This is a genomic window from Oceanobacillus sp. CAU 1775 (assembly GCF_054482815.1).
This window is the reverse complement of sequence record NZ_JBTLRO010000007.1, coordinates 1-57,279: the sequence shown is the minus strand read 5'-3', so window position 1 is coordinate 57,279 and position 57,279 is coordinate 1. Positions and strand designations below refer to the sequence as shown.

General features: G+C 35.3%; 67 protein-coding genes and 2 pseudogenes. 23 read left to right on the top strand and 46 right to left on the bottom strand.

Going from position 1 to position 57,279, the window contains the following annotated elements:
- Positions 1–79: 79 nt before the first annotated feature.
- The 3 genes from ACXYMZ_RS12610 to ACXYMZ_RS12600 form a co-directional block, all read right to left on the bottom strand.
- On the bottom strand, positions 80–337 hold the full coding sequence (locus ACXYMZ_RS12610) for a hypothetical protein (RefSeq protein WP_458948760.1): 258 nt from the start codon (positions 335–337) through the stop codon (positions 80–82).
- A 1,049-nt stretch (positions 338–1,386) separates the two neighbouring features.
- A complete protein-coding gene (locus ACXYMZ_RS12605; protein ID WP_458948759.1) occupies positions 1,387–1,719 on the bottom strand; it encodes a hypothetical protein in 333 nt (110 codons plus the stop codon).
- Between the two features lie 752 nt (positions 1,720–2,471).
- Entirely contained in the window at positions 2,472–2,795 is a 324-nt protein-coding gene (locus ACXYMZ_RS12600) for a hypothetical protein (RefSeq protein WP_458948758.1), read from the bottom strand.
- Between the two features lie 323 nt (positions 2,796–3,118).
- Between ACXYMZ_RS12600 and ACXYMZ_RS12595 the strand changes: the two genes are divergently transcribed.
- The 5 genes and pseudogenes from ACXYMZ_RS12595 to ACXYMZ_RS12575 form a co-directional block, all read left to right on the top strand.
- Positions 3,119–3,532 carry a hypothetical protein gene (locus ACXYMZ_RS12595; protein WP_458948757.1) on the top strand — a complete coding sequence of 138 codons (414 nt, stop codon included), beginning with the start codon at positions 3,119–3,121 and terminating at the stop codon, positions 3,530–3,532.
- A 514-nt stretch (positions 3,533–4,046) separates the two neighbouring features.
- On the top strand, positions 4,047–4,358 hold the full coding sequence (locus tag ACXYMZ_RS12590) for a hypothetical protein (RefSeq protein WP_458948756.1): 312 nt from the start codon (positions 4,047–4,049) through the stop codon (positions 4,356–4,358).
- A gap of 71 nt (positions 4,359–4,429) precedes the next feature.
- Complete coding sequence (locus tag ACXYMZ_RS12585; RefSeq protein WP_458948755.1) at positions 4,430–4,675, top strand: hypothetical protein; 246 nt, start codon at positions 4,430–4,432, stop codon at positions 4,673–4,675.
- Positions 4,676–5,094: 419 nt separating this feature from the next.
- Positions 5,095–5,373 carry a hypothetical protein gene (locus ACXYMZ_RS12580; RefSeq protein WP_458948754.1) on the top strand — a complete coding sequence of 93 codons (279 nt, stop codon included), beginning with the start codon at positions 5,095–5,097 and terminating at the stop codon, positions 5,371–5,373.
- Between the two features lie 152 nt (positions 5,374–5,525).
- Positions 5,526–5,819 (top strand): annotated as a pseudogene (locus ACXYMZ_RS12575) (transposase); the annotation flags it as partial.
- On the opposite strand, the gene ACXYMZ_RS12570 reads toward ACXYMZ_RS12575, so the two are convergent.
- Entirely contained in the window at positions 5,792–6,151 is a 360-nt protein-coding gene (locus ACXYMZ_RS12570; protein ID WP_458948877.1) for a hypothetical protein, read from the bottom strand. The pseudogene ACXYMZ_RS12575 and the gene ACXYMZ_RS12570 overlap by 28 nt on opposite strands.
- 225 nt (positions 6,152–6,376) lie before the next feature.
- Positions 6,377–6,553 (bottom strand): hypothetical protein, encoded by a 177-nt coding sequence (locus ACXYMZ_RS12565; protein ID WP_458948753.1) that lies wholly within the window; start codon positions 6,551–6,553, stop codon positions 6,377–6,379.
- A gap of 34 nt (positions 6,554–6,587) precedes the next feature.
- Between ACXYMZ_RS12565 and ACXYMZ_RS12560 the strand changes: the two genes are divergently transcribed.
- Positions 6,588–6,752 carry a hypothetical protein gene (locus tag ACXYMZ_RS12560; protein WP_458948752.1) on the top strand — a complete coding sequence of 55 codons (165 nt, stop codon included), beginning with the start codon at positions 6,588–6,590 and terminating at the stop codon, positions 6,750–6,752.
- Positions 6,753–6,761: 9 nt separating this feature from the next.
- Here the strand turns inward: ACXYMZ_RS12560 and ACXYMZ_RS12555 are convergent, their stop codons facing one another.
- Positions 6,762–6,962, bottom strand: a complete 201-nt coding sequence (locus ACXYMZ_RS12555; RefSeq protein WP_458948751.1) for a hypothetical protein — start codon at positions 6,960–6,962, stop codon at positions 6,762–6,764.
- A 32-nt stretch (positions 6,963–6,994) separates the two neighbouring features.
- A complete protein-coding gene (locus tag ACXYMZ_RS12550) occupies positions 6,995–7,219 on the bottom strand; it encodes a hypothetical protein (protein WP_458948750.1) in 225 nt (74 codons plus the stop codon).
- Positions 7,220–7,327: 108 nt separating this feature from the next.
- Here ACXYMZ_RS12550 and ACXYMZ_RS12545 point away from each other — a divergent pair, with 108 nt between their 5' ends.
- Positions 7,328–7,648, top strand: coding sequence for a helix-turn-helix domain-containing protein (locus ACXYMZ_RS12545; protein ID WP_458948749.1), 321 nt, complete (start codon positions 7,328–7,330; stop codon positions 7,646–7,648).
- 135 nt (positions 7,649–7,783) lie between these two features.
- Here ACXYMZ_RS12545 and ACXYMZ_RS12540 read toward each other — a convergent pair whose 3' ends face one another.
- Entirely contained in the window at positions 7,784–8,143 is a 360-nt protein-coding gene (locus ACXYMZ_RS12540; protein WP_458948748.1) for a hypothetical protein, read from the bottom strand.
- Between the two features lie 938 nt (positions 8,144–9,081).
- Between ACXYMZ_RS12540 and ACXYMZ_RS12535 the strand changes: the two genes are divergently transcribed.
- Positions 9,082–9,921 (top strand): macro domain-containing protein, encoded by an 840-nt coding sequence (locus ACXYMZ_RS12535; RefSeq protein ID WP_458948747.1) that lies wholly within the window; start codon positions 9,082–9,084, stop codon positions 9,919–9,921.
- Positions 9,911–10,480, top strand: a complete 570-nt coding sequence (locus tag ACXYMZ_RS12530; protein WP_458948746.1) for a TIR domain-containing protein — start codon at positions 9,911–9,913, stop codon at positions 10,478–10,480. The genes ACXYMZ_RS12535 and ACXYMZ_RS12530 overlap by 11 nt, the downstream gene beginning before the upstream one ends.
- A 713-nt stretch (positions 10,481–11,193) precedes the next feature.
- On the opposite strand, the gene ACXYMZ_RS12525 is transcribed toward ACXYMZ_RS12530, so the two are convergent.
- The 3 genes from ACXYMZ_RS12525 to ACXYMZ_RS12515 form a co-directional block, all read right to left on the bottom strand.
- The gene (locus ACXYMZ_RS12525; RefSeq protein ID WP_458948745.1) at positions 11,194–13,842 is read right to left on the bottom strand and encodes a hypothetical protein; all 2,649 of its coding nucleotides are present in this window, start codon (positions 13,840–13,842) and stop codon (positions 11,194–11,196) included.
- Between the two features lie 351 nt (positions 13,843–14,193).
- Complete coding sequence (locus tag ACXYMZ_RS12520; RefSeq protein ID WP_458948744.1) at positions 14,194–14,355, bottom strand: hypothetical protein; 162 nt, start codon at positions 14,353–14,355, stop codon at positions 14,194–14,196.
- 421 nt (positions 14,356–14,776) lie between these two features.
- Positions 14,777–15,391, bottom strand: a complete 615-nt coding sequence (locus tag ACXYMZ_RS12515) for a DUF4352 domain-containing protein (protein WP_458948743.1) — start codon at positions 15,389–15,391, stop codon at positions 14,777–14,779.
- Positions 15,392–15,654: 263 nt separating this feature from the next.
- Between ACXYMZ_RS12515 and ACXYMZ_RS12510 the strand changes: the two genes are divergently transcribed.
- Entirely contained in the window at positions 15,655–16,629 is a 975-nt protein-coding gene (locus ACXYMZ_RS12510; RefSeq protein ID WP_458948742.1) for a hypothetical protein, read from the top strand.
- A gap of 346 nt (positions 16,630–16,975) precedes the next feature.
- Here ACXYMZ_RS12510 and ACXYMZ_RS12505 read toward each other — a convergent pair whose 3' ends face one another.
- A complete protein-coding gene (locus ACXYMZ_RS12505; protein WP_458948875.1) occupies positions 16,976–17,173 on the bottom strand; it encodes a macro domain-containing protein in 198 nt (65 codons plus the stop codon).
- A gap of 291 nt (positions 17,174–17,464) precedes the next feature.
- On the opposite strand from ACXYMZ_RS12505, the gene ACXYMZ_RS12500 reads away from it, so the two are divergent.
- The gene (locus ACXYMZ_RS12500; protein ID WP_458948741.1) at positions 17,465–18,262 is read left to right on the top strand and encodes a DUF3800 domain-containing protein; all 798 of its coding nucleotides are present in this window, start codon (positions 17,465–17,467) and stop codon (positions 18,260–18,262) included.
- Positions 18,263–18,661: 399 nt separating this feature from the next.
- Here ACXYMZ_RS12500 and ACXYMZ_RS12495 read toward each other — a convergent pair whose 3' ends face one another.
- The 3 genes from ACXYMZ_RS12495 to ACXYMZ_RS12485 form a co-directional block, all read right to left on the bottom strand.
- The gene (locus ACXYMZ_RS12495; protein WP_458948740.1) at positions 18,662–18,904 is read right to left on the bottom strand and encodes a hypothetical protein; all 243 of its coding nucleotides are present in this window, start codon (positions 18,902–18,904) and stop codon (positions 18,662–18,664) included.
- Positions 18,905–19,051: 147 nt separating this feature from the next.
- On the bottom strand, positions 19,052–19,405 hold the full coding sequence (locus ACXYMZ_RS12490) for an endonuclease NucS domain-containing protein (RefSeq protein WP_458948739.1): 354 nt from the start codon (positions 19,403–19,405) through the stop codon (positions 19,052–19,054).
- Between the two features lie 962 nt (positions 19,406–20,367).
- Positions 20,368–20,550: a hypothetical protein gene (locus ACXYMZ_RS12485; RefSeq protein ID WP_458948738.1), complete on the bottom strand. Its 183-nt coding sequence runs from the start codon at positions 20,548–20,550 to the stop codon at positions 20,368–20,370.
- A 797-nt stretch (positions 20,551–21,347) separates the two neighbouring features.
- Between ACXYMZ_RS12485 and ACXYMZ_RS12480 the strand changes: the two genes are divergently transcribed.
- Positions 21,348–22,676: a CoA-disulfide reductase gene (locus tag ACXYMZ_RS12480; protein WP_458948737.1), complete on the top strand. Its 1,329-nt coding sequence runs from the start codon at positions 21,348–21,350 to the stop codon at positions 22,674–22,676.
- 83 nt (positions 22,677–22,759) lie between these two features.
- Here ACXYMZ_RS12480 and ACXYMZ_RS12475 read toward each other — a convergent pair whose 3' ends face one another.
- From ACXYMZ_RS12475 to ACXYMZ_RS12435, 9 genes and pseudogenes are all read right to left on the bottom strand, one after another.
- Positions 22,760–23,332 carry a TetR/AcrR family transcriptional regulator gene (locus tag ACXYMZ_RS12475; protein WP_458948736.1) on the bottom strand — a complete coding sequence of 191 codons (573 nt, stop codon included), beginning with the start codon at positions 23,330–23,332 and terminating at the stop codon, positions 22,760–22,762.
- A 3-nt stretch (positions 23,333–23,335) separates the two neighbouring features.
- A complete protein-coding gene (locus ACXYMZ_RS12470) occupies positions 23,336–24,751 on the bottom strand; it encodes an efflux RND transporter permease subunit (protein ID WP_458948735.1) in 1,416 nt (471 codons plus the stop codon).
- A complete protein-coding gene (locus ACXYMZ_RS12465) occupies positions 24,741–26,264 on the bottom strand; it encodes an MMPL family transporter (RefSeq protein WP_458948734.1) in 1,524 nt (507 codons plus the stop codon). The genes ACXYMZ_RS12470 and ACXYMZ_RS12465 overlap by 11 nt, the downstream gene beginning before the upstream one ends.
- A 232-nt stretch (positions 26,265–26,496) precedes the next feature.
- Positions 26,497–26,820, bottom strand: coding sequence for a hypothetical protein (locus ACXYMZ_RS12460; protein ID WP_458948733.1), 324 nt, complete (start codon positions 26,818–26,820; stop codon positions 26,497–26,499).
- Positions 26,821–26,913: 93 nt separating this feature from the next.
- Positions 26,914–27,422, bottom strand: a pseudogene (gene resA / locus ACXYMZ_RS12455) (thiol-disulfide oxidoreductase ResA).
- A gap of 33 nt (positions 27,423–27,455) precedes the next feature.
- Positions 27,456–28,529, bottom strand: a complete 1,074-nt coding sequence (locus tag ACXYMZ_RS12450; RefSeq protein WP_458948732.1) for a sensor histidine kinase — start codon at positions 28,527–28,529, stop codon at positions 27,456–27,458.
- Positions 28,516–29,202, bottom strand: a complete 687-nt coding sequence (locus ACXYMZ_RS12445) for a response regulator transcription factor (protein ID WP_458948731.1) — start codon at positions 29,200–29,202, stop codon at positions 28,516–28,518. The genes ACXYMZ_RS12450 and ACXYMZ_RS12445 overlap by 14 nt, the downstream gene beginning before the upstream one ends.
- A 16-nt stretch (positions 29,203–29,218) precedes the next feature.
- Positions 29,219–29,830, bottom strand: coding sequence for a peroxiredoxin family protein (locus ACXYMZ_RS12440; RefSeq protein WP_458948730.1), 612 nt, complete (start codon positions 29,828–29,830; stop codon positions 29,219–29,221).
- Between the two features lie 44 nt (positions 29,831–29,874).
- Positions 29,875–30,546: a hypothetical protein gene (locus tag ACXYMZ_RS12435; RefSeq protein ID WP_458948729.1), complete on the bottom strand. Its 672-nt coding sequence runs from the start codon at positions 30,544–30,546 to the stop codon at positions 29,875–29,877.
- Between the two features lie 195 nt (positions 30,547–30,741).
- Here ACXYMZ_RS12435 and ACXYMZ_RS12430 point away from each other — a divergent pair, with 195 nt between their 5' ends.
- Positions 30,742–31,476 (top strand): cytochrome c biogenesis CcdA family protein, encoded by a 735-nt coding sequence (locus ACXYMZ_RS12430; RefSeq protein WP_458948728.1) that lies wholly within the window; start codon positions 30,742–30,744, stop codon positions 31,474–31,476.
- 139 nt (positions 31,477–31,615) lie between these two features.
- Here the strand turns inward: ACXYMZ_RS12430 and ACXYMZ_RS12425 are convergent, their stop codons facing one another.
- Positions 31,616–32,395, bottom strand: a complete 780-nt coding sequence (locus tag ACXYMZ_RS12425) for a sulfite exporter TauE/SafE family protein (RefSeq protein ID WP_458948727.1) — start codon at positions 32,393–32,395, stop codon at positions 31,616–31,618.
- Positions 32,396–32,622: 227 nt separating this feature from the next.
- Between ACXYMZ_RS12425 and ACXYMZ_RS12420 the strand changes: the two genes are divergently transcribed.
- The 5 genes from ACXYMZ_RS12420 (at position 32,623) to ACXYMZ_RS12400 (ending at position 36,699) form a co-directional block, all read left to right on the top strand.
- Positions 32,623–33,006, top strand: coding sequence for an OsmC family protein (locus tag ACXYMZ_RS12420; RefSeq protein ID WP_458948874.1), 384 nt, complete (start codon positions 32,623–32,625; stop codon positions 33,004–33,006).
- Between the two features lie 184 nt (positions 33,007–33,190).
- Entirely contained in the window at positions 33,191–33,709 is a 519-nt protein-coding gene (locus ACXYMZ_RS12415; protein WP_458948726.1) for a DUF2243 domain-containing protein, read from the top strand.
- A 28-nt stretch (positions 33,710–33,737) separates the two neighbouring features.
- The gene (locus ACXYMZ_RS12410; RefSeq protein ID WP_458948873.1) at positions 33,738–34,511 is read left to right on the top strand and encodes a cytochrome c oxidase assembly protein; all 774 of its coding nucleotides are present in this window, start codon (positions 33,738–33,740) and stop codon (positions 34,509–34,511) included.
- Between the two features lie 440 nt (positions 34,512–34,951).
- Positions 34,952–35,386: a DUF6526 family protein gene (locus tag ACXYMZ_RS12405; protein WP_458948725.1), complete on the top strand. Its 435-nt coding sequence runs from the start codon at positions 34,952–34,954 to the stop codon at positions 35,384–35,386.
- Positions 35,386–36,699, top strand: a complete 1,314-nt coding sequence (locus tag ACXYMZ_RS12400; RefSeq protein WP_458948872.1) for an MFS transporter — start codon at positions 35,386–35,388, stop codon at positions 36,697–36,699. Before ACXYMZ_RS12405 ends, ACXYMZ_RS12400 begins: the two co-directional genes overlap by 1 nt.
- 228 nt (positions 36,700–36,927) lie before the next feature.
- Here ACXYMZ_RS12400 and ACXYMZ_RS12395 read toward each other — a convergent pair whose 3' ends face one another.
- The 19 genes from ACXYMZ_RS12395 to ACXYMZ_RS12305 form a co-directional block, all read right to left on the bottom strand.
- Complete coding sequence (locus tag ACXYMZ_RS12395) at positions 36,928–38,187, bottom strand: MFS transporter (protein WP_458948724.1); 1,260 nt, start codon at positions 38,185–38,187, stop codon at positions 36,928–36,930.
- A gap of 146 nt (positions 38,188–38,333) precedes the next feature.
- On the bottom strand, positions 38,334–38,717 hold the full coding sequence (locus ACXYMZ_RS12390; protein WP_458948723.1) for a DUF302 domain-containing protein: 384 nt from the start codon (positions 38,715–38,717) through the stop codon (positions 38,334–38,336).
- Positions 38,718–38,845: 128 nt separating this feature from the next.
- A complete protein-coding gene (locus ACXYMZ_RS12385; RefSeq protein ID WP_458948722.1) occupies positions 38,846–39,079 on the bottom strand; it encodes a sulfurtransferase TusA family protein in 234 nt (77 codons plus the stop codon).
- A 26-nt stretch (positions 39,080–39,105) separates the two neighbouring features.
- A complete protein-coding gene (locus ACXYMZ_RS12380) occupies positions 39,106–40,233 on the bottom strand; it encodes an MBL fold metallo-hydrolase (RefSeq protein ID WP_458948721.1) in 1,128 nt (375 codons plus the stop codon).
- A gap of 449 nt (positions 40,234–40,682) precedes the next feature.
- Positions 40,683–41,816, bottom strand: coding sequence for an MBL fold metallo-hydrolase (locus ACXYMZ_RS12375; RefSeq protein ID WP_458948720.1), 1,134 nt, complete (start codon positions 41,814–41,816; stop codon positions 40,683–40,685).
- Positions 41,817–41,866: 50 nt separating this feature from the next.
- Positions 41,867–42,103, bottom strand: coding sequence for a glutaredoxin family protein (locus tag ACXYMZ_RS12370; protein WP_458948719.1), 237 nt, complete (start codon positions 42,101–42,103; stop codon positions 41,867–41,869).
- A 16-nt stretch (positions 42,104–42,119) separates the two neighbouring features.
- Entirely contained in the window at positions 42,120–42,692 is a 573-nt protein-coding gene (locus ACXYMZ_RS12365) for a rhodanese-like domain-containing protein (RefSeq protein WP_458948718.1), read from the bottom strand.
- 19 nt (positions 42,693–42,711) lie between these two features.
- Entirely contained in the window at positions 42,712–43,008 is a 297-nt protein-coding gene (locus ACXYMZ_RS12360) for a rhodanese-like domain-containing protein (protein WP_458948717.1), read from the bottom strand.
- Between the two features lie 25 nt (positions 43,009–43,033).
- Positions 43,034–43,399 (bottom strand): rhodanese-like domain-containing protein, encoded by a 366-nt coding sequence (locus ACXYMZ_RS12355; protein ID WP_458948716.1) that lies wholly within the window; start codon positions 43,397–43,399, stop codon positions 43,034–43,036.
- A 14-nt stretch (positions 43,400–43,413) separates the two neighbouring features.
- A complete protein-coding gene (locus ACXYMZ_RS12350) occupies positions 43,414–43,893 on the bottom strand; it encodes a DsrE/DsrF/DrsH-like family protein (protein WP_458948715.1) in 480 nt (159 codons plus the stop codon).
- Positions 43,894–44,043: 150 nt separating this feature from the next.
- Positions 44,044–44,304: a metal-sensitive transcriptional regulator gene (locus tag ACXYMZ_RS12345; RefSeq protein ID WP_458948714.1), complete on the bottom strand. Its 261-nt coding sequence runs from the start codon at positions 44,302–44,304 to the stop codon at positions 44,044–44,046.
- The gene (locus tag ACXYMZ_RS12340) at positions 44,276–44,686 is read right to left on the bottom strand and encodes a hypothetical protein (RefSeq protein WP_458948713.1); all 411 of its coding nucleotides are present in this window, start codon (positions 44,684–44,686) and stop codon (positions 44,276–44,278) included. The genes ACXYMZ_RS12345 and ACXYMZ_RS12340 overlap by 29 nt, the downstream gene beginning before the upstream one ends.
- 139 nt (positions 44,687–44,825) lie before the next feature.
- Positions 44,826–45,185, bottom strand: coding sequence for a YidH family protein (locus ACXYMZ_RS12335; protein ID WP_458948712.1), 360 nt, complete (start codon positions 45,183–45,185; stop codon positions 44,826–44,828).
- Between the two features lie 99 nt (positions 45,186–45,284).
- Complete coding sequence (locus ACXYMZ_RS12330) at positions 45,285–45,854, bottom strand: class I SAM-dependent methyltransferase (RefSeq protein WP_458948711.1); 570 nt, start codon at positions 45,852–45,854, stop codon at positions 45,285–45,287.
- Between the two features lie 25 nt (positions 45,855–45,879).
- Complete coding sequence (locus tag ACXYMZ_RS12325; protein ID WP_458948710.1) at positions 45,880–46,431, bottom strand: carbonic anhydrase; 552 nt, start codon at positions 46,429–46,431, stop codon at positions 45,880–45,882.
- 16 nt (positions 46,432–46,447) lie between these two features.
- Positions 46,448–48,109: a SulP family inorganic anion transporter gene (locus ACXYMZ_RS12320; RefSeq protein WP_458948709.1), complete on the bottom strand. Its 1,662-nt coding sequence runs from the start codon at positions 48,107–48,109 to the stop codon at positions 46,448–46,450.
- A gap of 152 nt (positions 48,110–48,261) precedes the next feature.
- Positions 48,262–48,489 carry a sulfurtransferase TusA family protein gene (locus ACXYMZ_RS12315; RefSeq protein WP_458948708.1) on the bottom strand — a complete coding sequence of 76 codons (228 nt, stop codon included), beginning with the start codon at positions 48,487–48,489 and terminating at the stop codon, positions 48,262–48,264.
- 28 nt (positions 48,490–48,517) lie between these two features.
- A complete protein-coding gene (locus ACXYMZ_RS12310; RefSeq protein WP_458948707.1) occupies positions 48,518–48,913 on the bottom strand; it encodes a DsrE/DsrF/DrsH-like family protein in 396 nt (131 codons plus the stop codon).
- A 27-nt stretch (positions 48,914–48,940) separates the two neighbouring features.
- A complete protein-coding gene (locus ACXYMZ_RS12305; protein ID WP_458948706.1) occupies positions 48,941–49,504 on the bottom strand; it encodes a sulfurtransferase TusA family protein in 564 nt (187 codons plus the stop codon).
- Between the two features lie 256 nt (positions 49,505–49,760).
- On the opposite strand from ACXYMZ_RS12305, the gene ACXYMZ_RS12300 reads away from it, so the two are divergent.
- From ACXYMZ_RS12300 to ACXYMZ_RS12280, 5 genes are all read left to right on the top strand, one after another.
- Positions 49,761–50,897 (top strand): MBL fold metallo-hydrolase, encoded by a 1,137-nt coding sequence (locus ACXYMZ_RS12300; RefSeq protein WP_458948705.1) that lies wholly within the window; start codon positions 49,761–49,763, stop codon positions 50,895–50,897.
- 138 nt (positions 50,898–51,035) lie between these two features.
- Positions 51,036–51,251, top strand: coding sequence for a hypothetical protein (locus tag ACXYMZ_RS12295; RefSeq protein WP_458948704.1), 216 nt, complete (start codon positions 51,036–51,038; stop codon positions 51,249–51,251).
- A 121-nt stretch (positions 51,252–51,372) separates the two neighbouring features.
- Positions 51,373–52,830, top strand: a complete 1,458-nt coding sequence (locus ACXYMZ_RS12290; protein ID WP_458948703.1) for a spore germination protein — start codon at positions 51,373–51,375, stop codon at positions 52,828–52,830.
- A gap of 88 nt (positions 52,831–52,918) precedes the next feature.
- Positions 52,919–54,016 carry a GerAB/ArcD/ProY family transporter gene (locus ACXYMZ_RS12285; protein ID WP_458948702.1) on the top strand — a complete coding sequence of 366 codons (1,098 nt, stop codon included), beginning with the start codon at positions 52,919–52,921 and terminating at the stop codon, positions 54,014–54,016.
- The gene (locus tag ACXYMZ_RS12280; protein ID WP_458948701.1) at positions 54,013–55,083 is read left to right on the top strand and encodes a Ger(x)C family spore germination protein; all 1,071 of its coding nucleotides are present in this window, start codon (positions 54,013–54,015) and stop codon (positions 55,081–55,083) included. The genes ACXYMZ_RS12285 and ACXYMZ_RS12280 overlap by 4 nt, the downstream gene beginning before the upstream one ends.
- A 605-nt stretch (positions 55,084–55,688) precedes the next feature.
- Here ACXYMZ_RS12280 and ACXYMZ_RS12275 read toward each other — a convergent pair.
- Both ACXYMZ_RS12275 and ACXYMZ_RS12270 read right to left on the bottom strand, forming a co-directional pair.
- The gene (locus ACXYMZ_RS12275) at positions 55,689–56,135 is read right to left on the bottom strand and encodes a hypothetical protein (protein ID WP_458948700.1); all 447 of its coding nucleotides are present in this window, start codon (positions 56,133–56,135) and stop codon (positions 55,689–55,691) included.
- A 9-nt stretch (positions 56,136–56,144) separates the two neighbouring features.
- The gene (locus ACXYMZ_RS12270) at positions 56,145–57,128 is read right to left on the bottom strand and encodes a DUF3231 family protein (protein ID WP_458948699.1); all 984 of its coding nucleotides are present in this window, start codon (positions 57,126–57,128) and stop codon (positions 56,145–56,147) included.
- Positions 57,129–57,279: the final 151 nt, after the last annotated feature.

The window sequence follows — 57,279 nt, the reverse complement described above, 5'->3', positions numbered from 1 at the left end:
ACCTACTAAATAAGGAAAAGTAGCCTCTTTTATACTTGTCAATACGTTTATAACAAAAATCAAAAAAATAACCACTGGATTATTCTCCAGTGGCTTTCAGACGCTTTTCCTTCATAAGTAGGATTCTTGCGATTAGTGTGTGGATATCTTCATCTATATGTTGATTTTGATGGGAATGTTTTAATACCGTAATTACTCCACACTTTCCTTCTAATTTTATGATCTCCTCTGGCTGCTGTGGTTGTGAAGTTTCATTCATGTTACCCCATCCCCTTACGGGAAATGTATGCGTGGGGATGGGTTTATTTTCATGTAATCTTTCTGTGACCTTCTGCATATTTATTACCTCCATTTTGGAGGCTTTGGATATGCTCTAGTTAGTTTTGTAATTGTAAAGTTTTTCTAGTTTGTTTTTTAAAGACACCTAAGCCTTTTTTATTTTTTTAATTAATTAACATTGTTAAAGTTTCTTACAATTCGATTCATCACTTTTTGATACTTACTAACTAACTCATTAACACGCTTTATCTCCTCATTCTTTTAACAAAAGGCCAATCAACTTTGTGGCCTAATAGAGTGAAGATTAAAGGGGTGAAATGTTATGGGTCTTTAAATAAACCTTCTGTTTCAAAGATCAACACTTCAGATTTAAATTTTCCCTAAACCACACTGAAATTTGTTCTACAAAATCTTTAGTTGCAAGCTTGTACACTGCGTCACTGTAGTCAAAATCTAGTGTTTCTTTAATAATCCTCTTATGTCTTTTTGTAATATTCTTTTCTTTGTAAAACTCTTCGAAAACACCTTTTCAAAACAAAATAATCTTATCCATAAAAAAATCTCCTCCTCGATTTTACAAATTATATTTAGAAACCATGAAAAAACAGATCCCACCCTTAAAAAGGACAGACCGGTGTCAGGTTTCCTGTATAATTTGTTTTATCGCGCAAAGAGATTTGATTTTCCCTTAAGTGTATAAAACAATAAAATAAATTAACTACTTCAAATAAGTATACTAAAGAAAAAAGCAATTGTAAAGGATTTTTCAAATTTATTTTAGAAAATAAAACATGGTTGGAGAATGGATGAAAATCCGCCTAATTCAAAATCATTTTATATAATTCTTAATAACTAAGGGTTAACAGCTGTTAATAACCATTAATAAATATTGTTCTATATGATAAGGTATGCGCTCATATCGCAAAATCCGCGACATCCCTAGAGAGGAAGTCGCGGTTATAACCATCTAGAATCAATCATCTTTTTGAATTCGAACTTATTTTAAGGAAATAAGCCTCTACACAATATTTTACCCTCATTATTGTGTGCAAGCTAAAGCATATTAGCTTTAATTCTACTACAATTTTTTTCTCTACCATTGAAAGATTATGCAATGCTAAAGAGGTACATCAGTGATGTATCAACATCACTATGAAGGTCCACACTTTTCTTAATAAGACTGTATTCCAATTTATGTTGCATGCATAAGGTTGAAAATTCCCTAAAATTCTCCAAACAGCCTAATTCATCATAATCATAGAGGATAACTCGATCAATGTTAGTACAATCTGTGGAAGTGAAATAATGTTCCAATTTACTTAAATCAACTAATAATTTCATTTCTAATGCTTTATTAAAATATTTTGCATGCTCTTCTAACTTCTTTTTTGTCTCGGGGTACGCTTCCCTATTAAATGTTATACCGAGATAAATACCCATTTTATCACCCTCCAAATTGGTTTGATGATACTATAGCTCGAATCGAATCATCTTCAAGTTTTTTTAATCTAAAGAATAATTGTTTCTATTTATAACAATTCAAACTAGTGTCTCCAAAGTTGAATTTATATATATGCAGCTTTTATAATCGTTTTGAAATACTAACTTTTAAATTTAAGAAACATGAAATATTGCACTTGAAATATAGAAAATATCCTCAAAAAACAGGAGATTCGGAAGGAATCAGGGAAAATAATTAAATGTCGTTAAATATCTAATATATTCGATTTTATTCAGCATTATATTTATTTCAGAAGCATTTTATTCGGTTGTATTAAAAAGGTTAGATATTCATTTTTTGTTAAGGATGAATTAATTCAACTTCTCATCTTCACTAATAATCATGATCAATATTTATAAGGATAAAAACAGTTAATAATAATTATAATTGTTTAGTAATCATTATAATTCCGATACTATGTCAGGATAGTTGACACAGATTTTACTACCGCGCATCGCTCGGTGGCTCCCATAAAAAGATTCAATACACACGTATCATAACAGTTACTTTATAGACTCATACTGACTATCATATCATATTGTTTTTATTTCCCCTATAACATTATCCTCATAATATCATGTGATAAAAATTATGTAGGATAAAATTCCTTTTTAAAAAAGAGGCGGGAGGAAAGGACGAAAGCCCGCCATTACAAAACCCAAAATTTATATAAAACCCTCTTGTAAAGGAATTATACAGCGAAAATAAGTTTACTAAGTTCAATTTTCTCATCCGAATGCAAATCTTGCTTCAAAAAGCTAAATTCTAAATCATTTTGTTTACAAACATTCGTGAGTTCTTTTAAGTCTTCCCAACTATCTAATTCATGTAGATCGTAAATGACAACACGGTCATATTGCTGTTCACTTCTCATTTCCAGTAGTTGCTCCAATAAACGAATATCTGCAATTTGCATTAAATCAATTTCTTTACCATTTCCTCGGGTCAGTATCCTAAGAACAGATAACTTATAATCGGGGTTAGCGATGTCTAATGTAAGCCCCAGCGTTTTCATGGCGAACTCCTCCATCTTAACTCAATATCTGTCATTCCCTTAAATTATCAATACTTTCTAATATGGGTAAAACTGAAAGTAATATTGACAGTGAATATAAAAGTGTCATGTGTTTTACAAGTTCAATATAGAAAGCACGAAAGATAACCGTAATGGTTAGTAGTGTAAGCATTTGTATGTCTTTCATTAACGCTATATCTTATATACAATTATAACGCGCAATTGCAACAATAGCAGCGCGTCAATAAATTAAATTGCAATTTAATTCGTGCATCTTTAAATAGATTAGAAAAACATTTCAATATGTGCAAAATTAAGAAGGCTTGGGTGTTTTAAATTATTATATTTTTATTGCCACTTCGATCAGCGGAAACAAAGGGTATCATATTGACATATATTTTACAAAAGAGCTTGAATACAGGTTTATTAGGAAAATCTATAATGCAACGATAATTGAATTGGAAAATCTAACAGGTTCAAAAATAGGAATTGATAATAATAATGTTGAATTGCGACCTTCTTATAATAAAGAATTAAAATTGCCTTTGGGTATTAATTTTATAAATAAAAACACTGATACAAATGTTTGCTGGTATGCTGACATTTATAATAATTTTAAACCATACAAATCATTTGATTTTGTATTATCCATTAACCAGATTGATACTAACTTTATTAAAAATAAAGAAATGAGTAAACAAGTTAATAAATTCACAGAAACACTTGAAGTTGATTAATAGCATAAAAATATTTAGTACATTGTGTTCTTAAGCTAACTGGCATTAGTTGAACAACGGATGAATTTAGTCAATCAGAACAGACAACTCCATATCATTTTCCGATTACCCGAAAAAAGTTATTGATATTCATTAAATAAAAAATATTTTTTTGATTTATTTTTTATCTACGAAAAGTAAAATGCCACTTTATCTATTAATTAAATAGTTTATTTTTTCGTAGACAAAAGACTGAATTGGTAATATTTTTGAACTGTAAAATGGTAAAAAATGTTTTTATCTACGAAATTGCGATTTTTTACAATCACTGATAAACCTTGTTAAATCAAGGTTTATCACGTTTTAAGAGGTTGCAAAGAAAAATATAATCAGATATACTTTTTAACATCAGCAAAAACAAATACTAATAAGTGACTTATAAAATTTTAAGGAGGGAATTTAATTAAAAAAGTCAAATTTGTATTTTGTCTGATTAATAAAAAGGTAAAAGAAAAGTAGAAAGGGGACGATTTTATTGAAAAAAATTATTAACAAGAAAATTTATGATACGGATAAGGCGATATTGGTTGCTGAATACTCTAACGGACTATTTCTAGGTGATTTTAACTACATATATGAAGAATTGTACTTAACTGATACGGGACAATTTTTCTTACATGCACAAGGGGGACCAAATACCAAGTATAGTGAATCAAACGGCAATCAAACGTCGGGAATTGAAACTATTATACTACTTGATAGTGTTGAGGCATATGCTTGGCTGGAGAAACATAATAAAATTCCAGAGATTATGAAGTATTTTTTAGAAAGGGTTCAAGAAGGATAATTCATTGGTATGGGGGTATCAGATGAGAATAGTTTATTGTAAAAACCTCTTCCGGTTAGGAGAAGATCATATTGAGAAATTACTTTAAAGTATTCGGTTACTTTCCACCAAATCGACTCTTAAAAAGTAATGATGCGTGTATTCAACAAGCCTATAGAGATTATGAGAGAATTTACAATTATAAAAATTTAAAACCAAAAAGAAATCTCGTAACAGTATTACGTTCGAAATTAGAAATCATCCTAAGTCGGGATTATCAAATAGAGGTTATATGGATATTGCCGTATCCATATAACCGAACTCACTCTTATGTTTAATTTCTATTGGTAAAATACATGTTACCATAAAATTGGATTAATGTGAAGAAAAAATAATAGTTTTCGCATGTTTTATTCTTATTCTTATCCTTACTCATTAGGTAGGAGCCATAACTATAATGAAATATTGCTATTGCTATAATGTAGTAAATGAGTTTGAATTGATTTCTATCTAAATAGATTTACAGGACAAAATGAAATGTTTTAAAAATCTTATATTTATTATTCGTTCTATAGTAAGTTGTTTCTGTTTATTTATCAAATAAAATTGATACCTTTTAACAGATTAAAATAATACTGGAAGCGTTCAAAAGGATTTTGGATACCCTAATTTTATTAGGTCTAAATACTTGAAGGGTAACGAGATTATTGATTTTTCATATTAACGTTACGACTTCTAAATATGGAGGTGATATCGAATGAAAATGAAAGCAGTAGGTTATGTATCGGTTAAAGAAAAAAACGTCAATAGTAACGAACATCAAATGGTAATGCAGGGATTTCAATTGCTATGTGACAAAAAAGGTTGGGAACTAGTTAAAATATATAGGGACAGAAAGAAAACATCTAAAGATCCTACACCTGAAATGGCAAAAATGCTTCAAGAAGTGGGTATGAATAAAAACAGCGATATAGAAATTCTCATATCTTATGCATTTGGCCACTATATAGTACATAAAAAGCCAATTTCAGCATAATGAAATCGGACAAATTTTATAAAAGACATCTATTGAATACAGCCAATCAAATGTAGCAGGACAGTACGGAAAAAGTTGTGTAAATAAGTATGAAAACAATCCTCCTTAGCAAGAATTAGGATAGATATTTATTGCTAAGGAGGATTGTTTTCATAAAATTATCCAAAGAATTAATCAAGGAAATGGTAAAGGAACAAAAATTCACAAGCACCGATCAAATCATGGAAACAATCAAAGAAATGTATTCTGATATCCTGGAAGAGGTGCTTCAATGAGAAGTGGAAGTGTAGCTTGGTTATGAGAAACATCAACGCCGGGGCGACGGACCCAACAATTATCGGAGCAGTTCTACAAAACGAAAATTACAAATACAATTTGATGAAGTGGAAGTAAATGTTCTACGAGACAGAAATGGCTTCTATGAGCAACAGATTTTCAGTTCTTTCGTACCATCGCTATGTTCGACGAAAATAACGAGATTTTTCAAGGTATTTAATCGTTCTAATTCATCGATCAGTAAAACATCTTTAAGAGGCATCGTAAGCGTCACTGGGCGACTTTGCATATTCGTCTCGATCGTCATCGGTCTGCCTAAGATGCTAATTTGCATCGTTTGTGCGGATTTTTGCACCATTTCTTCTTTTTTGGCACGTTCTTCTATCGCTTGGCGTTCGTCTTCTTTCTTGATCGGGATAAATCGGAAATAAAGATCATCATCGAAACCTTCGAGCGATTCATTCGGAATATTCACCCGCACGCCTCGTGTTTCAATTTCCAAGCTCGTTTTGCTGTCGGCAAGTGTTTTCATGGCATTCATCGGTACGTTTACATCCGTTTGTGATACTTTATCCTCAGGATTCGGAATGTTGATGCGCGCCGTCCTTGTTTCTGTATTCTCCAATTGATCTACGGCTTCTTGTGCCCGATTCGGTGTAAAAGTTACACTGTCATACACCCTTCCATCAGTATAGGTGGTGCGCTTAATCGGTGTTTTCGCTATAACCTATTGATCACCAGCCGACACATCAATGAGTATTTCTTCTTCGTTAGACGAATTCGACGGGTTCGGATCGGGTATAGTAACTGCTTGAACTACGATGTTTTCTATTTTAAAGTCGATTATTTCAGTAGAAACCCAATCTTCTCCATCCCAGCGTTCTTTTGAAAAGACAGCTGTCACCGCGTATGTTCCTTCTTCAGATGGGGTGTGTAATATGAAACGTAATTCCCTTTATCCAGGACAAATGCGCCACCCACACCTTCGTTCAACGACCAGACAGAAGGAATATATCTTTCATCGCCGATTACAACCCCTTCCACTGATTGACGATCACCTTTGGCTACAATCGTTGCCGTTTTTTTCACAACGACCGGGTTAGGGTGGATACTTATTTGATTAGTCGATGCATCCGTAAGGTTTCAGTTTCAGTTGGAGTTGCAAGCCTGCCGACCTTTGTTTGCCCATTTTCAATCCAGCTAGCATATAAGGCATCTTGGAAAATTACTGGTGCTGCCACATTACCTATAATTCCTTCCCCATTATACGTGATAACCATTGAAGTCCAATTTGTTCCGTCGAATGTACCCACACGGATTTTAAAATGTTGCTCGGACTTGCTTCCTACCACATTACAAACAATCGATCCCCTATAACGATGGGATTAGCATGCGAAGCGGTTGCGTAAAAGTCGTAGTTTAAACTCCCATTTACAGCTTGTTTCCACTCCGTATCTCCTAAGTATTCCTTGATACGTATGGAAGACATCATGTCTCTATCGTCGATATTCCACACGCCTTCATCCCATATCGCATAAAGTTTATGGTTGAATTCAAATAAGGATGGCATTTTCTTTTTTCCATAACAATAGCCTAATCCTCCGTCATTGTACAGAAGGGATTAGGCTATTGTCGGTTGAATATATAACTTGATGCCGCCACTTCCAGTGGCGAAAACTTGCTTTTTGCCGACAGAGAAACTGGTTGCGAACAACATGTAACAGAAATTGAAAGAGGACAAATAGCCGCCTTTATCGTTGAAGGTCTATCACTAAGGGAAATAGGTAGAAGAATGGAGCGCAATCCCAGTACAATTTCACGTGAAAGAAAAAGTGGCACTGTCCAGCAAATGGATATCTTTCGTAAGTTCTATACGAAATACTTTCCCGATACTTGTGCATGTGTTTACGGGGAAAACCGTAAAAATTGTAGATCTCACTCTACGGTGATGATGACATGGGAATTTATTGGATTAGATCATCAAAGCCTCATACCTTAATACTTCTGCTTCATCCAAATAACTTAATGTTGTATTAATATCATAAACATATTCAGCAGACTATTCTTTCCTTATCTAGTGGGATGGTAAAAACTGGAGTTATGCTATCTGTCTAAAATTCACATATAATCCATTTTAAATATCTTTTTGGCGATTTATTAAACGTTTTATATAATTAAGTTCTTGTAAATTACAGTAGTACTTATATCCATCCTCTGCCGTTATCTCAACAGGGTAATGCTTAACAGTCTCATCCACCCGTACTCGAATACAACCATTCACACCTAAATGAACAATGTCACAGATATCCTCTACATAAAAGTTTCTTAAAACCATTATCAGATCCCTTTGACTTATAATAAATTCATCTATTTGTCCGTTATCATATAATTCAAGTAGAACTAAATCACCTGTTATATATACAATACTTATTTCCGATGAACTGTTAAAGAAATCATTAATTTCAATCAGTTCTTCTACTGTTAAATTTAGCAATAATACCACCTCCCTCTGTCTTTACTTCAACAATTAAGAGGGAATTACAGCATTTTAAGCAATAGAATTTTGCAACTTACTAATCAATTAAAATAATGAAAAAAGACCAGAACTTTATTCTTTGTTTTTTTCAAGTGAGTAATTTTTAAATGTTTTGATTAGTTTTCCAACAATTGAAAACGGTATTGTATATGTAAGTCATATCGGTGTTATTGCATGGATTGTCGGATTAATATGAAGTAATCGAAGTTTGTTTTACATCTTAGTTTGTAACTATTCATTTGTTTTTTCCCTATCAAAGAAAAGAAGAAAGCTGGATTTTTCAAGCGAGAAGAAACCAAAAATGGAAAAGTAACGTTACGAAAACATTTTTGCCCCGGGGGAGCAAATATTAAGCCTCTACTGGGCAATTTTCAGTTAATGTTTTTGAGGAATTTAAAATTGTTGTTGACACATGCCCATCCACATTCATATAAAATGTTTGTCCGCTTTCTAAAATGATTACAGCCAATGAAATATACCAATGCTGACATACTTTTTACCACCGAATGACAAGAAATGTACCAGTAAATGGCAGGTGATTACCATCTTACATCTTCTAAATGACTAAAGTTAAAAAGCCATACGTACATTGAAATATAAATATTATACTCGCTGTACTAATTTGATTGATTTTCAATAAGAACTGTTTGCAACAATCGGGCCAGATTGTGGAGTATCTGCTACCGATTTAGGATATTTCGGAAGGCTGTATCACAAGTATATTAGGTTTATTGAAAGCGTTTTTTTAATTTGTGAAATATGGTTGAATGGGACTATTGTCAGAGTTATAATTTAATAGATGCCCTAAAAGATACTGGAGAGGCTTAGGTTGTTTAGATACGATACTTTACTTCGATTAAATAAAACTATTATTGGAGAATTTTATGTGGAAGTTCATGGAGATTGTAAAGGATAAAGATTTTTGGAAAAGTTCTTGGGTTATTCCTGGTGCATTATTCGGAATAGCCACGACGTTACTTACTTTTATTGAATTCAATAAAGCTTTTGACAAACTCGTTGTTTTAATTGGACTAGTGGTTATGAGCATTATATATATTCTGTTTAATTTATTTAAGAATTTTAGGTTAAAGGAAATCAAATTATATATCGATGGATCCGAAATCGAAATAAAAAAGGGCGATATTTTCACATATCCTCGAAACGTTTTTAAAGTAATCGCCTTTAATGAATTCTTCGATACAGAAGTAGATGACAAAATAATATCTAGATCATCTTTAAACGGACAGTATCTAAACAGATTTCATTCAGATACATCAGATTTAGATAAAAGAATTATTCAAGATCCACGAATGCAGTTTAGAATAGAAGAAAAGGATGTAGAGCGTCCTTTAGGGGGGAAAACTACTCGTTATCGGTTAGGATCTGTTTATAAAGATATGGATTTCTTTCTCGTAGCATTTTCAAAATTTGATGAAGAAAATGAAGCTAATTTGAAGCTACACGAATACGCTAACTGCTTAATAAATTTTTGGAATGAAGTAAATAGTCTCTATGCTCAACAAGAAGTAGTTATTCCATTACTAGGATCTGGTATAACAAGACATAAGGATTTTGATGCCACCCCTCATCAATTACTAGAAGTTATGCTTTGGACTTTTAACATTAGCAAGGTTAAATTTAGAGAGCCGTCAAAAATTACTATCCTTCTTTATGGATCCCATCATAAAAAAATAAACTTTTATAAGTTAAAGGAGTTTGAGAAAAGTGGCATATAGAAATGGAAATTACTCAGCATTTTACGTTAGTGAACCTTTTAGTGAAAGTAATTTAGGCGCATCAGCTACTAAAGATTTCGTATCTTACAATCTATTAAGAGCTTGGAAAGCTAATGATAGTACTTTTCCGTTCATTGACTCACATAATAAAAACTATAATGTGAGGGACGGAAGCGACTGGGAAAAGACATTGAAACCTCGGTTACATGATAGACTTAACAATTCCAAGAATATTATTTTGTTTTTAAGTACGACAACTAAGAATAGTAGAGCATTACGTGAGGAAATAAACTTTGGAGTTGGCACATCAGGGCTACCAGTTATTGTTGTTTACCCCGAGTATAGTGAAAAAAGTGACATTATAAATTGCAGTTCGAAAACATTTAAGAAGCAAATTAAGGACTTATGGGATAAACTTCCTGCCTTTCGTGATTCCATGAACAGTGTTCCAACGATACATATTCCGAATAAAAAGGAATTGATAAGAAAAGCCCTTAATAATAAAGACTTTATGATTAATTCAAAGTGTACTGCTGATCAGTATTTTTACCCTTGCTAACTTAGAAGTAAATTGCCAAAGAATGTAGAATGTTTCCGCTACACTTATTTATGTTTCTGGGATAATGATCTCACCATTTGTAATAAGTTCATTGTTAAGCAAACGGGCGCGATTGTTGAGGATCAAAAGCCAAATTCCTCGCTGGAAATAAGGAATAATTTGGCTTTTTTATCTTTCAAATCCTAATCGTTCCCTCATTGGTAAATGCGGTTGCATTAAGTGGTAACCTTTGTGGCAAGCACTGGTAAAAAAGATGACAGAAGTGGTACATTCCTTTGGCTGTAATCATAAAATTATTTGAATATAGAAGTCTTCCCTTGTTGATTAATTTCTATTTCCACAAATTTTTGCTCAAAAGTGGCCACGATAATCCCGCTCAGACCTTCTATATAGAAATTTTGCATGATAAGATTGAATTCTCTTTTACCTATGTTGTATTGATAGAGTTCGTTATCAATAAATAAAATGACCTTATCCTTATCCCGCCCAAATCATACTTCATTGGCTGCCTCAAAAAGTTCGTTAATTCTTATTAGTTCATCAACTGTAAATTTCATTTTTTTTATACCAATCTCCTTTCTATACAAATTCTTCTTTGATATAAAAGAAATACCTGTTAAAAGGTATTAGCAATTCTAAATATTCAAATGTTTTATAAGTACACAAACACAAAGAAAGCAGCCAGTTTTAGAAGCTGACTGCAATTAATTACTTTAATTCATAAGATTCATTAGTTCCTTTTGTGAAAATGATATGTATTGTGCACCAGCAACGGGTAAATTACTTAATATAAGCACTTTTGCAGGAAATCTGTTTACTCTTGCTCTTCCAATGGCCTGTAACAACTGACTTTCTACAAGATAGAATTGAACTTCTTGTAATAAAGTATCTCCGCTATATGTAGTAAAATAAAATCGCAAGCCATTTCTTTCCACAGGTATGTATTCCATTCTACTTTCTTTAATTCCCATACGATAACCCAATGCAACGCTTAATAATAAGTATGCAATTGGATTAAGGTGAGGAGTTCCAATTACAGTTATATTCTCTCCTTTTAAGTCGTCTATCCCCTCGGTATTTCCAAAATATATATCCTCTTTTATTCCATCACTTAAAAAATCTTTGTATGTAATAATTTCACTATTCGGATTGTAATGATTCATAAGATTTTCGGCAAGACTTTTTAATTCTTTTTGATTTTCTTTAATTGTAAACCTGCTAAAACTTTTCGATGTTACCTGAAGAATACTACCAACTGGCTTAACGAGACCCAAGTCAATAAATGTGACATTTGCTCCAAACACCAATTTAGAAATATTCTCATTTATAGTGGCACTTAGTATGATGATCTTTTTATTAGGGGGCAGTTGATTTCTTTGTACAAAGTAAATGTAGTCTGTATTGTGAATTCTTTTTTTGAGGAAAAAATCGCAGTTTAGAAAACCCAAAACATTTGTACTTATTGTTGTTTCCTCTACGATAGTCTGTTCTAATTCTTTTACAGATGGTAGCAAAAACGAAGATCTTTCCTGAACAATATCAAACGGCGTGTTCAATATCATGTTCTGCAATGTAAGGAAGACATCCTTGTTCACCTCGTTATCTTGTAGTCTCGTAAATGCAAATACCAAATCAGACACCTTCATTTGAGATATTGGAAATAAATTTTGTATTGGATCTTCATCAAAAATAATGGTTGAGTTTGAATCAGCGTTTGTAAAAATTGCTCGTTGATGGGTGGTAAGCAGTATCTCATTTTTTGTAGACTTTATTTTTTCTAAATCGTAAAGAAACCTAGATATATCTTCACTGTCATTAGATATTTGTCTTAAGAATTTATTGACTGTCCTATACGCACCAATATTATATAAATGCTCAAGTTTCTCCGAATATGGTTCCTCAAGTAAAGGTAATTCTGGGACTTTTAAATGATTTATCTTTTTAGTAGTTAAACGGTGGGAGACTTCTTCTTTCAATTTGTGTGTTGGAAAGGCAATACTAAAACAATTTTCCGCTGCAAAGTTAATTATTGCTTCCGTTTTGCCTATACCAGTTGGGGCCTTTATTACATATATACCATACGCAGTACTTTTTAAAATGTCCCCAAAAACCTTTTCTAACTTCTTGTATACTTCATCAGTTTCTTGAAATTGAGGTTCTTGAATTACTTGTACACTTCCTCGTGGCAATTTTCCTTGTTCTACCATGTTTGAGGCATGAATACATTCGTTAGCAAAAGGACAGTATGTATCGCACTGTGTTGGTGCATAATTCATTTTCCTAATTTGATTCATCATCAATGACCATTCTTCGTTCTTTGCGAGATAGTCTTTTCGGCTGTTTATGATTTCAACTATCTTCGATTTGCCACCTTCTACATTTAACAGATTAGTCATTAAGCCAAACATTTCATTATGATATAGCCAGTAGTCTCCTGAAATTCCCTCCTGATAAAGCTTACATCTCTTTTCTAGATTATCAAAGGGAAAATTCCGAACCTGTTTTACCTCTAGCTCCTCAAATGATTTCGGTTCATAAGAAGAGCATTCATCATGCTGAAATGATTCTTGAGAGAATACTAGATAATAGCAAGAATGACTATTTTTTGCACGTGTACTATAGTAATTAATAGGGTTGGTGCGGTTTTTAGTCCTTGAGATAAATAAATTATTGCCATTAATTGGCGGTTCATTCTCTTCGACTTGCTTATAATGAGGATATCCTCTATGGAAAGCCAATCCTGATGATCTACAGAAGTTCCTCATATCTCTTGTTGAATTTGAACCAGTTTTTATTTTCCTTACTACCGCATCCAATATATTTGGTACACTTACAACGGCTTTATTTATAAATTCAATTTTTTGTCCGCCATACAAAAGTCTGGCTGCATCATTAGCATTTTTATCAGAAAAAGGAAATAATGTCGTTAATGCTGTTTGAATCACATTACGTACACGTAAATCTTGGATTTCCTCATCCAAAATAAATACCATACGAAATTTATGATATTCATCTGTATGACTAAAGGTTGAATAAATAAAAGTAGGTTTCAATCTTAATTCAGTGCTGAGTTTTATTGCTTCATCAATGCGCAACCCTGAATCCATGTCTAGGGCAAATACCTGCTGACCTATCCAACTTTGATTTGCTCTTTTTTCATTACTGAATACAGCAGGTGTAAATGTTCTTGCATTTGGAATTGTTACAACTTTCATCAATTCGTCAATGGATAAGTAAGAAGTCTGACCTGCAATCCTCTCTGAAATACTCATTACATCTTTCTTATTTGGTTTTTCATTAAATCCTTCAAAATCCAAACAAATCTTAATTTTTTCTTCTAAAATATTTTTCCTTTTAACCATTTAATTCCCCCTTTCAATAAGGAGGAGCATGGTATATCAATTCGTATTCTGATAAAATTCTCTAATTAGTCTTCTAAATCAACTCCTCAAAAACTTTTTCTTAATGGTTACAGCTATATGTTATGACACTTATAATAATCTGGCAAATTTTTAAAATAAGTATTTTATGATATAATTTCATTCATCAATTGTTACGCTTGGTTTTTTTAAAAAAAAATAAGATTGTAATATAAGTTGCAAACTAATTGATGTTAGTATAAATAGATAAAATGACCTCTTTTCATGCACAGAAATAAATGAGATGAGGTCATTTTATCGTAGAAAGTTCCATAAGAACTCACTAAATAGTTACTATTCTAAGTCAATAATATATTCATTTTCAGAGTGCTCATAAATAATTTTACTTGCATTGGCTGCATCATTCTCATCTTTAAGCTGAATGGCAACTGTTCCACCTGCTTTACCACTTGGTTTTATTCGTGGGATTTGATACGGGTCTTCAATATTTATCACTTCCAGCTTAAACAATTGTCTAAATCTGAAAACCTGAGTCATCGAACACGTAATAATTATAAATGGCATGGGGATATTGGAACGAACCTTTCATTTCGATACCGGATGTATTTTCTACTTCAACTTCAAGAAGAAGATATTTATTTCCTTCTTCATGATCTCGATTCCATTATATCTATTTAGGACTTTCACCAATTAGCAATTAACGGCTTGCTGGGCGCGCATATAAAAAAAGCCCCAAGGAATGGAAGTATTAATTTGCTTCCATTATCCCCCAAGGGTTTTGATTCCGACTCTAGACCAAAATATGATTGTTCTTTACCCAAGTATTTGGGTATTGCGAATAGAGACGGATAGTAAAAGAAAAGACTGAAGTATAAAAAAACAGTTCATTTAAAAAGGAAAGTTACTTTATTTCTTATTATTTTAAATGATAAATATATTCATCCATCTCATCCTGCACAAATGAAAATGAATCTGGATTAAAAATCATCATTACAGGCTCTGAATTCTTTGGTATGGGTAGATACATTCTTCTCTTAAATACTCCATTTGGCCGTATTTCTGATAATGCAAAAGTTTCTTCCTCAATTTTATTAATTGTTCTTTGTCTGTTAATCTCTATATTATCTTTATCGTAAAGTTTGAAATTTGATTTACCAAAACTCATTTGACTTATAGTTGTACTACCTACGTTTTCCAACTTAAAGTTAACCACCACATAATCATATTTACCCATATCCGCATAATGTGTTGTCACGTCTTGGGTAATTTCATAATCATTTATAGTAAGATTGTATTGGTAGAGTTCAGTACCACCTGGGGTACGATGATCCATTTCAATATAAAGTTTTTCTCCAAAGTTAACTTCTTTTATCGTTGGTTCACTGGAATCATTGTCTTTCTTATTTTCACTGTTTTGATTTTGCGTTTCATTATCATTTAATCCATTCGCCTTTTCTGCTTTTCCCTCACTACAAGCACCTAATAATAATAAAAATACCATTGCTCCAGCATATACTGTATATTTTCCCAAAAACTATTCCTCCCTTTAGGAACTTTATCAGATTCTAATACTAGCGCGCTCTTTGGGAGTTTTCAAGAAAATAAACTTTGTATTTATAATTGATCATCTGGAATATCGGGAATTATAATGCTACCAAATTAATACTCTATTGATTTGATTTGGATACTATTTTGTTATATAAATAGATTGTATGGCATTACCATAACATTTAAAGCATTCCATTAAAACACAAATTATAATCGGCCTACCATAATTTAAGGAGGCAGATGATTATGAAAAATCATGAAGAAACAAAAAAAGTGGGTAGTAGCGGATGGATGGTGACTTTGGAAAGGGTTGAGGAATTAAGGCAACTTCTTCTAGAAGTCCAGAGTGGAGAAATTCTATTTTGGTTAGATGGGCAATGGTATCATAGAAATGGTAGGAACAATTTTCCAAACGACTTCCCTCCACCCCATCTAATCCTAACAAAAGATTACATTGGCTGGGTTAATGAAAAAAATGTAGAAAATATTATCTTTAATATTCTTAGATTGTTGGACTATAATCAATTATACCTTTACAATTATTCCGACATAAGTTTCGAGGATTATTTAATTACTAAGGAAAATAGTGATATACCTGCCATTTTAAATGCAAGTATACACGAAAGTTCATACTTCTCATATGACTTTCGCGTTAGTGATGACACACACAAATTCTCATATATTTTTGAATGGAACGAGAGCGGGAATGGTATTCGTATACACTTAAATAATTCTAAAAATGGATATACAGACATTTTCGATCTTACAATGTTTCTTTTAGAAAATTCTCATACAATTACAAATTATGAACTGTATACTCAGTTTTGTAAAAAAATGAGGAATTTCCAGAGTTATTATTATAAGACAACTTCAGATACAGATGGAGAATTATATACTTCACAAATAGAGATAGAATTACTTAACACAGAATTTAGAACGCTGTATTTTAATCCGAATGTAAATACTTATTCAGTAAATTGGGATGTTAAGATTGCAGATCTGATTGATTACTTTAATTTTGACATTGAAGTAACTGATAAAAAATTACTAGAAAAATGTATTGATACAGATGATCTATACCTTCAATTTGGAAATTACGAACTTCTCAATAATATAACAGTTTCAGATGTTAAAGCGGTCATTCTTAGTACGCTCAAACCCTTAAATGATAATATCGATTTTGACATTGATTACTTAATGAGCATTAAAATCGATATATAGCAAGAGGGTCTTAGTTTAATTATATTGTTAGTTATACAATCCCAAAACTGTCCTCCGAACTTATGGGAAGCAGTTTTGAATACAATGGCTCGCTAAAATATTCACATTAGATTAGAGAAGAAGTAACAATTATTGACTGTAAGAAAACTGTGGAATGACAGCTTCAAGCGGTAAGGTAAAAGACGACCAAATAAGGCAAAATATACCTTGTGGCCGTCTTTTTTTTATTAATAGAATTTGGAGAGTTTGAAAAGGAATATTTTTTCCTTTTTATCACTACTGATTATTTAGAAGGATATCGAAAACGTATACATACGACTCACTTTAAAAGACCATAGTGACAATCCTAATAATTCTTATTCCGAAACACTTTCATATCCTCGAAAACGGGTAATGCCAGAACCAAGTAATAGGATAACAATTGTACAATTCTGTAAATAATATCAATTTCATTCCAAAACTTTAGTAAGCAACTAATATAATCTTGCATAGATAAATATGCCCTATTATTTTCATCGAAACGAGAAAAAGAAGGAAAGCTTATTAACGAACAGTCTGGAAAAATTCTTTCACAAAGACAAAAATCTACAATTACCGATGAAGTGATAAGTGGATTTTAACATTTATGGTTGATGATCAAACGTTTAGTGAATAGAAATGATTTGTAAAAATGGTATAATAAAGTAAAAGAGTGTCGCGTGAAAATCGATGGCTCCACGAGACACTCTCTCATTAACGCGTTGCTTGACGGTAGTCGCAACGAGTTATTACATAACTTATGTAACCTTTATCTATATTATGCAGGATAAAATTTAATTTGTAAAGAGGGGTCTTAATGGCAGACTTATCTATATTTTTTGATGAAAGCGGAAAAAACAAAGATAAGCCACATATCATGGGTGCTTTATCTATTCCTAATAATATTTATTCTGTAACTACTTTTGAAGATTTAAGGCCCATTATTAAAAATAAAGAAATTCATTGGAAAGCTTATAGCGGAGATAGCACCACAAGGAAAATTATTATTAAAATTGTTAAAACATTATTAGATCACTATCAGTTTGTGAAAATGAATATAATTAATTATGATCAATCTATCATTGAACAAAAAGCGAACAACTTTAAAGATGTTGATGCAAACCTTTCGGACTCAACGATTTATATGAAGTTACCTGAGCGCATCATATATGGGTTGCTTAGACATTATGGCAGACTTAGTAATGTAAATGCTCAAATTATTATTGAGGAAGCCACTGAGTACAAAAAGCCTAATGTGATGTTAAAAGAGCAGCTTATAAAGCAATTAAATATTCAAGCGATTTATCGAGGAGAAAGTTTTAAAATTACACACAGCTATTATATTCCCAAAAGAGTTGAAGTGGGTTTAGAAGTTACTGACATCATATTGGGTATGGTCAGAACGATTGTTACTAACCCAGATCCATCTAGTAAAAAGAAAAAAGCCCAAATTGAATTGGTAGTAAATTTATTAAATGATTCTAGGTTTGTAAGTTTTTTAAAGAGTATAAAATACTATGAGTGGTCTAACACGCACCAACTAACTGAAATAGCCTTCTTTGATTATTTACAGTTATTTATAAATTCAAATTATACTACTTATATAAAGTCTTGATTATCAAGTAGTTCACTAAAATTGTATAAGCACCACATCTTAAGAAGGAAATGTCAGGAACAAGTCGAATTAAATTATATTTTCCAGTCAAGATCATTGGTTATTTCCTTTATTACAAATTAAAAAAAGGAATAGTAATAGATAAGCTTCTGTTTCTGATTTGTAAAAATCAAATCCAAGAATGATTTTTGAATCTGTTGGTCTTTTCCCCCCAGAAAATATATCCTCTTTCCATAATGTTTATCTGCCGTGCTTCGGAATCTCTTTTATTCTTTCATAATCATATGTATAGGGTTCTCCGAAGTAGGTCCCACTCCCTGCTTCACATACACATAAATTCCAAGATTATTGCAAAACTTTTCTTTTATTTCCTTATCATGCTAGGTTAGCACTTCTAATTTATTCACGCTTATCATAAGCTAGATTTATTAACTCTTTAACACTTTCAAGTGAATTAATTTCTCTTAATTCTATGTCAATTTGGTTTTTATCCTTAGGGTCAACAGGGATAGAAATGTTAATCTTACTCCAATAATTATTAAAAACAGATTCTCTTATTTTAATCGGGAAATGGAATAACACTCTATTTCCTTTTGTAGAGATTGATAAAAATTTAAAACGTCTGGATGCTCGCTTGAGCATGATACCATCAGAAAGATAATAGTAAACACCTTCGAGATTGTAAGCATATTCAAAAATTTCTTTAGCAATATGCTGTTCCTTTAGATTAAACGTTTGAATTAATTGGTCAGGTGTCTCAAACTTAGATTTATTTCTAGGAATTTTCTTTTAATAAATGGCAATATTCTCTTTGTTTATCTTTACTTCGTCAAGATTTATTTCCTTGTATTCGTATCCGTGTTTTAGCAATCCTTCTTTAAGTCCTGATACAAAAGTTAGCCCAACTAACATGAATCTAGCATCTGGGTTATCAACTATTCCATCGTATCTTATCAATTGTCCCACAGCACTATCATTTACCTTTAATTTCACTTCGACATATAATTTTCGCTTGTTTATATCTAAAAATAGTAGGTCGCACCGTTTCCCATTCAAATTAACTTCGCTATCTAAAAAAACACAACCTTCTTCAATTAAATGTGGGTTGGATATTAATATTTCTGTCAATTGAATTTCCTTCAAAAAAACACCTCATTTTTTAAGCTGTAATAGAATATCAATTAACCTTAAAAGAGCTTAAAAGCAAATCTTTACCATCCAACCTGATCAAAAAAAAGGCATTGGACTAGTCAATACTGACCAACGTTTGAAGGGATTGTACGGCAAAGGTCTGCAAGTTATAAGTATGCCCGATGTTGGAACCACAATTACATTTACTGTACCATATAACATTTCATCTGTATAAACGACTGTTAAGATGAACGGTAGATCCTTAAATATCAATCGTTCTAACGTTCTATGAATGCCTAAAAGACACACCATAGAATGCTGGGAATGACATAAGCCTAACTAAATAAACATTGATACAACGGGGTTAGCGGTGTGCAGACCTCGTTTTTAAATGAAAATATCACGAAAAGATAACATTTATTTTTAAAGTATTCTTTCGGGAATGTTACTACAACGAGTTCACTGAATCGCATATCGAAAAATCAATAGTATTAACACCCTTATCCCTCATCCGAATTTTACGTATGTTTTTAATCTTTTTCTCATGCATTCGCAAATGCTCCGAATGATGAACATCCACGACACATAATGGCAAAATATCACTAATCCTAATTTTGGACATTCCCTTACTTAATCACCCATTTGTACAAATTTATTGAAACAAATATATACATTGTGTATCCTGATTGAACAAATTCTTAAAAGGATTCCTTTAACAAAAATAGAACTTATACTTATATAGGAATGGTAAATTGGCGGGATTCGAAAAGACAAATATTACGATATATATTACGTACATCCAAAAGCGTTCGTCAAATGATTGCTGAAATTTATTATGATCAGGAGTTTTCGATACAAAAAATTCCAAATGAAACACGATTACCATAACTTTGAATATCAAAATAATGCTATGTTAATATTATACTTTAAAGCCAAATATGCCCATCAACCTGGCTAAAAACGAAGCACTCACTTTAATCTCTGAAATACTTTAGGGAACAATTATAACGTACCAGTACTTCTTCGGGAAAGTCGCGTTTGATAATATATTTAATTGCTTGTTCCATGTTAGCGAATGCAAGTGCCTTAAAATCTTCATTACATTCCGATTCTTGCAGCACTGTATTCACAATTTCTTGAATATCCGTTAAAGTCAACACCTTACACACTCTATTTTTCCCTTCCTTGAAGCAATTTTTATGAAATATTCTATTTCCTACCCAATTTTTGTTATTGCCCTATTTCTCTCACAGGATTTTGCTTCATACAATGCTTGATTTGCTTAACTATTATTTTTAAAAAAATAGGTCAGAATATTTCTTTTTGTCATAATGAGAAAATCCACGTAAATAATAAAAACCTAAATCTAAATCACTAACAAATTAAGTATTCAACTTTGTTTTAACATACTAAAAACTATATATTTCAGTTCTTCTGTCACGGCAGACTGTGTTTGCAAATATTATTACACGTTATAGTGTAGGGGGTACATTTTACAAATTCAACATTTTATCACATTTTTCATTATTTTCATCCGAAATTTGCAAATGATTTAAAAAAGTCATTCACTTTTTGAATGCCAAAATATTGCATTATACTCATCCGCCTATAAAGATTGTATTTTTAAAAAACCCCTTAGGCTATCAAATTCACATTGAGGTTTTTTGCGAGCAAAATGATCGTTTTGACTATCGCTTGATTTTTTCCAATCTTTTTTTACCAAAAGATTGGTCGATTTAACGAAAACATGAACAAACACATAAAACGTCGAAACTGCATTAAGTTTGTCTTAAAAGGAAAAATACTGCATAGTAAAAATATAGAAAAATGCCGTCGTATCCTTCTTACATAGAAGTCAAAGGCTAAGATAAGACTAGTAAAATTCGTCAAAAGGGCGGTTTTTATTTTTTGCAGAAGTTTAATTTGCACAGTTAATTAAAAAGGAGGATTTGCGATGCGTTACGTTATTGTTGGGGGCGTAGCAGCTGGAATGAGTGCCGCTATGCAAATTGTTAGGACGGATAAAAACGCAGATATTACAGTCCTTGAAAGAGGAACTGATTATTCTTACGGACAATGCGGACTTCCATATGTCATTAATGGTCTTATCCCGTCCGCTACAGACGTCATTGCCCGCAGCGTAGATACATTCCGCAGTAAATATGGAATCAATGCTCGAATAAATAGTGAAGTTACTCATATCGATTCGAAACACCAATTCGTAGAAGGCTATTATTCCCACAATCAGGAGTCTATTCGTTTCGAATATGACCGCTTATTGATCGCAACCGGTGCAAGTCCAAAACTTCCTGATTGGGAAGGAAAAAATTTAAAAGGTACCCATATGTTAAAAACGATTCCAAATACAACGAACATTATGAACGATTTAAAGAATAGTGTGCAACAGATCGTTGTTGTTGGAGGGGGTTATATTGGGTTGGAGATGGCTGAAAGCTTTGCTTCGATTGGAAAAAAGGTAACGATCATTCAGAGAGGACAGCAACTCGCGAAAGTTTTCGATGAAGATATGGCTGATCTTATTCACGATGAAGCAATGAAAAATGGTGTTCAAGTTGTACTCGATGAGTCTGTTGAAAGATTTGACGGGAAAGAACGCGTTAATGCCGTTATCACAAATAGAGGTACCTATGAGGCCGATTTAGTTCTCGTCGCTGCAGGGGTTCGCCCAAATACCAGTTTTCTTCATACAACAGGTATTCGTACAAGTAAAAATGGCGCTATTTGTGTTAACCCGTTCATGGAGACGAATGTAAAAAACATATATGCCGCAGGTGACTGTGCAACACATTTCCATATTGTAAAACAAAAAGACGACTATATTCCGCTCGGAACGACCGCAAACAAACAAGGAAGGATTGCCGGTGCAAATATGGCGGGAGTACCGACAGCCTTTAAGGGAGTCGTAGGAACGTCGATTATAAAGTTTTTTGACTTGTCTCTTGGTAAAACAGGGTTATCCGAAAAAGAAGCTAGAGCACTAGAAATTCCTTATCATGTACAAACGGTACGTGCAAAAGACATCGCAGGATATTATCCCGGCAGTGAACCTTTGACAGTGAAACTCGTTTACAGCCAAAAAAACAATCAAATTCTAGGCGGACAAATTATCGGAAAAAGAGGTGTCGATAAACGAATTGATGTGCTTGCCACAGCCCTTTTTAACAACATGACCATACATCAATTAATTGATTTAGACTTAGCATACGCACCACCTTTTAACGGCGTTTGGGATCCTATTCAACAAGCGGCGAGGCGAGCTTAGTTTTTTATAAATTCATGTTGGTTGAATTAAAAAATAGCCTGTTTTATCAACCTTTATTTCAAAAAACAGGCTTTTTAAAAAGTTTAGTGTGTTTCTAGCAAACGCATTAATGCATCGGCATATTTCCCTACGAGAATCTCCTTTTCATTTAATGATAACTGAAAAAATAGTTGTTCACTCGGAAAAATGACATGGCTTAAAAGAATACCCCCTAATTGTCGGGCACAAAGATCTACGTCAACCGTCTTTCCAAGCCTTTGAAAATGGTGAGTTAAGCTTTTTTTAATGCTTTCATACAGTATCGCGGGCAGATTAATGTCATCGCTTAAATTCCCCATTAAACTTTCTGATAAAAGCATTTTTATCAATGTTTTATTTTTAGAGATCATTTCTAGTCGATTGCGGATAATCTGGCTTAAAAAGACACGTGTATCTGCCAATTCCGCCCATTTCTTCAAATCCTCTTCAAACTGATGAGCGATGATTTTCCTAATCACTGAAGTGAATAAGTTTTGTTTTGTCGAGAACTTCCTGAATAATGTTATCTCTGCCACATTAGCTTCAGTGGCTATTTCTTGAGTAGTTGCTTGAGTAAAGCCTTTCTTTGCAAAAACATGAATTGCGGCCTTCATAATTCGTTCTGTTGTACCTTTCATCATTCATCCCACTTTCACTTGCTGATCATCTTTTATTTTCGTTTTCACAAGCCGATCACATAATACGAGTATGGCCGGCATCACAACAATTGTACTAAATAAAGCAAGTGAAACATTAATTAATGTCATCATACCAAAGTTGTTTAAAATGATGAAATCAGAAGCAAGCAAAGCACTGAAACCACCGATCGTTGTAAGAGCGGACGCAAAAATGGCTGTTCCGATTTTACGGCTTGCGATCACCATCGCTTCTTCCCTTGACTTTCCCTTTTTACGTTCTTCATAAAAGCGTTCCATCACCAAAATCGTAAATTCTGTCCCAACACCTATGATTAATGCACCTAAGGTAGCGGTTAAAGGGGTATACTTCACATCCATTAGATACATAAGCCCGCCTGACCAACCGACGATCAACAGGATAGGCAATAAAGGAATGAGAGCTTTAACTGGATGGCGATAAATGAGTAACAGACCTAAAAATACGAGACCCATACCTAACAACGTCATCTTGTATCTTCCAGTCGTCAACGCAGAAACCATTTCAACATCAATGATCGATTTACCAGTTATCGTCGTATCCAAATCGTTTATCTCATGCTTATGAATATATCGTTCTAATTCGATAATAAAATCTTTGAGATCTCCTGCTTCCAAATGTTTAATACCAACTGTGATAACCCCTTTTGATTCATCTTCATTAATTAGTAGCTTTCGTTGGTTTACAGGAAGCTCTTGTAGAAAATCATCAAGATCACTTCCGTAGGAGATTTCTCCATCATTTACTTCTTGCATAACGCTTGTTAGTGAATTTGTTTTCACGACAACATTCGGAAATTGTTCTCGTAATGATTCTGTCATCTGATGCACCCAATCAACGGACTGTTTACTTAATAGATTGTCTCCTTCATAAACGAGTGATAGTTGGTCTGTCGTCCCAATAATCTCACGTAAACGGTGAATATCCGCTAATTCTTGGGTATCTTGAGGCATGAACGTTTCAATGTCGGTTTCTGCTTCCGCGTCTAAATCTACCCATACACCAACCATAGCCAAGATTATCGTAAAAATGACAATAAACCAGCGAAGTGCCATCACTTTTTTCGTTATCCAAGCGAATCCATGCTCGAGGGTTGATGATTTAGGCTTTCCGTTTTTTCGTTGTGAGTGTTCATCACTATTAAAAAAATGGTCTCGTGTATATAAAATGGGTATTAAAAGAAATAAAGCAATAAAAAAGCTAACGACCATCCCGATCGTTAACATTTTTCCAAAATGCTGAATCATTGGAACGGGTGATGTATTAAGTGCAAGAAAACCAAGTGCTGTAGCGAACAAAGCTGTTAAAACAGCTGGTGCCATTTTTGTTATTGTTTGAAACACACTATTTTGAGTTCTATCAATGGAACGTTTATTCTTCATGTTGTACCTCACCTTTCTCCATTTCTTCAACATAACGACTTTGGAATTGAATCCCGTAATCAATTCCAAGTCCGATTAAAATAGGAAAGACAGCCATCGAAACCATCGTGATCGGGATACTAAGCCAGCCCATTAAACCGACTGTCCCTATGACGGCTACTAGAATCATAGTTAACGGTAATATCCTCCACTTCACTCTAAACACAACACTTAAGACTACAACCATAAACAACATAGCTAGCCCCATCATTTTTTGCATACTTTGTTTCATGGATGAACGAATGGCATCATCTAAAACTGGCTTTCCTGATACCATTGTTTTTGTTTCTTCTAAAGTATGGGAAGCTAAATACTCTTTGACCTCAGCGACAATCTTACTTTTTTTTGTATCTGAAACATCGCCCTTCAATTTCACGATCAACGTCATATACTGCCTATCGATTATCATTTCGTTAAAAATACTTCTTAAGTCCCCGTTGTCTTCATATACCATTTGTTCCAACGTGTCTTGTTTTTGAGGCAACGAAGGAACCATTACGTCAGAAGATTGCACCATCGTTGATAAATTTTCACTTATCGTCATGAGGTTGTCTCCCATTGATGTGAGCCCTTCAGCTAATTCTTGCAGATTTTTCATTTGGTCTGCTTGTTGTTGTTTTAAATCATTCATTTTTGCTTTTTCGCTTCCAAAACCACCTTGCATTTTTTGCAATCCTTTAATTGTTTGGTTTGATACTTGTGGTAATGAAGTTGACTTCGTAGACGTTTCGAACATTTTGTCAGAAAGCATCATTAGTTGATTTCCCGTTTGCTTCAATTTTTGAAACTGTTGGATCTGCACTGGATTTGCGGTTTGTTCTTCGTGTTGTTCACTCAACGTGATCAATTGTCCAGCCACCTGTTTCGTTTGATTCCCAAACTGCGCATACCCTTGCACAAGAGAAGTCGTCCCTGCTTGTAATTTCGTTTGCCCTGTGATCATTTGTTGCATCCCTCTGTTCAGTTCAGCCATTTTCGTATCGAGATCGGGAAGAGCAAGTTGATTGCTACTGGAATTCTTTTCAAGATTATCTCCGATTTCTTGGAGCTTATCTTCCATTGTTTCTAAACCCTCAATAATTTCCCCGATTCCTTCCTCATATTTCTCAGACTGCTTCGTTACTATTTGCTCAACAATCGACACCGGGCTCATAACCGTAAACACTTCGTCTTGCATTGTTAGTCGTGCCTCAAGCCCTTTCATATGTTCTAAATTCGTAACAGTCAGTAATTTATCTAGATTGTCAGCTTCATACAGTACAATTAAAGACTCCCCACCAAACTCAGTCTCCAAGGCAAGATTATCTTGAAAAACGTCAGACTCCCTTTCAATAAATGTGTCATTCCCAGTTGCCAACTGTATTTGTTGTACTCCAAAGACAAAGAGTGCAACGAGTGCAAGTGAAAATAAAATCAGTTTCATAGGACGTTTCCGCACTAGTCTGGATATCATAGCAAGAAATTTCGTAAACAATCGTTTATCCTCCGATCATAAATGTTAGTAACTGCTAACATTTGAAGTTAAAAAAATAACCTTTGCCATTGTTCAAATAAATGAATGTAGGTACTTACATACATTAAGTTAATCTATAAGGATCTCAATGTCAAGGGTTCTGATACACGTCCCCTTGGGATTTGTAAAAAGTTCGTGATCATCTCTTTATGTTTTTAGGAAAACACAAGTATTACTTTTAGAGAATATTAAATTACCAATCCCACTCTGATTTCAACAGCCCTATTTTTCTTAACCAGTGTTGAAGCAAAGGTTCTGAAACTTCTTCAAGCTTTTTCTTAGAACAAGGAGACTGTATCTCATAATTCAATTGTTTCGCTTTTTGAAGTGTAGTTTCTTCGAGATTATTCGTAGTGTTCGCCCCTTCAAAACAAGGAGGTGCAATATAGGTTTCATAGGTATGTTCAAGTATAATCCTTGTATTATCGGGTGGGTAAGAAACAGTTTTAATAGTAAAACCAAATACCAAAAAAAGTAAAATACCTAGGCTTATTACAATAATTTTTTTTGTCCACATATTTCTCTCCTCGTAAAGTTATGACTTTATATCTTCGTTCCAAAATTAATCAGGGACACCAAATAATTTACTAAAGACGCTTTCATTCCCTTGTTAAGGCTGAATTCGTCTCATCATTTCCGTGATTTCCTTTTCCGTTAATCCTTTTGTTACGCGTTCGATTACTTTTCCATTCTTATCAATTAAAAAAGTAGTTGGGATTGGGCGTACACCGTACGCTTTGTACACTTCCTCATGTTCATCAAGCTGAACAGGAAACGATAAACCGTAACGCTCAACAAATTTTTTTGCTGTCAAAGCTGGCTCTCCGACATTTACGACAAGAATCTCAACGCCTTTTTCTTTAAATTCCTGGGCATTTCCTCTTTGCGTGGAGGACAATACGTAGCCCAAAAGTTTAAGAACACACCTTGACCTTTATAATCACTGAGACGTGTTGTTTCCCCATCGAGTGTGATTAATTGAAAATCCGGTACCTGATCCCCTGCACTAATCACTTGTCTATCGCTAAAAATCCCCGAATACAGTGTATAACCAACAGCAGCCATCATGATGATCAATATTACTAATCGCATCCATAATCGCTTTCTTTTTTTAGCCATTCAAGTTCTATCCCCATAGGGATTACTCCATTTTTATTCTTTGCTGTGTTTTGGTATTGAAAACCAGAAAGTATGAAGATTATCTTTTGAATAAAAACCGATTTTACCCTTTAGCCTTAAAACAATTTGATTCGTAATTGCGAGTCCGAGTCCTGAGCCACCTGTGTTGCGATTTCGGGAAGAATCAATCCGATAAAAGCGCTCAAATAATTGTTCTTCTGCTATTTTCGGAATAGGCCTTCCTTGATTCGAAACAAAAATAACGACCTCTTCTCCTAAATTCTTGCCTTCGATTTTGACACTTTTGTTAACATGATATTGAAAAACATTTTCAAACAGTTCATATAAAATAGCACTTAACGCATATTGATCGCAGTATATTTGTATAGGATAAATGTCACATTCGATTTTGAGTCCTAATTTCTCTATTATATTTGCATACTTTTTCAATTTAGAGTGAATATAGTCTTGTAAGTGCACAGATTCATATGTTAATTTTATGTTTTCATTTTCCCATTTATAAAGCTCGTTAATCCTTTCTATTAACTTGATTAAATATGAACATTCATTCTTTAGAATAGCTGTAATCGACTCATCTTCTGTAAATATTCCGTCTTCAAGACCTTCCAAATAGCCATATAGGGTTGTTAGCGGTGTACGTAACTCATGGGCGAGATCTGTCATCATTCGATCCCTTTGCTGCTGCAGGTGATGAATGTGATTAGATATGTTTATTAAATCATTTTCGATCTGCCAAAGTTCATCTTTCGAATTTGTCTCAGATGACAGTTGCTCTATTCGCTCATCCTCCCATTTATTCAAGAAATTTCTTAACCGATGCAATGGCTGTAGGATTTTGCGAGCAAAAAATAAATGAACAAGTGTAGCAAGAAAAACAGCTAAAATACCAGCATAAAACAAATATTCTTCAATAACGCGTCGAAATTGTGCTGACTGTATGCTTGATTCGGAATATAAATTAAATTGATAACAAGCAAACTCCTTGATGGAAAAGCCAACAAGAACGATAATCATGAGTGTAATTACAAGGTTTAAAATGACCCATTTTCGAAGCATCTTTTTTTTGATTGCATTAATAAGCCACAAATTTATAGCCTACCCCCCTCACTGTTTCAATGAAATGTTGTTTCTCATTCCCTAATTTTTCACGAAGTTTCCCGATGTGAACATCTACCGTCCGATCACTGACGATTTTTTCTTGATTAGAATATAATTCAGCTAAAATTTGTTCACGGGAAAGAATTTGGTTTGGATGCCTCATTAAGAAATAAAGCAATTGAAATTCATGATTCGTTAAATCAATGACGTTTCCATCTGCTTTCGCTTCCCGCTTTAATGGCTTTAATGTAATGTCTCGATAGCTTAACTTACTACATCGGTTTTCCGTTCTGCGCAGAACGGTTTCTACTCGAGCCACCAATTCTTTCGGACTGAAAGGTTTTGTAATATAGTCATCAGCCCCAATCCGCAAGCCGTTAATCCGATCACTTTCGCTTGCTTTTGCGGTTACCATAATTAGTGGTACATCGCTTTGCATATCTTGACGTATCCACTGACAAATTGATTCACCGCTTTCGCCTGGTAGCATTAAATCCAACAGGATAAAACAAGGGTCTTTTTGTTCGAAAATCCGTTTTGCTTCTTCTCCATCGTTTGCACCCCACACCTCATATCCGGCCTTTTCCAAATAACGTTTGATAAGTTCAAGAATATGAGGATCATCTTCAACGATTAGAATCGTTTTTCCAGTTGTATCCATTAATTCCTCCATCAAATCATTTATTCATTTGTACGACTAGCTTTTCGATTATTTCCTCGTTTATCGCTCCTGGAACTTTAAATTTAATCACACCATTTTTATCGATAAAGTAACTTGTCGGATATACCATTACTTGATAATTACTTGCAGCTTCGTTTTCAAGATCAAGTAAGATTGGAAATGTAATGTCTAATTCGTCTATAAATTGTCCGATGCGTTCTTGCTTGCTCTCTGTCGTTGTCATATTGACGGCTAAAATGGTGAAGTCATCTTCTTTATGTTTAGCGTAATAACTTTGCATATGCGGCATTTCCGCCCGGCATGGAGGACACCATGTCGCCCAAAAGTTGACCATTACGTTTTGCCCGCGGAAATCTGATAGTTTTGCAGATTCACCTTGTAACGTTTGCAAACTAAAATCTGGAGCAAGATTTCCCTCTTCAATTCCGATTACCATTTCACTTGTCCCATTTTCAAGTTCACCTATTTTATCTTTAGGAGAGGAAGCATAAGTTTGATCTTCTTCGTTCGGATTCTCTAAAGAACCTGAGCTACTTTGAGTATAATCATAAACACCCCATGCCACTAAACCAATTAGTAAAAACAGCGGCAATAATTTTTTTACCATCGGTAGTCCACCATCCTTTTTAAATGAAGGATAAATGAAGAATGTTAAGTTTTAATAAAGTTACGCTTTAAACGAACAGAAATAACCATTATTAATAAACAAATCACGATATATACTAACTGTGAAAATGAAAAGCCTAAAAAGATAGGAATTTGTGGTTTAAAGTATGAAATAAACAATTCTCCAAGGCTGAACCATACTAACATCTTCATCCACAACGGTTTCACGTCATGCTTGTATGTTATAAACCAGTAAAATATAAGCATAAATGACAATACCACTTCAACAATTAAGTGATATAAACCCGGATAATACATAACCCACGCCAACATTTGAAATACGCCTATAGCAGTTACTATTGAAATAAGTCCAGTTTCCATATAAACATGAAATGATATTCCTTTATTTTTACGTATTGATAGAAAATAAATAATCACAGCAATAAATGCTGCTACGACCCCTTTTTCACCACCAGTAAAATATAACTGGGAGATTGGATTTTTGAATACGTCAATGGGATGAAACAATGTATAACTTAATTTCCAAACAACCAGAAACAAAAAGAAGCCGTTCCACAACGACTCTAAAACAGAGCGATCAATCGCTTTCAATTTTATCGCAAGACGAACAGCCGTATAACTTACCATAAAGGCAATGGCGTATAACGCCCATTTTTCTTTTATCATGAATGGTCCGAAAATCCACGCATCATCCAATGTCTACCCCTCCTACATTAAGCAGCATAGCCTCAAATTGTAAAGAATTGATAAAGAACTTCAGTATTTACCCTATACAAAAGTTTTCTTTTTCCGATTGCACAATTGAATACCTTTCAAACTTTCAAGTTCCAATGGTTATCATTCTTCTATCTTTATTGAATCTTAACAAAAGCAATCCATACTAGTTCACAAATGATAAACAGGGGTGAAGTTGTGGCAAATGTAACAATTTGGTTAGCATTTGGAGCAGGAATTTTTTCCTTCGTGTCTCCATGTTGTCTTTCATTATATCCGTCCTACATATCCTACATCACTGGTGTTTCTGTTAGCCAGCTGCAGGATAGCCAGCAATCAAGTAAAATAAAAACTTTAACGATGATTCATACATTGTTTTTTATTATCGGTTTTTCCATTATCTTTTTCGCCCTCGGATTATCGGCTTCATGGATAGGGCAACTTTTTATCGGGAATCAAAAATTAATTAGCATGCTTGGCGGCTTTCTCGTTATCATTTTAGGACTGTTTGTCATGGGCGTAATTAAACCTACATGGTTAATGCGAGAGAAAAAATGGTCTGCTGGGCGAAAGCCAACCGGATACTTGGGCTCTACTCTCGTAGGAATCGGATTCGCCGCCGGATGGACGCCTTGTGTCGGACCGATTTTAGCTTCTGTATTGGTGCTTTCTGCATCCAATCCTTCTCAAGGACTTATCTATATTACGGCCTATACTTTAGGTTTTGCGATTCCTTTTTTTGTGATGGCCTTTTTTATCGGTCGAACAAAATGGATTGTAAAGTACTCGTCCAAATTCATGAAAATCGGCGGAGTCATTATGGTCATTACAGGGTTTTTACTTTACACTGGTCAAATGACTAAAATTACGACTATATTAATTGATTTATTTGGTGGATTTACAGGGTTTTAACTCAACAGGCTATCTTTTCTTAGCGTATAAAAGCTGCACAAATGTTATTAATGTGCAGCTTTAAGTTCTTATTCACTTTGTTTGAACAATGGACATAGTAAAAGTAACCAAATCCAATAGATTTTAAATTAGAACAAATTCAATTTAAAATATCAACCCATATCTTGATCGACGTCCCTAAAATCAGCAACGCTAAAATCCACTGCAATAGTTTTGTATTGACTTTTTTCCCAAAGTTCACCCCTAATGGAGCAGCAATTAAGCTTGCGATAATCATAATAAGTGCAGGAACTAACAGAACTTGCCCTGTCGAAATTTTTCCGATAGTCGAACCAATCGATGAGATAAACGTAATCGCTAAAGAAGTCGCGATCGTCATCCTTGTAGGGATTTTTAGAACAACTAGCATGATCGGTACGAGAATAAAGGCACCCGCTGCACCAACAATACCAGCTCCAACCCCAACAATAAAGGCTAATAGACCCGCTAGCCATTGATTAAAGGTCACTCGATCATAAGGAATATCGTCTAACCCTTTTTTTGGTACAAACATCATAACGGCTGCAATGGTTGCCAAAAGTGCATACACAAGATTGATTCCACCTTCGGTCAAAAATTTTGAACCATAAGCACCGATAAAGCTCCCTAACAAAATACTGAAACCCATATAAAATATGAGTTTCTTGTTTAAGTATCCTCCTTTTCGGTACGCCCATACCCCACCAATCGTAGCGAAAAAAACTTGAACAGCACTAATCCCGGAAACCTCATGAGCACTAAATGCCGCTAATCCTAATAAAGGTGGAATGTATAACAACATAGGGTATTTAATGATAGAACCCCCTATTCCAACCATTCCAGAAATAAACGACCCTATGAAACCGATTAAAAAAGTGGTAATTAGAAATAAAATATCCATTGGTTTCCCCCATTAAGAAAAATGAGCACATGACAGTACCCTTTTTCTTCTTTTTTTAATCCCTTATTTATATATACATATACGGATATCGGTAAAATACCAATAAAAACGATTTATTGTCAAGCCAAAAGTAAAAAATAAATAAAGGGATAACCTTTTCTTTATTACATCTTAACAATAAAGATTTATACTTAAACAAAAAATTAACAAGGAGACAAATGAATATGATAGATTTTAAAATGAAAGAAAATGGCTTTAGTATGTTGACAGAATACGGTGAACTTTCTATTTCTCCTGATGAGGAACATGGTTTTCGTCCTTTCCAACTTATGGTGGCATCTATCGTTGGCTGTAGTTCGACTGTACTCAGAAAAGTATTAACTAAAATGCGACTGGATTTCAAAGACATCGAAGTATCAGCTTGTATGGAACGAAATGAAGCGAAAGCAAACCGTATTGAGAAATTACATCTCCATTTTGTCATTAAGGGGGAGAATCTTCCTCAAGGGAAAATTGAAAAAGCGGGTGCAATTGCTCGGAAAAATTGTGGCATGATCCAGTCTGTTCAAAGCAGTATACATGTGACAGAGTCATTTGAAATCATTAAATAATGAAGGCTGCCGCCAGTGGCAGCCCAATTTTTATTTTCTCAAAAGTATCTTCAAGTGTCCCAATCAGTTGCTTAGTAATATCCCCTAAAATAATGCTAGTTTGTTTGTAAAATTATGATTAATTTGGGGTAAACTGTTAAATACAAGTGTGGAAAGGAATGAATATAACACGAAGGTGGATTAAATGACTGCTAAAACCGCAAACCTAAAAAATAATTCAAATGATGAGATTCGCTTTATATACTCGGCTCGCAATCTTTGGTCGGGCTTCCTTTTTGGCATTGGTTTAGCTACTTTTATAGATGAGGCCGTTTTTCATCAACTACTGCATTGGCATCATTTTTACGATAAGTCCACAACAGCGATTGGACTCGTTTCAGATGGTTTGTTTCACGCTTTTAGTTGGTTTGCGACAGTCGGAGCCTTATTTATGTTAGCCGATCTTCGACGCCGAAAAGCATTGTGGCTTACTAGGTGGTGGGGAGGAGTTTTGCTTGGGGCAGGCGTGTTCCAGTTATACGATGGTACAATTCAACACAAGCTTATGCGGATACACCAGATTCGTTATAACGTAGATATTTTTCCTTATGACTTTACTTGGAATATTACTGCAATCACTATGATTGCCGCTGGTGTCACTCTCATTGCTCGCACACGGAAGAGACAACAATTGGGAGAAGTCTCCTCACATGAACATCAATAATTACATTCATTACAATGATGGAATTCACATGTATTATGCAGTTGGAATAGTCCCCCAACTTTTCTTGGTATTACCGTTTTTGCTTCTAGTGGTTATGTACATCCTTGCTGTAGTCATATCTAACCGCCGCCATAAACAATGGTCACTCTATCGCATTATCTTTATGGTTTTCGGAGTTTTCTGTGCGGCTTCCGCAGTTATTGGACCTCTAGCGAATCATGCTCATATGAACTTCATAGCCCACATGCACGGTCATTTACTTCTAGGAATGCTTGCTCCACTCCTTATTGTGTTAGCTGCACCTATGACGCTTTTCCTGCGAACACTTAATGTAACTCTAGCCCGACATCTTTCACGAGTGCTAAAAAGTTGGCCAATTCGCATTCTATCGGATCCTGTTGTCGCATCCATTCTCAATGTGGGAGGGCTATGGTTACTATATACCACCGACTTGTACGCAGCGATGCAGCATAATTTCCTTCTTCATATGCTCATACATTTCCATGTCTTTATTGCTGGATATCTCTTCACCGTGTCCATGATTTACATTGATCCGACACCGTATAGATCCAGTTTTGTTTACCGTGCAATTGTTTTTGTGGTTGCCTTAGCAGGTCACGGCATCTTATCCAAGTACATCTATGCTAAACCACCCCATGGCGTACCAACATCACAGGCAGAATTTGGTGGAATGCTAATGTATTATGGTGGCGATGCCATTGACCTTATTATTATCTGCATACTTTGCTATCAATGGTTTAGAGCCACTCGACCTAGAACACATCTGTCTATGGTTCAATGAATTCGTACATAGTAAACGATTTGTGGGAAGAACAAATCGTTTATCCCTGCTGTTCTTTTTTACCAGTGCTATAATAGTTCATAAAATTGATAATTGTACTTACCTTGTGCATTTGCGTGATACATCGCCTTATCTGCTTATTTAACTAACGTTTCCGCATTCTTAGATATTAAGTGTGAATATTCAGTGGTTAAACGTAAGTAACACAGGCAAGCCCTTCCTTTAATATAGTCTCCTGTACATTCACTCTATCAACATAAATACACGGTCATATTTGTCAGTACGTCCCCCCATGTCAAATTCAATTTAAAATTCCTCACTTTGGAGTACCTGAGATGATCGTGTTTTCGAGTCAATCGCATGGACTTAGATTACAATTCTTTCGCTATCTCCATTGAAATGTGCTACAATACCCACATATGTATATTGGAGGTAGGAAAATGAAGGAACAATCGTATGCAAATCATACTCGTTTTCAACCGTTACAGCATTTTGTTTGGTTGCCGCTAAGCTTCTTGTTGCTATTGACTACAGCGGTGTATAGTATTTATCAATTTGTAAAAAACGGCTTTTCTTTGCAATTGTTATTGCTAGTTGGCGTGGTTGTGCTGGCAATCATTCCAGGAATGCTTGCACGTATGTATGCTTTAACTTTACAAGACAGACTCATTCGCACAGAGGAGCAGCTACGTTATTATATATTGACGGGTAATCGTTTAGATGATCGAATTACGATGGAACAGCTAATTGCGTTGCGGTTTGCATCAGATGCGGAGATCGTAGAATTGGTTGATCGTACACTTGTTGAAAATCTATCACCAGATAACATTAAGCAAACTATTAAAAAGTGGCGACCAGATCATCACCGGGTTTAATAGATTTAGACAATGCAAAAAGGAGGAGTGTAGTGGACACGGTGCAATACAAACATTCAAAAGAAGCACAAAAAAAATTATATAAAAAGACATTAATGACAATCGTCATGTCGCAAATTTTTGGGGGCGCTGGGCTGGCTGCGGGGATTACCGTCGGCGCGTTGTTGGCACAGGATATGCTAGGAACGGAGAGTTTTTCCGGTTTACCCGCCGCTTTGTTTACGTTAGGATCTGCTCTATCTGCCTATTTTGTTGGAAGGCTGTCCCAGAGATTTGGGCGACGACTTGGTTTGTCGGTTGGTTTTATTGCCGGTGGGCTTGGAGCGATCGGGGTTATTATGGCAGCTACATTGAATCATGTATTTTTCCTATTTCTGTCGCTCTTCATCTACGGTGCAGGCACATCTACCAATCTGCAGGCGCGTTATGCAGGAACTGATTTAGCGAATGAAAAACAAAGAGGGATGGCTGTTAGCATTGCGATGGTGTCTACAACATTAGGTGCCGTTCTTGGGCCAAATCTTGTGACACCGATGGGCAAGCTCGCGACAGCGATTGGCATTCCTGCGTTGGCAGGTCCTTTTATTTTGGCAGCTGTTGCGTATCTTTTGGCAGGACTAACGTTGTTCTTTTATTTACGCCCAGATCCCCTTCTAGTAGCACAGGCGATTGCAGTGGAAGAAGAAAAAATTCGTAAAAAGACAACAACGCAAGTTCAACAAACGTTGCAAACGACAGTAAATCGTGCGGGTGTGATGGTGGGAGCTCTCGTACTTGTGCTCTCACATATTATTATGGTTGCCATTATGACGATGACTCCCATCCATATGCAAAACCATGGAACGGGTTTAACGGCTGTTGGGTTAATCATTGGATTGCATATTGCAGCGATGTACTTGCCTTCACTCGGTACAGGGGTACTCGTTGACAAAATTGGTCGCACATCGATGGTTATAGCATCTGGTGTGACATTAGCGATATCAGGTCTTATGGCCGCATTTACCCCGGGCGATTCGTTAGGTTGGTTGACAACTGCCTTAATTTTACTCGGACTGGGCTGGAACTTTGGCCTTATTAGCGGCACGGCAATAATTATTGATTCAACAAATTTAGCAACACGGGCAAAGACGCAAGGATCTGTCGATGTATGGGTTGCTCTTGGGGGAACAGCTGGCAGCTTGCTTTCAGGAGTCATTGTCGCATATTCCAGTTATGCATTTCTCGGTATTCTTGGGGCGTATTTAGCTCTTTTGTTAATTCCGCTAATCATTTGGTCGCGCTTTAAGACAAAACGTAAAGCAGTGATGAGTTAAAAAGAAGGTGAATCAAGAAAATCATTCCTCGAATCGCCTTTTTGAATGACACATTGTATAATATACTATTTTTATCATACTTACTTGCTTATGTATAACAAATAACATACTGTATATGACATACTTTTGCTGGTATCCTATTTATAATTTACGGTGTTCTTGCTTATCGTTATAAAGAAGGAAATTAGGATATTTTTTCTGTTAAAAAGTTATGATATATGAATTACGTTAAGTCATGACTTTCTTTTTGGTTGCTAAAGTTTCGGTCATACGTATAGCGATGAGCATACCTGCGGTTAATGGGAATAGCGCTACAAGTAACATAGCCGTGGGTACGTTAATCAAGTCAGTAAATAAACCAGCAAATATTGCGCCGAAGGCATAACCACTGTCCCTCCACATGCGGTAGACTCCCATAGAAGATGCCCGCCATGCAGGGGCTGCCACATCGCTAATAGCTGCTTGTAAAGTGGGGTAGACCATAGCTGTTCCTAGACCAATGACTGCCGCTGCTGAGACCCAATTGAAAAATCCACTGCTCAACACAAACCACCCAATTCCAATGGCTTGTGTCCACATTCCACAAGCAATCATCCATTTGCGTCCAACGTAGTCACTAATGACACCTGTAAACAATTGAAAAATCCCCCATGCGGCAGGATAAATCGCAATCACAAATCCAATTTGACTTACAGATAAACCGCCTGTACCCAAAAAAATGGGAAACAATCCCCAAGCCATACCATCTTTTAAGTTGGTAGAGAGACCAGCAAAACTGCAACTGGATAAAGTACGATTCTTCCATGTCGTGAGCTTGAAAACGTCACTTGCGGAAAGACGTCCCTCCGTATTGTTAATTCCCTTTAATCGCTCTTCCTGTTTAATAAAAGCACCAGTATCGCTCACGAAAAGAGATAATATTAGGCCTATTATCCCAATTCCGATTCCGATTAAAAAGGGTTCAGGACGTAGGGCATATACAGCGGCAACATAGCCGGAAACTATCGCCATAATAGATAACCCACTGTAGCCAGCGAATTCATTTAAGCCAATAGCCAAGCCCCTTTGATTCGGACGAACAATATCCACCTTCATATTCACGGTCATCGTCCAAGCAAGCCCTTGGTTAATGCCCAACAAGACATTCGCAAAAACAATCCATTCCCAACTCGGTGCCCAAATGACAATCAATGGGGCAAAAAGCCCGACAATCCAACCAAAAATGAGCACTTGCTTACGACCTAAGCGATCAGCAAGGCGACCAGCAAAATAGTTGATAAGTGCTTTGGTAAATCCGAATGTCACAATAAAGGATAATGTCACAGTAGTCGAAGCCAGACCAAAGGATTCTTCTCCCATGATCGGTAAAACCGTTCGTTCCAAACCAATCATGGCTCCAACGAATAAATTAACAAACACTAGAATGATAAACAGGGAAATGTTTTGCTTTAACCCAATCTGAGTTTTTGATTGTGGCTCATGACTCATGTATAATACCTCATTTACTTTATTTTCAAGAAATAAAAACCCCAATTTTTCTTGGGGCTAAGTTTCTATTTCCGTCATAGAACGTTCACAATTATTTTCACAAGTGTATAACAATCATTCAGTAATTTTGAGGAGTTATTTGCCGTTTATATACTTTTATCGATACATGAAATTAGGCGCTTTTCAATATCAACAGCCAAGTTTTTCAATGCACCATCATCTACCATGTTTATTAATGCAGTTGGTCTTGGCATTCCAATTTTTGTACGACCATTGTCATCATACACTACAATTTTACAAGGCAAAAAATAACCTACCATTTGATTTTCTGATAAAACTCGTTTTGCTTCATGTGGATTACACACCTCTAGAACACGATAAGATTGGTCAAAATCAAGGCCTTTTTCTTGTAATTTCTCCTGAATATCAAATTGCCAAAGCACGCCAAACTTTTCTTCTTTTAAACTTTCCTCAAGTGCTGAAATCGCTTCGGCAATAGTTTTATCCGTTTCCACTGTATAGTGAAACATTCGATCATCTCCTTTTATTATTTCTTTTTATATGTTCCCATTACTTTACAATTTAAACAATCGTAGCCTTTTATCGTATTGTTCAAATAATTTTTATGAAAAGGGAAGCCTGCTGGCTCCCCATTTCATTAGCCTTTTTTAATCCAAAACTTTAAAATTCCATCTTCTTCGGTATCTTTCATCAACTCGTGCCCCCCGGAATTTGCCCAAGCGGTTAGATCGTTTTTAGCTCCTTTATCTGTCGCATGAATTTCTAATACTTGTCCTGACTTTAACTCATTGATTGCTTTTTTTGTCCTCACGATCGGCATAGGACAAGCTAAGCCTTTTGCATCCAATACTTTATCTGCTTTTAAATTCATTCCAATCACTCCAATTTTTATTGTCTTTATCGAACGGCACAACGGTTTGGTCCAATTTCCATTTCACGTTGCGTTTCTTCATCTGGGGTAATTTTCCCCATATTTGTTTCGCGAATTTCTTGGTAAGCATTTGGTTGTGGCGGTAAGTTTTCCGTTACAATTTTACGAAACTCATTTTCGTCCTTAATATTTAAGCCATGGTTTTGCGCAAATAATGTTCCTAGTTTCTCTGCCACGCTTCCGTCATCATTTAATTCTTCCATAATCATGAAGTGGGCGGGTAATACAATGAGCTCTTCTGATAATTCGCGATAACGGCCGTAAAGCGTTTCCCTTAAATCGGCCACCCAATCTTCGGCTAAACCTGCTAAATCAGGTCTTCCAATCGAATCAATGAAGAGGATGTCACCGGTTAAGAGAAACTTCTCATCCACGACAAATGAAGTCGATCCGATTGTATGCCCTGGTGAATACAAAGCATGGATGTTAATTGTTGTGTTTCCTATCATGATGTTTTCATCATCGTTTAATGGCTCATATTCAAAAACAACCTCTCCGGCATCTTTTGGTGGCAGCCAATAGGTCGCACCTGTTTCCTTTGAAATAGCTCTTCCACCTGAAATATGGTCAGCATGTAAATGTGTATCCAGTACATGCGTAATTTTTACACCCATTTCCTTCGCAAAGTTTATAAATATATCCGTCATACGTGTTGCATCAATAATGGCGGCCTCTCCGTTTGAAATAACCATGTAAGATAGGCAGCCTTTCCCAAGACGAACAAATTGGTATATCTCACCGCCATCTTTTAAATCACCGATTTTTACAGGCTCTAGATGTTCGCTCCAGGCTTTCATTCCACCTTTAAGGTAAAACACATCAAATCCTTTTTCAGAAAGCATTTCAGCCACCATAACAGATGATCCTTCTTTGGCACAAACAACTAATATTTCTTTATTAGAAGGAATCTGATCAATGATTCCTTCCACTCCATCAAGTAATTCAAAATATGGCACATTTACGTGTACGAAGTTTTCCCCCTCAATTTTCCAATCTTCAAAGTCATCTGTGTTCCGAACATCTAATGTAAACAATTCCTCTTTATTAATGATTTTTTTCGCTACTTCTTCTGAGCTTATTGCTGTTACTGCCATTTCTGATACCTCCAATATATTCATAATTTGATAACCTAAGCTGTGCGATGAACAACATAGCGTTTTGAAACAGTTTCAGTTTTTTTCTTTTCTATGTTTTCCCGATATTTCAATTTAATACATTTCAATCTAAACCATAATTGCTTTTATCGTGTTGTTAAAATAATCTTCGAATTAAAATGATAACTCCTACCAGGAGCCAAATTAAAACCCCAGGTCATATTGGTGGAATTTTTTTAAAACGAGGGGGTTTTTTATTGATTCCTCACGTTCCATTTCCACAATGATTTTTGCTTTTCCCCAACCAAATCACCTTACCTATTTTTTTATAAAAGGGGAACCAGATTGATCCCCACTATTTAGTTTTATCCTTCAGTATTCATGTTGTTACAGAAACTCTTTATACCCTATACCGTATAAAAGAGCCCAAAACTTTTTCGCTATTTATCTTAAGCTGTATGATGAACAGCACAACGGTTTGGCCCAATTTCAAGCTCCTGCATTTGTTCAATATCTGCTGATTCATATCCACGGTTTATAGCGACAATTTCTTCAAAGTTTGGTGGTTTTACAGAACTAGCTGATTTTTCAACATGATCGAGAAAATCTTCTTCTGTCGTGTTAAACATCTTTTCGTTCCGTTCACGAATGTTTCCTAGTGTATCTCCAATAAACCCAGCTGTATTTTGTTCTTGCTCAAAGTCAGCATAATGGCCGGGAAGTACTATGACATCATTAGCGATTTCGGAAATCTTGGAATACACAGTGCTGTATAGATCTTTCGCCCATTCTCTTACTTTGTTTCCAAGATCCGGACGACCTAGGCCACTTACAAAAATGGTGTCGCCTGAGAATAACAATTTATTATTGACAAGGAATGATACACTTCCAGGTGTATGACCTGGAGTTTTTACAGCCAATACCTCAAGCGTTATTTTACTAAATTCAATTTTCTCATAGTCTTCTAGAGGGATGAAATCAAAGATAGCCCCTTCGCTTTTCATCAAGTAATATTTCGCACCGAGTTTATTCGCCAACATCGTTCCACCTGAAATATGGTCAGCGTGAAGATGTGAATCGACGACATGCGTAATGGTTGCACCAACCTCTTTCGCTGTCAATTCATACTGTTCGATAAAACGTGATGGATCAACAATGAGTGCTTCATCCTCAGATACAACCATATAAGAAAGACAGCCTTTTCCGACACGGACAAATTGATAGACGCTAATCTCTTTATCCTCATATACCTTGACTTTGTGCAAAAATTCACTCCATGCTTTCATACCGCCTTTGAGATAGACAGCTTCCATACCTGCTTCTTTAAGCATTTCCGCGACCATCATGGAGGAACCCTCCTTTGCACAAACAACAAGAATTTCTTTATCTTTAGGAAGCTTATCTTGAATGGGTTCAATTCCATCAATCAATTCAAAATAAGGGACATTTAAATATTCAAAGTTTTGGCTTTCAATTTTCCAATCATTAAAGTCGTTTTCATTCCGTACATCAAGGAGAAATACGTGTTCTTTGTTTAAGACTTTTTCATTTACCTCTTTCGCAGATATTGCTTGCACAGTCATTTTACATACCTCCATCATTAGATTATTTAAAAAACCTATTAACCCTTTTCTTACGAGCGACTTAATGCCCTCATTATGCTGTTTGGATCGAAGCCAATAATCCATTCACCATTGATTTCAGTTTGTGGTACACCCATTTGACCTGTTTTTTGTATAAGTTGTTGTACCATTTCCGGATTCCTTTCAAGATTTACTTCCTTAAAAGGAATATCTTTTTCAGATAAAAAATTCTTTATCATGACACAATATGGACACTGCGTTGTAGTATAAACCGTAATATTATTCATAGTTAAAGCCCCCTTTTTATTGATTTAAGCATGCAGTTTCTTCTTCCCACTGACTCATTCCCGGCATGACATTCGTTACATTCGTAAAACCTATTGCGGCTAACTTTTGTGCAGCTAAATCACTCCTGTTGCCTGTACGACAAATAACATATATTTCATCTGCTTTATCCAGTTCATGTAAGCAATTTTCAAGTTCTCCTAATGGAATGGAAACCGCCCCTGGAATATGGTTGAAAGCATATTCTGCATGCTCACGCACATCAACGACAACCACTTTTTCATTCGCAGCCAGTTTACGTTGTAAATCGGCATTACTAATCATATGAGGATGTTTTTTTTCTTGTTTTTCTTCTTCACTGCTTGCTTTTCTAAGGTAATGTTTTAATATATCTCCTTCTTCTACTGTCCCTAAATATTGATGGCCAACACTCTCTGCCCATGCTTTTAAATCGGCTTTGGAACCTTTGTCCGTTGCTTGAATCTCCAATACTTGACCTGGTAATAGCTCGCTTACCATTTTCTTAGTTTTTACGATTGGCATGGGGCAAGCCAACCCTCTTGCATCCAGCACGTTGTCAACTTTAATCATTTTTAATCCTCCCAATGAATTATTTCATACTACCTTTCCATTCAAGCATGCCGCCAACCATATTACTCGCGTTATACCCGTGTGATGTTAGAAACTGTGTGGCAAGGCCACTCCGATTCCCTGAGCGACATACGATAATATATTTACTTGTTTTATCCAATTCATCTAGTCGTGTTTGTAACTCACCTAGAGGAATATGAATCGCTTCAGGTATTTTACCAGCCGCAACTTCGTCATTTTCACGAACGTCTATGATTATTACATCATTGGATTCCATTAATAAATTCTCTGTTTCATTCGTTGTAATTTCTTTCACGAGTTTGACCCTCCTTTCTTCACGTTTAATTCCGCCACACTGCCATCCCGCCTTTTACATTTGTGACCTTTGGAAAATTAAACTTCTTAAGAATCCTAGTCGCTTTGTTACTTCTCATACCACTTTGACAAATGACAACAATCTCCTTATCTTTTGAAAGTTCTTGATGGCGTTGTTTTATTTCTGCCAATGGGATATTTTTAAACCCTTGGATATGATTCGTTTTAAATTCATATGGAGTTCGAACGTCAATGAATTGATAGCCCTTTTCTTTTAGGATTTTTTTCAAATCATTCGTTTCAATTTGTCTTACCCCTTTTGCAGGTATAAATCGTTGGAAAATAAACCAGATTAAAATTAGAATGATGAGAGCATTTATGATGTATTCCATTAGTTAACACCTCACTATATAAACAAATTCACATTTCCATCTTCCGCATCGGCTAAATATGCTCCAACCCCTGCATATTCAAGGCCATCTATTAATTCTTCTTTTTGAAGACCTAAGAGGTCCATTGTCATTGTACATGCGACTAATTTTATATCTTGTTCTTTTGCCATATTGATTAACTCTGGTAAAGGAACAGCATTATGCTTTTTGATGACATGTTTAATCATTTTCGGACCCATACCCGCAAAGTTCATTTTTGAAAGACCCATGTTATCTGCCCCACGTGGCATCATTTTTCCAAACATTTTTTCTAAAAAACCTTTTTTCACAGATACTTGTTCGTCTTTTCGAAATGCATTCAATCCCCAAAATGTGGCGAATATCGTAACCTCGTGATCATAAGCGGCTGCCCCGTTTGCAATAATAAAGGCTGCCATCGCTTTATCGTAGTCTCCACTGAATAAAATAATGGTTGTTTTTTTCTTTTCAGTCATGTTTTTCACTCCTTGTATTATTTGGTATTATACCTATATGGGTATTAAATGATTTAAAAAAATATCCTTCAAGTCTTTACTAATACATATATCCCTATGGGTATATTAATTGTTTATAATACATTTGTCAATAAATATTTTTATATGTTATTATCTGCTTTTTACTAGCAGGTTGACAGCTTCTTGTATATGAGTTTCTGTATCTTCTCCCTTCTCAATTTGTTCTCTTATGCAATGTTCCAAATTTGAACTTACAACGACTGCTATTGCGCGATCCAATGCGTTTCTTGCGGCAGTCATCTGGGAAACAAGGTCTTTACAATCTTTCTCTTCTTCCATCATTCTCAAAATTGCTTTTACTTGTCCTTCTACTCTTTTTACTCTATTTTTCATTTGGACATTGTATTCCATGATTTTCCCTCCTTTTTCTACAGCAGTATTTTTTTGATTGTTTTTCTGAATCTTGCTCTAAATAATAACCATTTATTTCAATCCCCTTCTTAGCTAGAAAACGGACACTTAACTTTATATCTATCAGTTCTGAGGCAACAAGGAAAATATTTCTATGTTTTATATCATGATAGTATCTCTTTAGATAAGAAAACGGAATATTAACCGCCCCCTCAACTGGAAATCTATGAGCAATCGAATAATCTCTTACATCGACAACAACTGTATCAGTATTTCCGCTTATCTTATCCAGTTCAATACAAGTAAATCCAAAAATGGGCACGTATCTTTTATAGAAGGAGTTAATTATAAATAACATAAAAAGAACGATAACAGCAGTCATTTAAACACCCCATGAATAACTTTATAATTACTGTCATTAGATTACACTTGGAAAAATATATAATATTCATTTAACCACATATCTACCACCTTTCTTTTACTACCACAATAGTATACCCATATAGGTATTTAGTCAAGTGTTAATTGACGCTAAATAAATAGTAAATAGAAAACAATAATAGACCTGAACAAATAACAGTTGTCATAAAAATAATGATTATAAATGAAGAATGGAATGTTAGTGTATTAATGTTTCTCCTATTGCGAAAATAAATAAGAGTTGCAAAGAAAATCGTTATTAGTCCTAGTAATAGTGAAAACAAACTAATCAGCGTTGCAAGCGTATCATCCAAGTGCTCTTTCATAGACGTGTTAAAGTGTAAGGTTGTTGCTAAAAATCCAATGCCTATGAAAGCAATAGCTGTCCTAATCCATGCTAAATACGTTCTTTCATTCGCTAAATGTTGTTGAATGTATTTGGATTCATCACTTTGTTTCATCTAGACATGACCTCCAAATAGTTATGAGTCTAATGACTCCATCTCTCAGTGAGTGTCACCATCTCTTACTAAGAGACTTAAAAAATTTATATACTTTTGTTAATTGACGATACCTGTAAGACCATAAATAGTATCATTAGAGTACGATATTTCAACAGCAAAACCTTGTTTCTTCAGAATTTCTATCATATTTGAAGAAGATATTCTTTCATGTAATGGAGGCCCCATTTCAGATTCTAGCGCTTCCCATTCAAGAATAAATACTCGCCCTTTAGTTTTTAAAATTCGTTTCACTTCTGTTAGTACCTTTTGAAGATTAAGTACTTCATGTAAGACTAACGAAATAAACGCTTTATCAACAGAATGATCGTCAAGGTTAACTTTTTCTAAGTCACTTATTACATATTGAATGTTTTCTACGTTTGCTTCATTGGCTCGTTCTCGTAATCGTTCTAGCATTTTTGGTTCAATATCAACCGCATAAACTATTGTTTTCGTTTTTTCTCCCAATGGGATTGTAAAAAAGCCATTGCCTGCTCCGAGATCTGCAACAACCTCCCCTTCTTCCACACCAAAAACCTCAATGAGTTTATTCGGATCGTGTAATTTATACCGTTTTGAGTCAATTAGTTTATTAGCTTTACTAGGATCAAAACGCTTTCCAGACATTTGTTTACCTCCACTCACTATAATTTTAAGTTAATCTTTCAAGTTCTCCTGATTCAACGTGGAATAAACAACCTCTTACTTCAACATTATTTCCATAAGCTTTATAGATTGGGTGCTGTTTTAAATGTTCCACTTGTTTTAATACATTGATTTTCGCAAGTTCATCCATAGAGATCTCTTTCAGATCATGTTTACTTGGTAGGCTTTCTCGAACATTAGAAATCCATCCATGTAATTCTTTTTCATCATTATCTAACCAAGCAGCTTTTATCCCTCCACACTCTGTATGGCCCTTGATGAGTATTTTTTTAACATTAAGATGTACCAGGGCAAAATAAAGACTGGCTGAAAAGCTTTCATCCTCAGTAACAACTTGATTAGCAATGTTCCGGTGAACAAACATTTGACCGAGCGGCATCTGCGTAATAATAGACGGGCTTACCCGTGAATCACTACAAGATAAAACGAAATATTCAGGTGCTTGTCCTTTTTTCAATTCATCAAAAAAGAAAGGATCGACTTCTTTTATTTTACGAATAAATTCTTCATTTTTTTCTCGCAACTCTAGGTCTTCCAATTTCGTTCACTCTCCTTTATTTGTTCACTGTCTTCAAGGCATGTTCTAAAGACAGGTGCTGCAGTTTATCCTTATATTTTTCTTCCCATTTAGCTTTTTTCAGTAAATCCATAACAGGCCCTTTAATTCCTGCAAATAAAAATTGAATATTTCCTTGACTACAGTTCTCCATCATTCTTTCTAGAGAGTGGATGGCAACAGCATCGATTGAGTTCACTCCCGAAAAGTCCAATATAATCCATTTAAGTTGAGGCTTTTCTCCGACACGTTCACATAATTTATCTTCTAAAAAGGTCATATTCGCAAAGTAAAGAGAGGCATCCACTCTAAAAATCAAGACTTCAGGATCTACTTTTACATTGGGAAAACGTTTCACATTTCGAAAAACATTCTCTTCTGGCAAATACCCCAATTCAGCAACATGTGGATACGCACTTCTACCTATAAAAACAAGTAAAGAAAAAGCCAAACCGATTAAGATACCTTGCTCTATCCCGATGGTAAGAGTTGCCATAAATGTAACGACCCACGTCCATCCATCTAGACTGCGAACGTTAAACAAATATTTTGCTTCTTTTATATCAATTAAACTATAGACAGCGACCATAATAATGGCTGCAAGAACCGCCTGTGGAAGGAAATAAAATAGTCCAGTAAAGAATAGTAGAGTTAATAAAATTAAAATGGCCGTAATAATCGATGCAAGTGGTGTTCTTGCACCTGCTTGATAGTTAACAGCTGAACGAGAAAACCCTCCCGTGACCGGATAGGCAGAAAAAAATGACCCTGCCACATTAGCTAACCCTAATCCAACCAATTCTTTATTCGGAACAACTTTATACTTTTCTTTTGTCGCAATAGCTTTTGCCATCGCGATAGATTCCATAAAGCCAATAAATGAAATCGTTAACGCTACGGGAAGTAGTGCCATAAATGACTCGAGAGTAAACGCAGGGAATGATAATACCGGCAATCCCTTCGGAACCTCACCAACGATTTTCACGCCCAATTCTTGCAGCTGCAAAAAGTAAACGACTAAAATGCTTAATACTACAACGACAAGTGGACCAGGCACTTTAGGTACATATTTTTTTAATCCAATGAGCAGAAGGATGCTCCCAATGCCAATTGCAAATGCAATCACGTTTGCTTCCGATACTTTGCTGATGGCTTCCCATAAAATTAAAAATACGTTGTCGGACTCTAATTTAATACCGAGTAAATGCTTTAACTGACTTAGGCCAATAATGATAGCTGCAGCTGAAGTAAAACCGCTAATGACCGCATGTGATAAGAAGTTAACTAAAAAGCCTAGACGCAAAACACCCATCAAAAATTGGATCAATCCGATCATTAACATAAGCAAAAGTGCTAATGATATATATTCCTCCGTGCCCGGCTCAGCGATAGTTGACACACCAGCTAGAACTAATAAGGAGACCATCGCAACAGGTCCGACAGCTAATTGGCGTGACGTACCAAACAAAGCATAAATAATTAATGGAATCGTAGCCGCATATAGCCCAATAACAGGTGGAAGCCCAGCTAACATTGCATACGCCATTCCTTGGGGAATAAGCATAATTGCTACGATTAACCCCGCCGATAAGTCCCCGCTTAAATCAGACTTTTTATAATTAAGAATCCAATCAAATGCGGGAATAAATCTTTTAAACACATTCGTTCTCTCCTTTCTTTAATGTACTCCTGTCCTGTCTTGCAAAACTTGATTATCCTCTTAATCTAATTAAAACGGATTCTACTGTATCTATCCTTATATCAAGGAAGGGGCGCATAATAAAATGCCCCTTACCCATTCGTCATTTTCTTTTAGCCTTTTTTAATCCAAAATTTCAAAACACCATCTTCTTCCGTATCCTTCAACAATTCATGACCCCCTGATTTCGCCCATGCGGCTAAATCGTTCTTTGCACCTTTGTCTGTTGCGTGAATTTCAAGCACTTGACCTCTTTCCAACTCATTCATTGCTTTTTTTGTTCGAACGATTGGCATTGGGCATGCGAGACCTTTTGCATCTAAAATTTTATTAGCGTCCATTTTTTCACTCTCTCCCTTTAAATATCATTTAAAATGTTAATGTAATATTGGCATCTGAAGCAAAATGAATAAAGCTTGCTGCGCCCGCAACTTCAATTCCATCAACGAATGCATCCTTATCAAGCTCCATAACATCCATTGTCATTTGACAAGCAATCAACTTCACACCCATTTCTCGTGCCATTTCCACTAACTCTGGAATCGATGGCACATTTTGCTTTTCAAATCCTGCTTGGAAATGCTCACGGCCTTCAGGCATTGGAAGCTGCTTATGTCCTTCTTTGTGTATCAAATTTAATCCCTCAAACGTAAAGAAGATTCCAACTTCTGCATCACTTGCTGCTGCGGCTGTTGCAACGTTAAATACTTTATAAGCGTCAAATAAACCACCATTACTTGCGATAATTGCCACTTTTTTTGCCATTTTACATTCCTCCATATTTTATTTACTTTATTCAACAGGGCCGGACCATTCCATCATGCCCTGAACTACATTTTTTACTTTTGAAAAGCCCTTTTCAGCTAGTTGTTTTGATGCTAAATCACTGCGGTTGCCCGTGCGGCATACCACATAAATTTCACTTTCTTTATCTAACTCCTCTGTGCGATCCTCTAGTTCACCCAGTGGGATGGATTTTGCACCGGGAATGTGCCCAAAGCTATACTCGGCTGGTTCGCGCACATCTAGGATAGTAATCTGTTCTCCTTCTTCTAACTTTTTTTGTAATTCATCATTTTGAATAACATGAGGATAGCTTGTCTCTTCTTTCACTTCAGATTTACTTGCTTTTCGTAGATAGTGCTTTAATAGATCCCCATCTTCTGTTGACCCAAGATACTGATGCCCGCTGCTTTTTGCCCATGCTTGAATATCGGCAAGTGACCCTTTATCTGTCGCCTGTACTTCGATCACTTGACCAGGTTGTAAATCATCCACAGCTTTTTTTGTTTTAACGATTGGCATTGGACAAGCAAGACCTTTGGCATCTAACACTACATCGGCTTTAATTGTCATCTCTTTATCCCTCCATTCTATACTCATTATTCAATCAAGATTGGTATTCCCATTGATAATAAACACCAATTCTATTTTTTACCTAATCCTTTTTTTTTATTCCCACCTTCTTTCCTCACATTTTAATACGCGTACCCCTACATGTATATTAACAAGCAAGAAGATAACCGTCAAGGTTAAAAAATTTGAATCTGAATAATTTGTTGTCCTTGGGTTATATTATTAGACGAACTCTAGTTGAATGGAGGCAGAAAAAATGAGTATCGAACCCATCAATTCAAATGAACTTGCAAAAAAAATCATCAATAAGGAAAGCTTGTTTATCTTAGATGTACGCAATACCGAAGAGTATAACGATTGGAAAATTGAAGGTGAAAACATTCAATCTATCAATGTTCCCTATTTTGAATTATTGGAAGGTGTTGACACACTAGAAGGTAAAGTGACCAAGGACAAAGATGTACTGGTCATTTGTGCCAAAGAGGGATCTTCTAAATATGTGGCAGAGCAATTAGACGAAGCAAGTTATCGTAATGTCTCTTTCCTTCAGGGCGGGATGAAGGCATGGAGTGAATACCTTTACGGAACGAAAGTGTACCAGGATGAGGATATCACCGTTTACCAACTCATCCGTATGGGTAAAGGCTGCTTATCTTATATGATATTATCTGGTGATGAGATGCTTATCGTAGACCCGTTACGTTTTATCGATGTGTATGAAAAGACTGCAACTAAACATAACGTAAACATTAAACACCTTGTTGACTCCCATTTACATGCCGATCATATTTCCGGAGGACCTGAACTATCAAGAAAAACGGGAGCAAAGTATTATTTAATGAAAAGCGAAGGAGCCATCTTTGATTTTGAACCATTGGAAAAGTATGAAAAAATACAATTTGAAAAGGTAAAATTGGAAGTTCTTGCAGTAAAAACACCGGGTCATACACCTGGAAGTGTTTCATTTTTTGTCAATGACAAATTTCTGTTTTCCGGTGATACCATCTTTGTTAGTGGACTTGGACGCCCAGATCTAGGCGGTAAAGTACGAGAGTGGGCTAATGACTTGTATGAAACTGTATACAGTAAAGTTTCCAAAATTGCTGATGATGTCATTGTGCTTCCTGCACACTTCGCAGATTTCGATAAGGAGTTCAATGATGGAGGATATATTGGTGATACGTTAGGTAATATTCGAGAAAAAAATGAAAGAATGTTTAATGTCAATCGAGAACATTTCATCGAACAGGTTGAAAAGTCGGCCAGCTCTGAAAAACCGCCTAATTTTGAAGAAATTGTCGCCATTAACAGGGGTAAAGAAGTGGTGACAGAGGAAAGACTTTCTGAACTTGAAATTGGTCCAAATCGGTGTGCTGTCCATCACACAAATTAAAAAAAATGGTATTAAAATTCCCATTTTAATTGTTTTAAACTTCGGGATCAATTACAGAAGGGATAGTGAACATTTCTAAATGATGGGGTGTTCTCTACTTCTTTATATTTAATCAATTTCTAAAAAGGGAGTATTAAGATGTTAAAAAAAACCTTAGATTTGCAAAATGATATTTTGCTATTATGCGGAATATATTTTGCCCTTCGATTTATTTACATAAAAGATATTTATATAAAGGTAGGTGGATATACAATTAACATACTTATTTTACTTTTATGTACAATTGTAATGGTTGGAGTAAATAGAGTACTTGATGAAAAAATTATCGAAAAGATAAAATCATTAGATCCCTAAGAAATGAACTTATTTTATTAATTCTTAGGATAAAATTGATAATAATAAAAAAACGAGATGATATGGAATGGTAAGGAAAAATTACTTATATGAATTGTTCTGAAATAAAGAGGTGAAATTCATGCGGTTTCTGTGGAAAAAACAACAATCCAATAAATCTTCAATTAAGAATACAGTGGATCTTTCCAACAACAATACACCTCTACCATCAAACTTTGATCAAATGATAGAAAGAATTTTGTCACTCGTATCAAGTGACGATTTACAAATTATCCATATTGAAACCGCTAAGCTTACTTACTTTTACCTTGATACGATAGTGGATTCATTACGTTTGCACAAAGAAGTTATTTCTCAATTTGAACAGCTTGAAGGTAATCCTGAGAATTGGAAAATACTGTACCCCAATGGAGAGATTCGTCAACAGCTTGAAGAAGTTCTTGTCGATCTGATGCAGGGTCACGTCATTATTGCCCACCAAACATGGAAAGGGCAAATGGTTTCAATTTCTGTTGCTGATTTCAAAAAGCGTGCTGTTGAACAGCCACAATTAGATGCACCGCTTTTAGGTCCAAAAGACAGCTTTAACGAGGATTTGAATACGAATATTTCGCTGTTGCGGCGCTTTAACAAAGATGTAAATTTGACCGTGACCTATTTTACTGTGGGCGAACGTTCCAAAAACAAGGTTGCGCTCGTTTATTATCGCGATGTTGTTAATCCGGAATGGGTAGATGAAATTGCAGAAAATATAAAAAAAATACATATTGATCGCATCATTGGACACAAAACGTTGATGGAACTCATTATCGGCAGAAATCAAACCGTGTTCCCTTTGTATGAAATGACAGAAGTTCCCGCACGTACGACCCATTTTTTAAATGAAGGACGAATTGCAATTTTTCTAGACGGTTCGCCGTTTGCGTCCCTCCTACCGACAGTTTTCCTGAATATGTTTTTTGCAGGGGAGTACTTAACCCAAGGAAACATTATCGCTCTGTTCGTTCGGAGTCTTCGTGTTATTGCCGCTCTCTTAGCCCTATTTTCACCTGCACTTTATATTGCTCTCGTAGCAGTCAATACAGGAATTGTTCCATCAGAACTTGGCATCCTTATTGCCAGTGATCGCGCAGCGATCCCATATCCGGTCGTGATAGAAATTTTAGTATTGTTTATTATACTTGACATTTTTATTGAATCGACCTCGTTTGTACCTGGGCCAATTGGTTCAGCTTTAAATATTGTTGGTAGTCTAATCATCGGTCAGGCCGCTGCTCAAGCGGGTTTGGTGAGTCTAGCGAGCATCATTATTGCGGCCGTCACAGCAATTGGCACATTCCTCACCTTGTATCAGTTTACTTACGCATTGCGTATTTGGAAATACCCAATGATTCTCTCAGCAGCACTGCTCGGTGTTTATGGCATTGTTTGCTGTACGATTGTCATGACGGGACATCTTTGTAAATTGAAGTCATTGGGTGTACCATATATGAGCCCTATTTCCCCTTTGCGACTGCACGACGTGTTTGGCGGCTTAATTCCAAATAAGGATATTAGCGAGACGTGTTTGGCGGCTTAATTCCAAATAAGGATATTAGCGAAATGAGGTATAGACCACAAATGTGGGAAACGCCTGATAAAAAAAGGCAAGAAGGCGATTCTGACGAATGAATAAATATCCGCAAATATCCCCCCGTCAATGGTTTCATATCTCATTATTTTCGACCATTTGTGTGACACCTTTTGGATTTCCGTCAATCTTGTACCGACATTTAGGGAACGAAGCATGGCTGCCCATTGTAGCTGCTTATTTGTTGACGTTATGGAATGTATACGTGACACTACGGATTTGCGAAAGATTTAAAGATTTAAATTTGGTTCAATGGTCTAAAAAAATATTAGGACGATGGTTCGGCCGTCTATACTCGATCGGTACAATTATAGTTTTTTATTTATGGGGATTACTCATGCTGTATATATTTCTAGAATTAATTATGTATACGCAATTACCTTTCACTTCACGGTTTCTACTTCTGCTTTTTATTGTCGGCGTTGCCGTTTTCTTACTCGTAATGGGACTAGAGGTATGGGTCAGATGGGGAGAATTGTTTTCTATTTTATTAATCATCGGTCTTCTTCTCATCAATGTTCCACAATTTATGAACGTCTCATTCAGTCAAATATTACCTTTGAATACGACCTTCCTGGAACCAATGAAATATTTCAAACCAGAGATCATTGGCTCTTTATTCATTTTCCGCGGTATTTTTTCCCTTTATTTTCTTTATCCGCATATTAAAAAAAGTAACGGTTTGTTTCGGTGGTCAATATTAAGCATGACCGTAGCTTTTATAGAGGTTTTGCTTGCTGTCGTGCTTCCAATCATGATCTTCGGTGCCTCGTTCGCTGGAAAGTTGAGATTCCCCTACCAAGAATCTCTAGGGACAGTGACTTTAGTTTGGTTGCCGATTGAAAGACTTGCCATTTTGACACCTGTTGTATGGCAATTAATTATTATTTACGTGCTTTGCATTTCGCTATTTTCCACAGCTCGTGGCCTTAAGTCATTATTTAATGTCAAAAAGGAACAAAAAATTATCTACATCTTGGGAGTGGTAACCTTGGGTCTAGCAATGTATCCTTTACAGAGTCAAATTGTCTCAATGTTTATCACCTATTGGTCTTTCCTTGGTCTAATCCTATTAACTGTCATTCCAACTCTGATTTGGATGATATTGACTTTGAAAGGGACTAGAACCAGATGAAAAGAATGTATCGAATGATAGTGATGATTTTTCTTATTTTTGTTTCGGGCTGTAACGGTATTTACGAAATGAAACATCAAAGTTATATTACGGCAATCGGATTAGATTTGACGGAAGACAATAAAATCAATGTAAGTCTAATTGAATTATCGATAGATCCATCCGGCCAACAGGACTCTGATGAAAATAATCAACAAGGTCAAACGATAAATGCCAAAGTTATCGATACAAGTTGTACTTTTTTCCCGACTTGTTTCGATCAGCTTCGGGGTGAATTATCTGGTCGATTAACCCTAGATAAGGTGCAATATGTTTTGCTGGGAAAAAAATTGTTGAAATCAGGAGTTAAGCCATATTTCGATTATTTTTTTCACGTTGGTCAATTGGAACAAACCGTTAAGTTGTTTGTAACCGAGCAAAAAATTGCTGATTTTTTACAAAATGATGGTGGAACAATTATCACTCGTTTAATTGGAGCAATCCATTTCCATCCTCAAGTCTTCGATATAGAAATGTGGGAATTTGCCCCAAAAATATATACAAAGTTGCAAAGTCCGATTATTTCATCACTGTCGATTCAAGAAGATGATGTTAAATCAAATGCTGTTTACTTTCTAAAAGACGATAAGTTTGGCATGAAGCTACCTGCCACCGAAGGAGAGTTAATACATTTGCTTGTGAAGGATAAAATAAGTGAGGCAACCATTATGTTACAAAATGAGAAGGTTGCTTTCCGGATACGTAAATATAGTAATAATATGGATGTTTCATCGAAAGGTGTAGATTTGTATGTCAATATAAAAGGTTGGGTTCTCACTGGATATGAAGGAGAGAAACAAACAAATCTACGAGCTATATTCGATTTGGAAAAAGAGATTGAAAAAGAGATTCGTGACAAATTACAAGAGATTATCGACCATACCCAATCGGAAGGTATTGATTTTATGGGAATCGGCGAAAAGTTCAGGCATAAAAATTGGGATACCTCCGAATGGGAAACGCAATTAAAAGAGCTGAACATTCGTGTTCATGTCAATGCAAAGGTTTTATCAGGTTATGGTTCCTAAGTATATGGATATCATTATTTTTAATCGTAAACTGCTCGTTTAAACTTTAGTCATTCAGTAAACAATTCGCATTCTTTTACTTTACTATTTTATAAAAACAACCTTTAAAAAGATAATCGTTTACACAAAATCTCTTTTTAGAACAAAATTCCACTTTTCCGTTTTTTGCGGTGAGCAGAACCTGATTTTTAGCACTTCTTATTTTCCTAATCGTATTTATAGAGGCAGTTAAGCCCCATAATATTGGAGGTCTACACCTAAAACACCTGCTGTACATGTACATTTATACGCTGGTAATAACTTTCCTTCTATTTTGTTAATCATGAGAAGTGACACCAAAAGATTAGATACGATTTTGTCAGACATCTTGCTCAAAATGAGTTCGGTATTTTGCTAACGGATTCCATTTATAATTATGAGGTGCAAACGACAAAATCTTATAGGAAATCACAATATATTTCATACGATAGTTCACAACAAAGTAACGATTCAGTTCGCAAGAAGAGGAGCCAGGCTTTCAAGCTCCTTTCAATACGCTCTTATTTGCTGCTATTCTTTCTTTAACTAAATTTACGGAACATCATTAGTATCAATGAACAGAACATTCAATGGGGGGTATATTTCAATAGAACAAAGCGAAAGAGAAAACCTAAAATTAAACCTGGGATAACAAACAACATCGGAAGCCAAACAGGTCCAAATAATACTCCAAATAATCTTAAACTGGTGGAATAAATACATCCAACGGTAACAGAGTAGGCTGCAAAAACGAAGGGGAGAAAAGAATATGGTTGTTGTTCATCTCCTGCGTCTTTGTATGCATCCCACATTGCAAAAAAATAGAGACAAGGATAAAACATTAGCCATTCATAATTTGTTTGTTGAATAGCTTCTTCAATTTGCCCATGAAAACTTAGTAAGATAATTTTGTTGAAATTTGATTGAACATTGATTAAAAACTCTAAAAAGATAAGTATCAACTCTTTAAATAATTTACCGTTTAGCAGTTGACCAAAGCCGGGTAGGGCTATGCTCCAAAGTAATTTTTCCATTGGAAGAAATCAAAAATCCATTTTTGGTGGTTCCTCGATCCATCCCTTAGACATCATGAGCATAACACCTTCCCGACCGTACTCAAATATATCCTTTGCTTGCACCCCTGTTTTTGTTAACAAGTCATTACGCCACAGCAATGCACTACCAAAACCCTGCCCCCCCAGACTCATGCCACTTAAGAGAAAGTTGCAAAACATCATTAGTCTTTCTGAAAATGGGGCTATGGTTGAACCGGTAACTGTGCCCCCCGATGAAGCAGGAGGTTGAATATTATTTTGTAGTAGAATTTCTACGTTTTCTTTTATTATTTCTTTTGAAAGTTCCATACCTTTTATAAAATATTTTTGCACATCCTCATCTTTAGCACATTGAGCAAAACCCTTCAATAACTGCATCCCCGTAATATTGGTTTCAATCGCTCGATATAGCACACCAAATTCAATAGTATTTAATGAACGTCTGTGTCCCAAAATATTTGTACCTTTCATGTATTGTTTTTCGGTAATGTAATCAATTAATTTTGGCATAGTGACATAAGTTGGGCGGAGAAGAAGCGACTTTTCAAGAAGATATTGCGTAAACTGGTCATAATAATTCTCTGTTATTTCAGTAAGTTGTTTGTACATTTTAACTATGTCTTTTCTATAAGCTATTGTTAAATGGAGTGCATATAACCCTGTACTAATTTCCTTTAGAATCCGACTAAACATAATATCAAAGCCATTTTCCCATAACTTTGGTGCTTCCAAATTAATATCTTCTTGAATGAAACCTTCCGGGGATGCTGCCTCTTCATTTTCAAACATGGTTTTTATTTCGATAACTTTCGGATGAAGTTGCTTCCACAAACCTGACATAAGATTTTTTGCTTCTTCGTCATCAGCTTTTTCGATGAAATACTCCAACATCCGCAAAATCATTGTTTTTTTATGATATGTCAGCCATAATGAACCAAGTTCGGTAGAGCTTATTTTAGGTTGATTAGTCAAAATTTGCACCCTCCAAATATATATTTTAAATCACTAGCGTTGCATTAATTAATACGAAATATTTAAAATACCCATAATCTTCACTAATTTACTATGATGCAAAGAAAAAGTCCTTTATAATGGATATAGTCAGGTGGTAACCCGTCCAAAT

Excerpts from the sequence above, each read along its gene's own strand:
- ACXYMZ_RS12610 (WP_458948760.1), bottom strand. The coding sequence starts at position 337 with ATGCAGAAGGTCACAGAAAGATTACATGAAAATAAACCCATCCCCACG.
- ACXYMZ_RS12605 (WP_458948759.1), bottom strand. The coding sequence starts at position 1,719 with ATGGGTATTTATCTCGGTATAACATTTAATAGGGAAGCGTACCCCGAG.
- ACXYMZ_RS12600 (WP_458948758.1), bottom strand. The coding sequence starts at position 2,795 with ATGAAAACGCTGGGGCTTACATTAGACATCGCTAACCCCGATTATAAG.
- ACXYMZ_RS12580 (WP_458948754.1), top strand. The coding sequence starts at position 5,095 with ATGAAAATGAAAGCAGTAGGTTATGTATCGGTTAAAGAAAAAAACGTC.
- ACXYMZ_RS12560 (WP_458948752.1), top strand. The coding sequence starts at position 6,588 with ATGAAACGTAATTCCCTTTATCCAGGACAAATGCGCCACCCACACCTT.
- ACXYMZ_RS12550 (WP_458948750.1), bottom strand. The coding sequence starts at position 7,219 with ATGCCATCCTTATTTGAATTCAACCATAAACTTTATGCGATATGGGAT.
- ACXYMZ_RS12535 (WP_458948747.1), top strand. The coding sequence starts at position 9,082 with ATGGAGATTGTAAAGGATAAAGATTTTTGGAAAAGTTCTTGGGTTATT.
- ACXYMZ_RS12525 (WP_458948745.1), bottom strand. The coding sequence starts at position 13,842 with ATGGTTAAAAGGAAAAATATTTTAGAAGAAAAAATTAAGATTTGTTTG.
- ACXYMZ_RS12510 (WP_458948742.1), top strand. The coding sequence starts at position 15,655 with ATGAAAAATCATGAAGAAACAAAAAAAGTGGGTAGTAGCGGATGGATG.
- ACXYMZ_RS12500 (WP_458948741.1), top strand. The coding sequence starts at position 17,465 with ATGGCAGACTTATCTATATTTTTTGATGAAAGCGGAAAAAACAAAGAT.
- ACXYMZ_RS12495 (WP_458948740.1), bottom strand. The coding sequence starts at position 18,904 with ATGCTCAAGCGAGCATCCAGACGTTTTAAATTTTTATCAATCTCTACA.
- ACXYMZ_RS12480 (WP_458948737.1), top strand. The coding sequence starts at position 21,348 with ATGCGTTACGTTATTGTTGGGGGCGTAGCAGCTGGAATGAGTGCCGCT.
- ACXYMZ_RS12475 (WP_458948736.1), bottom strand. The coding sequence starts at position 23,332 with ATGAAAGGTACAACAGAACGAATTATGAAGGCCGCAATTCATGTTTTT.
- ACXYMZ_RS12470 (WP_458948735.1), bottom strand. The coding sequence starts at position 24,751 with ATGAAGAATAAACGTTCCATTGATAGAACTCAAAATAGTGTGTTTCAA.
- ACXYMZ_RS12460 (WP_458948733.1), bottom strand. The coding sequence starts at position 26,820 with ATGTGGACAAAAAAAATTATTGTAATAAGCCTAGGTATTTTACTTTTT.
- ACXYMZ_RS12445 (WP_458948731.1), bottom strand. The coding sequence starts at position 29,202 with ATGGATACAACTGGAAAAACGATTCTAATCGTTGAAGATGATCCTCAT.
- ACXYMZ_RS12440 (WP_458948730.1), bottom strand. The coding sequence starts at position 29,830 with ATGGTAAAAAAATTATTGCCGCTGTTTTTACTAATTGGTTTAGTGGCA.
- ACXYMZ_RS12430 (WP_458948728.1), top strand. The coding sequence starts at position 30,742 with ATGATAAACAGGGGTGAAGTTGTGGCAAATGTAACAATTTGGTTAGCA.
- ACXYMZ_RS12425 (WP_458948727.1), bottom strand. The coding sequence starts at position 32,395 with ATGGATATTTTATTTCTAATTACCACTTTTTTAATCGGTTTCATAGGG.
- ACXYMZ_RS12415 (WP_458948726.1), top strand. The coding sequence starts at position 33,191 with ATGACTGCTAAAACCGCAAACCTAAAAAATAATTCAAATGATGAGATT.
- ACXYMZ_RS12410 (WP_458948873.1), top strand. The coding sequence starts at position 33,738 with ATGTATTATGCAGTTGGAATAGTCCCCCAACTTTTCTTGGTATTACCG.
- ACXYMZ_RS12405 (WP_458948725.1), top strand. The coding sequence starts at position 34,952 with ATGAAGGAACAATCGTATGCAAATCATACTCGTTTTCAACCGTTACAG.
- ACXYMZ_RS12395 (WP_458948724.1), bottom strand. The coding sequence starts at position 38,187 with ATGAGTCATGAGCCACAATCAAAAACTCAGATTGGGTTAAAGCAAAAC.
- ACXYMZ_RS12390 (WP_458948723.1), bottom strand. The coding sequence starts at position 38,717 with ATGTTTCACTATACAGTGGAAACGGATAAAACTATTGCCGAAGCGATT.
- ACXYMZ_RS12385 (WP_458948722.1), bottom strand. The coding sequence starts at position 39,079 with ATGAATTTAAAAGCAGATAAAGTATTGGATGCAAAAGGCTTAGCTTGT.
- ACXYMZ_RS12380 (WP_458948721.1), bottom strand. The coding sequence starts at position 40,233 with ATGGCAGTAACAGCAATAAGCTCAGAAGAAGTAGCGAAAAAAATCATT.
- ACXYMZ_RS12375 (WP_458948720.1), bottom strand. The coding sequence starts at position 41,816 with ATGACTGTGCAAGCAATATCTGCGAAAGAGGTAAATGAAAAAGTCTTA.
- ACXYMZ_RS12370 (WP_458948719.1), bottom strand. The coding sequence starts at position 42,103 with ATGAATAATATTACGGTTTATACTACAACGCAGTGTCCATATTGTGTC.
- ACXYMZ_RS12365 (WP_458948718.1), bottom strand. The coding sequence starts at position 42,692 with ATGATTAAAGTTGACAACGTGCTGGATGCAAGAGGGTTGGCTTGCCCC.
- ACXYMZ_RS12355 (WP_458948716.1), bottom strand. The coding sequence starts at position 43,399 with ATGGAATACATCATAAATGCTCTCATCATTCTAATTTTAATCTGGTTT.
- ACXYMZ_RS12350 (WP_458948715.1), bottom strand. The coding sequence starts at position 43,893 with ATGACTGAAAAGAAAAAAACAACCATTATTTTATTCAGTGGAGACTAC.
- ACXYMZ_RS12345 (WP_458948714.1), bottom strand. The coding sequence starts at position 44,304 with ATGGAATACAATGTCCAAATGAAAAATAGAGTAAAAAGAGTAGAAGGA.
- ACXYMZ_RS12340 (WP_458948713.1), bottom strand. The coding sequence starts at position 44,686 with ATGACTGCTGTTATCGTTCTTTTTATGTTATTTATAATTAACTCCTTC.
- ACXYMZ_RS12335 (WP_458948712.1), bottom strand. The coding sequence starts at position 45,185 with ATGAAACAAAGTGATGAATCCAAATACATTCAACAACATTTAGCGAAT.
- ACXYMZ_RS12330 (WP_458948711.1), bottom strand. The coding sequence starts at position 45,854 with ATGTCTGGAAAGCGTTTTGATCCTAGTAAAGCTAATAAACTAATTGAC.
- ACXYMZ_RS12315 (WP_458948708.1), bottom strand. The coding sequence starts at position 48,489 with ATGGACGCTAATAAAATTTTAGATGCAAAAGGTCTCGCATGCCCAATG.
- ACXYMZ_RS12310 (WP_458948707.1), bottom strand. The coding sequence starts at position 48,913 with ATGGCAAAAAAAGTGGCAATTATCGCAAGTAATGGTGGTTTATTTGAC.
- ACXYMZ_RS12305 (WP_458948706.1), bottom strand. The coding sequence starts at position 49,504 with ATGACAATTAAAGCCGATGTAGTGTTAGATGCCAAAGGTCTTGCTTGT.
- ACXYMZ_RS12300 (WP_458948705.1), top strand. The coding sequence starts at position 49,761 with ATGAGTATCGAACCCATCAATTCAAATGAACTTGCAAAAAAAATCATC.
- ACXYMZ_RS12295 (WP_458948704.1), top strand. The coding sequence starts at position 51,036 with ATGTTAAAAAAAACCTTAGATTTGCAAAATGATATTTTGCTATTATGC.
- ACXYMZ_RS12290 (WP_458948703.1), top strand. The coding sequence starts at position 51,373 with ATGCGGTTTCTGTGGAAAAAACAACAATCCAATAAATCTTCAATTAAG.
- ACXYMZ_RS12285 (WP_458948702.1), top strand. The coding sequence starts at position 52,919 with ATGAATAAATATCCGCAAATATCCCCCCGTCAATGGTTTCATATCTCA.
- ACXYMZ_RS12280 (WP_458948701.1), top strand. The coding sequence starts at position 54,013 with ATGAAAAGAATGTATCGAATGATAGTGATGATTTTTCTTATTTTTGTT.
- ACXYMZ_RS12275 (WP_458948700.1), bottom strand. The coding sequence starts at position 56,135 with ATGGAAAAATTACTTTGGAGCATAGCCCTACCCGGCTTTGGTCAACTG.